Here is a 57,671-nt window from a genome sequence, read left to right on the forward strand (position 1 = left end):
GCGGACATCAGATCATCAGTGTCGGGCGCAAGAACCCCGAGAACAAGCTGGAGCATCCGGGGCTTAGCTATCTCACCTGGGACAGCCTGGCAGCCAATCCTGAAGCGGCAGAAGGCGCAGATGCGCTGATTAATCTTGCCGGAGCTTCGCTTAGCCAGCGCTGGACCCCTAAGGGGAAGCAGGCGATTATGGAATCGCGTCTTGAAACCGTTGCCGCTGCCGGGAAGCTGCTAAATTCACTCCAGCATAAGCCAAGCGTGATCGTCCAGTCCTCAGCCGTCGCCATTTATGGTACATCTGTGCAGGACACCTACACCGAAGCTTCCGAGACCCGGGTGATCGATTTCCCTTCCGAGGTGGTCAAGACCTGGGAGGAGGCTGCAGATGAGGCCTATGCCGGTATCCGTCTGGTCAAGCTGCGCACAGGGATTGTGCTTGGCAATGAGAGCGGTGCTTTTCCCAAAATGAAGCTGCCTTACTCGCTTGGCTTCGGCGGCAAAATCGGCACCGGCAAGCAGTGGATGTCCTGGATTCACCTTACAGACATTGTGCGCCTGATCGAATTCTGCATTCTTCAGCCTGAGATCGAAGGTCCCGTTAATGCCACGGCTCCACAGCCGGTCACCAATGAACAGTTCGGACGGATGATCGGCAAAGTCTACCATCGTCCGCATTGGTTCCCGATTCCGGCGTTTCTGCTAAAAACCGCTGTTGGCGAGCTGTCAGAGATTCTGCTGGAAGGCCAGCGTGTGCTTCCTTCCAAAGCAATTAACCACGGCTTCACCTTCAACTATCCCACGCTACAGCCTGCATTGGAACAACTGAAAAACCAGTAGGCTGTGCAAACGCATCATTCCATCCGTCCCATCTATCTCTGCTACGCTGTCCGAAAGGTGTAGGTACCCTTAACAATGGTGAATACGGTGCCTTCGGTCAGCGGGTATTCTTTGTAGGGAACCATAGCTTCGCCTGCAAGCAGCGTCCCGTTCCTGGAATCCAGATCCTTCAGAATGTATCCTCCTGAGGCTCTGGAGATTTCAGCATGAACCCGTGAAGCCCCCTCAGATTTCTCGATGTACTGAGCCACTTCAGAGGAGCGTCCAATAATGAAGCTAGGCCGGTTCAGCTCAATTCTCTCAATAGCTCTAACGTCATCCGTGTCGCTTCTTTCCAGATAAGGCACTGTCCTTCCGGCCTGGGGAAGACTGCTGCCTGTAGCCTGAACGGGTTCCCGGGTCAGCAGCGCTGTAGCCATCGCCGCTTCCTTCTTCTGCGGACTGCTGGCGGCCTTTCCTGGCGGAGCCTGTTGTCTGTCAGCCGGTGTAGCTGTGAAGCCGTTGACTCCCACAGTTGCTTCTTGTTGCTGAGGATTGTAGACCGGGGCAGGAGGACGATGCCGATTTACCGGATTCCTGCTGAAATCCCATTCCATATCGCTCCTCAGCTTACGGTTCTGGGCTGTACTGTTATATTCCTCTATCCCCTCCCCCAGATCATCCAACACTTCCTCTGCTTCGCCCCAAGCCAGCCTTCCACTCCATACCAGCCAGCATACAATCGCAAGTATCAGAGTTACCGCAGCACAAACTGCCAGCCAGAGTGTCCGGGGGGCATTAAGATAGAGAAACTTCCATAGTAACGCATCACCTAATAATGCCCCCAGCAATGTATATGTCCTGTAAGGACTCTGCTTGTCCTCAGCCTGAACAGGTCCAACTGTTGCATCCATTGCTGTCTGAACTCTTGATAATCCCTCCTTACGCTTCAGTTGCGGCATACCGCTCATCCAAGGCGTGGGATTAAGCATCGAACCGGAAGGCCGTGCCTCCTTATCTCCATGTACATGGGAAAACGATGCGGCTGCGGACCTTTCCCTGCCCGGGTCCTCCAGCCTGCGAGCCGTAGACTGCGCCCAATCTATCCTCGTTCCTGGTACAGCGGCAGAAATGCCTGGGCTAGCAATCGGACTTATATGTGCAGGCTCCGTCCCTTCAATATTGGCGTTATGGGGTGTAACCTCCGTCAGCATTTCCGCGAGCAGCTCCTTCAGCCCCGCCGGACTAAAAGCTTCTTCCCCGCAATATTGCAGCAGCCGCTGAATCCCGTCACCCGATAACTCCTGAATGGCTCCCATGAAGACCATGATCAGCGATTTCAAGGCTTCTCCCGGCTTCAATGCGGGCTCAGTGAGTTCCAGCGGAATATAGGTCAGGAAGACCTTGCCGCTGCTGAGCGTACCTTCGATAAAGATAAAGTCCTCATGGAGCGCATACTGCTCTGTACGCAGCATATACAGTTGCCCCTCCTCCATCCCGGCAGCGATCTGCAGCATCAGCCCGAAGAATTCCGTCATGCTCAGCTTCCCGCTCTTAAGCAGCGCTCCCAGCATTTTACGTCTTGCAACCGTGTATTCCAGGGTAACCTGCAGATCTATTTCTCTAAGCAGCAAGCGTAAATGATGCGGTATCCCGCTGGTCATCAGCATCCGGGCCTGCACCATATTCAGCTCTCCTGCGCTCAGCCCCCCGGATTTGCCCAGCAGCATCGTTATTCCGTCCTGCTGGATGAAATCCCGTTCCAGTCCTAACAAGTCTCTTCACCTCCTAAGCTTGTCAACGATAAGCTCCAAGTCAGAAATAAATATAAGCACAGATGAAGCCCGGAAACACGGCCAGCATAAAGGGAAACCGGAGTAACTCCCCCTCCCGGCCCTTGGCCAGACTCATATTGCGGAGCAGCAGGAACCCGGCTGTTCTGCTAATCATGCTGCGTAGCCTGCGTCCTGTCTCCCTCCTGTAGAGAATGATGATCCAGCCTACGACTGCCCCCAAGAGCACCGAATAGACAATAACCTGAAGCGAGAAAAGCACTCCTGTCCAAGCGCCGATAGCCGCAAAGAGCTTCACATCGCCAGCCCCCACCGCCCCGATAAAATACATAATCAGCAGGAGCAGGAAGCCTGCTACGCTGCCGCAAAGTGAAAACAGCAGCCCCTGCCAGCCATTGATAATCAACTGCAGTAGCAGTCCGCCAATCAGCGCAGGCAGTGTAATCCAGTTAGGAATTCTCATCCAGCGTATATCTGTGAATAATGCTGCTGTTAGGAACGGCAGGCAGCCCCATAACGCCCATTCCGTCATCCGTGCTCCTCTTTTCTCTACTCTTTTATTTGTTCACCACTGTAAAAGTCGCCTGAAGCGTAGCTCCATCAGCCAGACTAACCACGAAGGGCCAGGTACCCGGCGTAGTATTCACGCCGATCTTCCATTCCCATTCGATGTACCCGTGTTCATCTGCCTGCTTCCAGCCCAGATACTTGGCGGTACTCTGACCACTCTTGTAAAAGATCGACAGATTGGCCGATGCCCCGGGAGGCACCTTCACCTTGATAATGCCCTGGTGATTCGCTACTCCCGGATTCGGCTTCTCCAGGATCATAATGGTTCCGGTCTCCTCAGCAGGTTCAGCCGGATTTCCTTCCCCGGTTGAATCGGTGTTGCCGACCCATAAGCGTTCAACTGCGCTGGCCTCCAGCACGATTTTTTCATTCAGGAACGGGACTCGCATTGGCAGCTCATAGCTGACTACCATGCCGAAATATGGATGCGTCCCTTGCCTCAGATCGGGTACAGTGACATTGGATACATGAATTCTGCTATATTCAAGCCAGTCCGATGATAGATATGGCCGGAGCATCGGCTTAAGCACCAAATCCAGCGCAGCCTCGGATGCTCCCGCCTGCACCTTCTGCAGCGGCCCTTCTCCCTCCCGGACCACAGCCTTGACCCAGGATTCCATCGGCTGCGGAAGCTTCTCCACGTAGTCCTCACTCCACTCCGTTATCGACAGCCGCGGTATGCTCCAGATGCTGGAGGAGTCCGCATCATCTGAGTGCTCAGCCTCACCTGCTTCTCCGGCTTTCTCCCCACCTCCCCCCTCCTGCTGCTGCATTGCCAGAGCTGCCGGATACATATGGGTTGAGATTATTTTGACAGTGTCAGAAGCCGTACTCTGCAGCGCTGTTGAATACAAGGTCATTTGGATGATGAAGATGAGGAACAGGACAAATATCAGGAACACAGGCAGAATCAATGCCGCCTCCACAACCATGCTGCCTTCATCCTTAGGGTCCGGCGATTTCCTCCGCCACCGCTTCATTCTACCCTCCCCCTTAGTAAGAAAAGTCAGCCGCTGCTTGTCTGAAATAAACTTTGCCCCGCACATCCCCTGGCAGTCCGGCACTGTAATTCACCAGCTTCACTACACCCGGCAAAAACCAAAGCTGCATCCCCATCGTGATCCGCGCGGAGGCATATGTATATTTCTCTACCGGATTGATACCGGTATTCAGGCGGATCAGCGCAAGCATCCGGGACAACTGTTCCTCCCCTCCCCCATGCAACAGGAGGAACAGCCGAAGATAGTCACGATAGCTTAGCTGTGCGGTCATGTATTTGGATAAGGGAATCTCCCCCTTGGTGCAGAGCTGTATCATATCCTGGATAGCCTGCTCAATACCGTAGAGCAGTGCAGCAGCCAGGACGACAAGCGGATTTCCCATACCAGATTTCTCAATCAGGCCTTCCATCGTCCGCACAGCCAGCCGCAGAGCAAAGATCTCGCCATAAGCGGCTGCCACATTGCCTGCAGGATTATAGAATCCGTACAAAATATATTCCAGCTCTTGCGCCTGCGGCTTCAGCTGTTCTCCCAGCTGCTCACCGAATCCTTCAGCAGACCCGGAGGCCAGTGAGGTTAGCGCAGACAGATCGAAATGCCGGAAATACATCGCAGAGTACTCCGTCTGGTACAGCCGGTCTCTGGCTCCTGCCAACACACTGCCCATAGCAGCATATATCCCATCCATATCTTTCATGGACGACTTGCCCGCAGCGTATTGATCGCCAGTATTCACAGCAGCCCCCGACTCCTGTTCAAGACCTTCGTTAAAGGCCACATTCTGCTGGTAGTATTGACGCAGACTACCATACTGCTCCATCGCTTCATGTGCGCTGCTTCCCAGCGCTCGGATCTGATCCAGCAGTTTCATCGCATCTCCAAGCTTCTTCTTCGCCTGCCCTTCTATCTGCTTGCGCTGGCTGTCATCAGTGCGGCGGCTCTCAATCTGTTCCGCTTCCTGTGTTATAACAGTACCGTGTTGCCCGTAGCTGCTTATATAGCCGTGCACTGCCCGGGAAGCATTAAGAACCCCTGCGCTCATAAGAGAATAGTCGGCATACAGCCCGGATGCTGTACTTAATATAGACGGCAAGCCGGAGACCAGCGGCTCCAAGGGAAGCGCGGCACTTCGCTGTACCCCGATGTCATTCCCCAGCTCGCTAAGCTCAGCTGGAGGAAGGATAAGTCCCTCCACCTGTGCTCTCAGCTTCTTAAGAGGCTCTGAGCTAAGCTCTCCGGCCGTGTCCGGAATGTCCCAGTTATGGCCAGGATCATCTCCCGCAGTACTGGCATCCGCATCCGCCTGATCAATGACACTCTTCATCTGAAGGTTCAGCGCATTCACCTGCTCAAGTGCAGCCTCTGCTTCATCCAGCAGACGGCCGTTTCTCTCCTGGAAGTCAGCCAGAACTACTGGTATCTTGCCTGTTATTTCACCAATCTGAACCTGATACTGTGATAGCACTGCCGTGTACTTTGGCCACGTCTTGGGGGGACGGTAATAATCGTCATAATACTTGTTCACATAATCCCCGTACATCGCCGGGATATCGGAGCTTGCGGCCAAGGTTGCGAGCGAACGCGCCGGAATACTGTCACCCGGAGGATTCATCAGCAGCTTCTGCAGGTTCTGTACACTGTCAGCAGCTTCCTTGCGCTTCTTCAGCATGAGATCCAGAGCTTCCTCACGTTGATCATATAAGGGCTGCAAGTCACCCAGTATCTCTGTTGTCCGTGAAGCCTCAGTCATCGCTGCCGATAACGGCTTAAGCTTGCCTGCCAACTCCAGGGCGAAATCAACCGGCGCTTTGTATTTCATCTCTTCAATAATCTGCCGCCGGAAGACCTCATAGGTGCCCAGCGGGCGGCTCCAGTCCAGCGAAGAGGAATCCACCATCACGGGCAGCAGGTTAAAGGCATCCCCCCGTCCGCTCTCGTACAGATTGTCGTTAAGCACCTTGGCCAGCAGATGATTGCCGTCCCCGCCGCCGTAGGCGAATAAGCCGTAGTTCTCGCGCAGCTCAATGTCATATGCCGACATTACAGAGCGTATAGCGGCTCTCGCCAGACGTTCCTCCTGCACATTCACCGCCGCAATCCGTGCGTAATCGATCAGCACAGCATTAAACAGAAACACAAACGCCAGCACCATAATAAGAAAGACCGATACCGAACCTTCCGCTGAGCAAAGACATCTGACAATATATCCAGGTAACCATTTGCCTATGCCTTGGGATGTACTACTGCTAATAGGATCACCGCCGTAATCCAAGCAGCGGCTCCGGCCAGGCGATTTGCTTAAGCACCTGCTGTGACTGAAAATACGCATCCGAACTTCCCCTTAACCTTATTCTTGAACAGCCCGGCCTAAGCTGTTCCATCACCAGCCATCCTTAATGCAGCTTATCAAGCATGAGGGCTGCATGCTTTTTCTCCATGCCGGTGCCCTCCTTACCGGCGGAAGAATGCTGTTTGAACTTCGACCCGTAGTAACGCATAAGATCCACTGTTCTTATGAATTCAACAGGCTCCGTAACATAGGAGCGGGCATATACCTCAGGTGCGGCTCTATCGGCTAGGAGATTGTCCAGAACAGGCAGATGTAGCACTTTCTTCAGCTCTGTACTGATTCTGCGGCCAGTCAACCCGTAGACATAGCCCATTTCTCCCTGTAATCCGGCAGGCACCATCTGTGATGCCCGGCGCAGCTTCACTACCGGCAGGGGCCCTCCTTCTTCAGCATTACCAGGCAGCGTAATGGCCGTACTGCCGTTCTCTGCTCCTGAACCGAATAGCGAAGCTAATAGTCCATCCTCACCGATTCTCCAGTACAGCGGATCAACATTTCCAGTCTGGAATTCTCCGCTTACCGCCCGGTTACTATTCTCCCAGTTATAAGCAGCCCGCTCCGCAGTAGCTGAGGCAATCTGCAGCAGCATCGACTTCTGATAGGTATATAAGGAGAAGAATAGCAGCACCATCGTAATCCCCATAAGAATCGGCAGCAGAAGCGAAGCCTCGATAGTGAAGCTCCCCTCATCCTCCCGCAGCGGAATCACTCAAAGACTTCCTGGCTCTTATCTCCGGCCGTGCCGATCAGATCCTTAACCACCTTCACAATCTCCTCACGGAATACCAGAACGACCGCAATCAGGACAGCAATGATCAGGATCATCTCCAGTGTTCCCAGCCCCTCTTCATCTCTCCAAAAACTTCTTGCTCCTTCTGCCATCTGTGTTAACATACACCTCTACCTCCTACATTTTTAACATCATAATCGCCGGTGTTCCCACCAGCACAATCACAATCAAGAAGATAACCACCATCGGAAAAACCAGCTTCGACGATGCCTGTTCGCCGCGTGTGCGGCTGATCGCCTTGCGCTTCTCCCAGAGCATCCGTGACAGATCCCGCAGTGACAGAACAAAGTCGGCCCCGCCTCTGCGGTAATTAAGCAGCACTGTAGTTGTGAAGATGGAGACCTCCTGTACAGCACAGCGCTTACTGAAGTTCTCGAACGCCTGCTGGAAGGAGTAACCGCCGTCCCATTCAGCTGTCATCTTCATTAATTCAGCGTAGAGCGGATGAGCGCTATCCCCATGACGGCTGTTCACACAGCGTACAATCGCCCGCTGAACGGTCTCACCTGCGCCGACCAGCAGAACAATACTGTTCAGCAGCTCAGGAAGCTCCAGCATAATATTCTGCTCCCGTACACGTACCTTTTTGTGCAGATCGCTAACCATCGCCACCGGGAGTGCAACTGCCAAGAGCCCTCCGAGGATGATTCCCGCCTGCTCTCCCGTAAAGCTTGTCAGCGCACTTCCGCCTGCTGCAAGCAGCCAGCTGTAGCTAAGCATCTCCCCTATGAACAGCAAGGTACGTTCTGCACTGTAGCGCATACCATAGATCCGCTGCAGTGAACGTTGTATCCTGAACATCACGGACGGGAGATAACTGGCGATTCTTCCCTTCTCTACTAGCAACAATAGAGGCTCACCCAGCCGCCGCAGCCGCAGGCCTTCCATAGGCAGCTCCCGCAGAGCAGCATAACGGCTGCCGCATCTCAACCTCAGAATGAGCCAGCCTGCTGCGAGCAGAAGCAGAATCGCACCGCAGATCAATGACATCCCTTCAGTCACCCTCCTTCACAGCGGAATATCCATGATCTTGTTGGTCCAGAGGTAACAGAGGAATAGTGCAATCAGTGCCAGGGTGGACACCGCAATTCCTGCACCAGTATACATTGGCTGCATATAATCTCCGGCACTCAGACTCATGAACATCACCATCATCAGCGGAGAGACCAGCAGCGCCTTCGCCTCGAATTTCTTCTGGGCGATACTGACGGCTATATCCTGCTGGATATCCAGCTTCTCGCCGATGATAGATGATGTACGGCGTACGATCTCAACCAGATCCCCGCCGGTACGCTTGCAGACCATGAATACATCTGCGAAACGCTCCACATCCTCCATTCCTGCTCTTTTGCTGAATTCATACAGCGCATCTTCAATCGGCTCCCCGTTCTCCATCCGGGCACAGATAATATTCAGCTCGGAGATCATGTCACTTGCGCCCTCCGGGTCAAGCATCCGCAGGTCCTGCACGGCCTCACGGAAGGCATTCTCCACCGAACGTCCGGCGGAGAGCGACGAAGAGAGCGAGAATAGCATTTGCTTGAATTGCAGATTCAGCGCAGCCCGGCGGCGCTGCAGCAGATATTCGCGCAGCAGCCGCGGCCCATAGGCGCTTCCGGGGACAAGCAGTGCCGCCAGGAGCAGCCGGTGATAGAACAAGTAACCAATACCGAACAACAGAGCTCCGGCACCCAGAATGACCAGCATTCTTTGCAGGGAGGTCAACTCGTATACGGTATAATCCGGCAACAGTATCTGCTCTCCCCCTTGAGATCCGCTAACCGGCAGCACGGGCAGTGTACTCTTCATGAACCCTTTGTTCTGCCTTACAGGGGGATGCCGGTCTCTCTTCTTCATGACGTTCAAGGTACATTCTCCTCCTCAGCAGAGCTTCTACTCTCATACTGCTTGAGCGGATAATCAAGAATTCCGGCCATCCGCAGCTTGTCTGTATGCAGAAGAGGGTTGCCGCACACCTCAAGCCTCCCCTGCACCCGGCCATCCTGTTCACCTGATTCCCGAAATTCATATAGAGGATTCAGGATGACTTCACCGCTGCGGATACCAGCAACCTCACTGATCTCCATCACCCGGCGTGAACGGTCACGCAGCCGCGACAGATGCACGAATATATCGATCGCTGAGCTGATCTGCTGACGTACGACGGTTACCGGCAGATCAGCAGCGCTGAGCACCATGGTCTCCAGGCGGCTGAGCATGTCCAGCGCACTGTTCGAATGGCCCGTTGACAACGAACCGTCATGGCCGGTGTTCATCGCCTGCAGCATATCCAGACATTCAGCGCCCCGCACCTCGCCGACGACAATACGGTTAGGCCGCATCCGCAGCGAAGTGCGGATCAGATCACGGATCGTGATCTCACCCCGCCCCTCTGTGTTAGCATTCCGGGTCTCCAGGGAGACCAGATTCGGAACCGTAACGATCTGCAGCTCTGCCGAATCCTCCACCGTAATGACACGCTCCTGCGGCGGAATGAACTGCGACAGGGCATTCAGGAAGGTTGTTTTGCCCGAGCCAGTACCCCCGCTGATGAAAATATTGTATTTAGCAGCAACCAGAATCCGCAGCAGCTCAGCCGCTTCCTCCGAGAGCGCTTCACGCCGCACCAGCTCCTCCATCGTCATTGGGGTCTCCGGAAATTTGCGGATGGTCATGGCCGGACCCTTCAGCGCGGCAGGCGGCAGTACGATATTGACACGTGAGCCGTCCTGGAGCCGTGCATCCACAATCGGCGAGGATTCATTGACCACACGGTTGACGCCGGAGACGATAATCTGAATGATATCCTCCAGCCTGCTCCCCGATTCAAAAGCCAGCGGCAGCCTGCGGATCATCCCCTCCTCCTCGATAAAAATCTCCTCATGGCTGTTGATCATAATCTCGGTGATCGCCGGATTATCCACCAGCGGCTGGAGAATATCCAGCCCCCGGAAGGAATCGAACAGCTTCTTCACCAGCTCGTGCTTCTCCTGGGCAGTCAGGAGGCGTAATTGTTCCCGCTCCAGAATGATCCGTTCGATATAAGCAGCCAGCTCATCATTCCCGATGACCGAGGTCACATCCAGCCCTGCCCGGATGTCGCTGCGCAGAGCGCGGAACATCTCTTCATTCATACAGGTATCCCTGTGAATACCCCAGGCAATGCAGGCTCTACAATAGCTCTGGAGAGCTGCTGTATACCGTCGATGAATTGGGGAGAGCTTAGACAGAGTTCTCCATAGTGCTGTAACCCCCAGGATGGAATATACGGAAGTACAGCATCCAGCCTCAGTGTTGCGGATAGCGGCCCTTCATTCTCCGCTCCGGTGCAGCCGTTCATGACGAATCGGCTCCTGTTCACCAGCTCCGGCTGCATGCCGGAGTGCGGACTTGCAATATAATCCAGCCAGCGTTCGGTCTTACGGATACCGGCCTGTTCATTCTTCAGCACCCACAGCAGAATGCCGCACCTGTTCAGAACAGCCTGGGCCCGTTCTTCCTCAATAGCGCCGGTGTCTACAATAACCACATCATAGCTTCCGGCTCCGGCCAGCCCCTCCAGTAGATCCAGCGTGTCCTGCCGGGACATCTGGAGCATCTCCTTGAAATTCTCCACAGGCCGGAAGGCATCACACCGCAGACTGTCATGTCTGAACGCATAATCAGTCCATTTCGGCTGCCCTCTTCCCCCCTTATTCTCTGGCCCTCCGGCCTTAAGCTCATACAAGAGCCGCTCAAGACCGGGAACATGACTCCCCGGCATACGCAGGATGAAGCCGCTGCTGTCCACACTCTCCAGGTTCAGATAGAACACGGACAGGCCCACCGCTCCAAGCTGCTTCGCCATGTTCAACGCTACCGTGGTTTTGCCGCTGCCGCCGCTGGCCGAGACGATCCCGAGCAGCAGCGTTGCTTCCTTAGGCTGAGATGCCGTCCGGACCCGCTTCAGATCACTCAACTGGAGAATCGCTTCCAGCAGCGACGGCAGTGCCTGATACTTGGCAATGTGCCTTCCCCCCGCCAGATCCCGGCCATTCGGCAATTCTCCGCCTTCGCTTAAGACTGCCCATGGAACTGTACTTCTCCCTTCCACCAGCCAGGCTTCAATGAAGGACGGATCCCCGGCTACAGCATCCGGCAGCTCATCGCCTGTCATAAATTTCATAAAAGCGTCCAGTCTGCTGAAAGCCGTAATCCGCAGCATCTCCCCGTATTCGCTATGGTGGAGATAATGCAGTAGCGGTTCAATATACTGGCTCTCCCGGACTGCAAGCACGATTCTTGCCGTCATGAACTCCTCCTCCTCCTCTCTTGAATACATGGAAAAAAAGAACAGCAAAAAAGCACCGCCAATAACCGTGAATACGGTCATTGAACGGTGCTTCCGTTACTGTTCCTGTAATTTACTGCTATAGTAGCATATATATAAGAAGTCAGCAATAACTTTTTCACCACTATTTGAGAGAATCCCTCAGAATCCCCCTTACTGGCTACAGAAATCTGCGCTTCATATCCGGTGTCGGCAGCAGACACTGCTCATCCCTGCCGAACCAGCGGTAGCGGTTCCTGGCCACAATCCTGTACATAGCATTACGCAGCGGTCCCGGAATTAGGATGAACACATATGCGGCAGGCCACGGGAACCGGAGTCTGCGGGCAATCCGCAGCACTGCTGCCGATTTCGTATAATACTTGCCGTTCTCTATCAGCACCACAGTGTCTAATTGCTGCTCAGGCAGACTACCGGCCTTAAGCAGTTCCCGGGCCGCTTCACTCTGCAAGGAGGCGAATTTGAAGTGCGCCTTGGGATCACGCGGAATAATGAACCGGACGACTCCCTGGCACAGATGACACACCCCATCGATCAGCACAATAGATTGGCCCTGCATTTCCCCACGCTCCTCAGTCACATCACCGCCCCCTTCCTCTTAAGCATAGTGTAACATTCCTATCCCCTTTTGAAAAAAAAGCAAAAAACGCGGGATAGCTCCCGCGCCTACAACGTCCGTTCGTCTAATTATTCAGCAATAGCCTTGTTAATCCATTCGTCCCCGGTCATTTGCTCTTCGAAATCAGCAGTGAAGGATTCCATGCATTTGCAGATGAAATCTTTGCGGCATACCGGACAAGGAGTCTTGAGCAGGCGGCTGATGTTCGTCATTTTCCATTCCGGAAACCGGTTGTAGAACGCGCGGCACTCCGTTCCGTCAGCAAGCTTGATAATGAACTCGTACAATCCTTCCTTATCATTGCTGCTGGCTTTGGTCACATTCGTAATACTCGGTTTGTAAGACATCTTCATCACCCATTATTTAAATTTTTGGTAGTTAATAGCACGCGCGACATTAACAGATACTTAGACATATTAAAGAATTTCCGGGGTGATGTCAACCAAAGTACAGGCTCCTGCAAGCTATTTACCACACTTCCGGCCTTCTCAGACTCTATTTAGCCATTATTCCCAGCTTTGTCCATTCCTACCCGTGGTTCTGCGGCTCTACATAACGCAAGACCAGACATTGACTGTCTGGTCTTACGAATAAGCATGCTATTCAATTGAACATTGCTATCTATCTCTACAGAACGTTCAGTTCAACCTCGATATTTCCGCGGGTCGCCTTGGAGTACGGGCAGAAATCATGGGCTTTCTTAGCCAGATCCTCTGCCACAGAGCGCTCAATACCCGGCAGCTTCACATCCAGCTTCACGGCCAGCTTGAAGCCTCCGTCGCTCTCGTCCTTGCCGATCAGCACATTCGAGGTAATCTCGACATCCTGCAGCTTTACGCCTTCTTTACGGGCAATATTAGCGAGGGCACTCTCATAGCACGCACCATAACCTGCCGCGAACAGCTGCTCCGGATTTGTCCCTGCACCGCCAGGACCTCCAAGCTCCTTCGGAATTTTGAGATCATGCTTCAGCGCTCCGTCGGACGATTCCACCGAACCTTCACGGCCTCCGCGAACCTTGGCTGTAGCAGTATATAGGGGTTTCAGTTTCAATGTACTCATCTTTAACGCTCTCCTTTTTAACACAAATTTTGTAAGAACACTTATCCTTAACTTAAACAACCTCACATTTTTGAAACGATTAGGCACATTATTACCTTTTAAAACTTGCTTCCGGCGGTGAATAGTGTACAATTAAATTGTGATAAATCAATGTTCGGGAGGAATCATTCATGAATGTCCATGATTTTGAAGCCAACACCCTGCGGGGCCAGGAAGAATCACTCTCCAAGTACAAAGGCAAGGTTCTGCTCGTCGTGAATACAGCCAGCAAGTGCGGACTCACCCCGCAATATAAGGGTCTCCAGGAAGTGTACGATAAATTCAAAGACCGCGGTTTTGAGATTCTGGGCTTCCCCAGCAATCAGTTTGCCGGACAGGAGCCGGGTGAGAGCGAGGATATTGCCGAGTTCTGCGAGATCAATTACGGTGTATCCTTCCCCATGTATGAGAAAATTAATGTTAACGGCAGCGAAGCCCATCCTTTATTCAAATATCTGTCCAAAGAGGCACCGGGAGTGCTCGGCTCGAAGAGTATCAAATGGAACTTCACCAAGTTCCTGGTGGACCAGGAAGGCCGTGTACTGAAGCGGTTCTCCCCGCAGACTACACCGGATCAGATCGAAGAGGATATCGAGAAGCTGCTGCGCTAGAACGGGTTTAACAAAAACACCCTTCATACTCGGATTAGTTCCGTACGAAGGGTGTTTTTGGGTTCAAAAAAAGCTGAAATCCTTGAGTTAAAAAGGATCTCAGCTTTTATGAAATAATATGCGGTAGAGAGGACTCGAACCTCCACGGGTATACACCCACTACCCCCTCAAGATAGCGTGTCTGCCATTCCACCACTACCGCGCGGTGTTTCTAACGTTGAAGCATTGTTTGAGGCCAACATTCAATATTATAAATCGGTTGCGCTCAAAAGTAAAGATGCCTGCTCAAGAATTTTCGCCTTTCGGATCCTGATCCTTGTCCTGATCTTTGCGATACTTGGTGAAGGCCAGATATTCCTTAATAAAGGTCTTTTCCTCCGGCAGCAATTCCTCGGTTTGGCAATTCAATTGCCGCATTTGGCCAAAAAAATAATCCTCGCCGCTTTCCTGAATCGTTTGGGGCTGTTTGCCCAGGATCAGCCAATCTAAGCTCACATGAAAAAATGCAGCAATCTCAATCAGCTTATGTGTGCCAGGCGTAGATTTGCCACGCTTCCAGTCTCCCATATTGCCGGTGCTGATTCCGAGCTGTGCACAGAAGGATTTCTTCGTAATTCCTTGCCGTTTAATCAATAGTTCAATACGTTCATAGATGGATTGCATCAGTCAACTGCCTCCCCAAAAAATATAATACGCAAAAACGTTATTTTTTATTGAAAAATGACGTAAAAAAGTATATAATTAACTATTATTATATCTTTACCTATTTTATATCATACCGGCTGGATAGTCGATACGAGGTGAGCAATCTGAACAGCAAACGCCCTATTACTGCCTACGGCTGGGCCATTAAGCAGCGTCTGGCAGAACTGCACTTGGATCAGAAGAAATTCTGTGAATTACATGACATCCCACCCTATCGGCTGTCCAACCTGATTCACGGCACGCGCAAGGCAGACAGATACCGCCGTCAAGTCGCTGAATTGTTGAATCTGCCGCCATCTTAGTTCCAGTTGGAGCAGCAGTTCTCCATGTGTGGGCCGACCGGCATTATTCTTCTTGTAGCTACTGTTATTCTACCTTATCTTGGCAAAATCCTTCTTTTCCCGCGCACTCTATTCATACACAAAAAAACCTCTCCGGTGAAATGGCTGAGCGTACTCCATTTCACCACAAGAGAGGTTTCTTTCCTGTTTTTTCCGGTTTCTTACCTAATTTAGTGAGTTAGCCTTTGACCGCTCCGCCGGTAAGTCCTCTGACCAGGGTCTTGGAGCCGAACAGGAAGAGAATAATCAGCGGCAGTGTACCGAGGGTAAGCCCCAGAATACTCGCCGAATAATCCGTACGGAACACAGTGGACAGATTGGCAATGCCCAGCGGCAGCGTGTACAGCTCGGGCTTGTTGATCGTGACCAGCGGCAGCAGATAGCCGTTCCAGGACCCGAGGAAGGAGATCAGCCCCAGGGTGCTGATGGCCGGCATGAGGAACGGAACAACAATTCTTGTGAGAATACCCGGCTCCGAGCAGCCGTCAATCCGCGCGCTTTCAATGACCTCCGTCGGGACGGAGGAGCGGATGAACTGGGTCATGAAGAATACGCCGAAGGCATTATTCAGTCCGGCCAGAATCAGCGGCGCATGGGTGTTGTTCAGGTGGAACCACTTCATCTCCATGACATAAGCAATCAGGCCCAGGTGTCCGGGAATCATCATCGTCAGCAGAATGAAGCCGTACAGCGCATTTTTACCCTTGAATTCATATTTGGCAAAAGCAAACCCGGTAATCGAGGCCACCCCAACCGTCACCAGGGTGAACAATACGGCAACATAGAAGCTGTTCCAATAATTCCGCAGGAAGCTGGCGGACATGATCGTCTGCAGATTCTCCAGCAGATAGCCGCTGGGCAGAATCGGAAGCTGCTTGAACAGGTCCTCGGAATAGTAGGTTCCCATCACAATCATCATGTAGAACGGGAAGAGAAACGCAATAGCGATCAGGCTAAGCAGCAATACAGTAAAAAATTTCTTCGCTCTCATTTGTCGTCACCGCCCCTGTTGATCCATTTCATGCCAACTACTGAGAACAAGGCGATGAACAGGAAGGTGCCGTAAGCAATCGCTGCCCCTTTGCCGTACTTGAACGCACTGCCGTTGAAGGAAGCATCGAACATGTACCAGATCGGTGTGAAGGTGGACCCGTCTGGCCCCCCTACCATACTGGAGCCGGAAGCCCAGCCGCTGAACAGCAGCATCGGTTCTTCCACCAGCTGCAGGCCGCTGATAATAGAGGTAATAATCAGGAACAGGTTGATCGGCTTCAGCAGCGGAATCGTAATGCGCGTGAACACATCTTTGGAAGAGGCTCCGTCAATGACTGCGGCCTCATAGATGGAAGTATCAATACTGGCCATCCCCGCCGTGTAGAACATGACGAAATACCCAAGGTTTTTCCAGAACACCATCAGAATGACTACCCAGCGGGAGGAGCTGGCCGAGCCCAGCCAATTAATCTTCTCCTGAATAATGCCCAGCTCCATCAGCATATTATTGAAGAACCCGCCCTGCCAATCGAACAACAGGGAGAAGATAATCCCGACAGCGACCGGGGTCGTCATATAGGCACTGAACACGCTGAGCCGGAACAAGGTTTTGCGGCGGATCAGCTTGCTCTCGATGAGGCTGGCTACCAGCATGCCCATAAGGACAAGGGCCGGAAGGTATACCGCCATGAAGATCATGACATTGAGCAGGGATTTCCAGAAGAAGGCATCATGGAAAAATAACTGCGTGTAATTGCTGAATCCGATGAAATTCCGGTTGCCGTACAAATCCCAGTCGGTAAGACTGATATATAGAGTGAAGAGAATTGGGAACAAGCTCAGTACGGCGTAGGATAAGAAATAAGGCGTGATGAACAGGTACGGCCATTTATTTTTGCTGCTGATTCCCTTCGTTTTCATGATTCTTCACTTCCTATCCGTTAAAACGGCAGCCTGTTCTTTCGAGCGGGCCGCCGCTTTTTATATAGTATATGGTCTATTCAAAAGTCAGCTCAGGATGATTCTTCTTCAGCTGCTCTTCCCACTTATCCAGGGCCTGCTTGGCATCGAAGCTGTTATCCTGCGCCATAACCTGCAGCACCAGCTCAGAGGAGCTATAGATATCCTGGTCGTATTTGGTCACCGCTTTGGACTTCATGTTCGGGAACACCTTCTCTACCCAGAACTTGCCGAGATCCTGCCCGCCGAAATATTCATCTGCCCCGGAAGACAGCTTGGAGGTATCCTTGAAGAAGGATTTCAGCGGCAAAATGTAATCGGAGACGGCGAAGTTAGCTTCAGCGCCTTCGTCCGTGCCTAACAGCCAGTTAAGATACGCCCAGGCTGCATCTTTATTCTTGCTGTCCTTCCAAATGCCGATAGTAGTACCGCCGTATGGATATCCGCCTTCCGGAGGCACCATCAGACCCCAGCGGCCATTACTGGCCTTGTCGTTAGGCTTGATTACGAATTCTGGCGACCAGTTCGCCGACGGATAAAAGATTACGTTGTCCTGCGAATACGAAGCATTCCAGGTGGGTGACCACATTGCCAGCTTGCCCTCTGCGTTATTGTCGCGGATGGACTGCAGCTGAGTGAAGATCCTAAGCAGCTCTTGAGTATTCACCTTGGTTCCGTCCACAACTGCGGTTGTACCCTGGTTGGAGAGGATGGTATACGCATCCATCAGGCTTCCCAGCATGAATGTCTTACCGCCGCTCTTCTCATAGACTTCTTTGCCCTTGGCAATGAAGGTATCCCAATCAGGGAACATTGCAGTCAATGCATCAGGATCATCTGTCCCGAAGTATTCTTTAGCCAGATCACGCTTGTAAGCCAGTGCTCCAGGCGAGCCGGATTGCTCCAGACCGACAAGCTCTCCCTTGCTGTTCGTCAGCAGCGGAAGCTCGAAGTCGAGCAGATTGGAGGTATCGAAATTGTAGGGCTCTTCGGACAAGCTTTGCAGTACGTTAAGCTCATAGAGAGCGCCGCGGAAGGCCGCTTCTCCCCAGATAATATCCGGCAGCCCCGAGCCGGCAGCGATGGAGGTCTGGATTTTTTTCAGATAATCCCCCGCCGAGACTTCGACGAATTCCAGCTTGATATTCGGGAACTTCTCGTTGAACTTCGCTCCGGTGCCTTCGAACCAGGCTTTGTCCCAGCCCCACACGGTTAATTTACCAGAAGCGGTTGCAGGGTCACTTGGGGTGTTCGCAGGGCTCGTGCCGCTGGAGTCTCCCGAAGTGTTGTTGCTTCCATTGCCGCAGCCGGCCAGCACCAAGGTGAAGCATAACGTTAGAACAAGCGCTATAACCGATGCTTTTTTACTGAATAGATTGTGCAAATTAAGATCCCCCTTGCATCTGTTGTGACAGCGGGCGGTTCCTGTAATGTCTTCCGTCCGTCTGTATAGTAGAACTATAAGCTTGAAGGGATCACCCAACAATTAGACGATCTGATGATTTTGTATAAATAATGATAGTGCTTTTCACTCGGACGGTTGCTGCCGGACGGGCAGGAGAACAGACACCTTGGTGCCACCCTGCTCATTTGACCGGATGACGAGGCGGCCTTCCTGCCCGTACAAATACTCGATTCGTTCCCGGATATTCCATAATCCAATCTGCTTCATAGCCCCTGAAGGAAGGCGTGCGGGCGGCAGGGTTCCATTCATAATAGACCGGGCCTTCTCCTGGCTCATGCCGCAGCCGTCATCTCTGACCGAGACCAGCAGCCTTCCGCTGCGCTTGCGGATAATGATCTCTATATGGCCTACAGTCTCTTTCTCTGAGAATCCATGAAAAATAGCATTTTCCACCAGCGGCTGGATCAGGCTTTTCGGAATATAGTCGCCCTTCGCTTCCTCTTCTACGCTCCAGATTACCTCAAACCGGTCTGCATACCGGTACTTCTGAATCGTTACGAAGTGATTGATAATGTTCATCTCCTGCTCCACCGTGATATACAGACTGGTATCACCGATATTGACAGCATCATGCAGAATGCCAATGAAGGATTCAACCATTTCTTCAATAGCCGGGTAATTCTTTTTGCGGGCCAGATACACAACCGTATTTAGAGTATTGTAGATAAAATGGGGATTGATCTGGGCGAATAACAGCTCTGCCGTCATTTTACGTTTCCAGCGCTCCTGTTCCACCCTTTCGCTCATCTGCTGCTCAATATCACCAAGCATCGTCTCAAACCCATTCTTCAGCACAGACAGCTCATCATTGCTGCGGAACGAGAGCTGAACATTATAGTTGCCCATAGACACCTGCTTCATCGCTTTGGTCATCTGCAGGATCGGCCGGATTATATTTGAGATGATGGGAAGGAACAACAGGAAGCAGAGCACCAGACACAAGGCGAGGAAGATCGCCCAGTAACGGACAATATAACCCACCCATTCATAGAACCGTTCATTGGAGGTAAACGTGGAGACGGACCAGTCCGATTTCTCAAAAGCGCTGGCCAAATAATAACCCTTCTCATGCTTAACAACTTGAATGTCCGGGCTGTCTGCGCTCAGCGTGGGGGCAGGCAGCTCTGTAGCGGTGCCTTGCTGATAGAGCAATGATTGACCCGGGCCGATCCAGGCTACCTGGTCGAAGGACTGGCCCAAGTATTGGAACAGACTCTCAAAAGCTGCGTAATCAATATTCAAAAGCAGCACTCCGCCATACTGGGGATCAAAACGGATAAAGAAGCTGACAATTTTTTTACTCTCGGGGTCCTGGATCAGATGGGGGGCTGTGAACCCGCTTTTGGCATTGTTCTTCAAGGCATCCTGATACCAGTCCTCTTGCAGCAGCCGTTCAAAATACGGATCAATATACAGCGAGGACCAGAAAATCTTCCCATCAGAGCGGACGATGGCCGAGCTCTCAAGGTAGTCACGCAGCACATTAAATTTGGTCAGCTGAGTGACCACATCGCGGTATGCACTAAGCTCGTCATACGTAGAGGAATACTTCAATCGTGTAGCGAACTGCTGAAGCAGCTCATCGTTGACCATATTGGCGGCATATTTCTGCACATCGTCAATCAGATGGTTCATCTGATTCGTGGTCTGCTCCAGATGGATGGTATCCTCACGCAGGGCCTGCGCTTCGAGAATCGAAGAGAACTGCTCATACGCCAGGGCACTGATGGCCGTTACCGACAGCGTAACGATCAGAATCACGCTGCCAAGAATTTTATTTTTAATTTTTCGCATAGCTATTCCCTGCCCCTCTGTTGCAGGAAATCCTTGGGCTGTATACCCGTGGCTTTTTTGAAGACCTGGCTGAAGTATTGGCTGGTTTTGTACCCTACCTTCTCCGATACCTCGTAGATCTTGTACTCACCGGTCTGCAGGAACTGCTTCGCCAGCCCGATCCGATATTCCGTCGTATAGTCGAGCAGCGACTGGCCGGTCTCCCGCTTGAAGGTTGTCCGCAGATGGATGCTGCTGATCTGCAGATGGCCTGCGACCGTCTCCAGGGACAGATCGGGATCGGCGTAATTTCCGGCAACATACTCCATCGCTTTGTTCACCCAGCGGGAATACCGCTTCGGACTCTGCGGCTGCTGCAAGCAGTCTTCGAGAATCCGGTACAAGCTGTTAACTACTTGCCGCGCGTCTGTGCCCAGCTCTTGGTCTATGGCGAAGCTTCCGTCCTTGCGGCATGCGCCTCTGATCTCACCCATGACGGCGCGCAAATCTCCCAAGTAGGCCTGGGTGGCGATGTGGTCCAGACCGGTCTTCAGCCGTTCCAGCAGGCCGCGTTCCGGGGATAGCAGGTATGCTCTGACCTCTTGGGCAATACCGGTAGCTTCTCCGGCAGAAGCAGCCTGCTCCAGCAGAAATACACCGCCCGGCGGCAGAAATATGGAAAAATCATATGCCTGTCTCATCGCCGCATATCGGCGGTCCGGCAATTCTGCACCATTGCCTGCTGAGAGGATCACTCTGGGAAGGTTGCCATCATAAGCGGTCTCCATACAGGCCAGCAGCTGTGCTGCGGCCTGCCGCAAATTGTAGTGCTGGAGCAGCAGACTGCTGGAAGAGGTTAACTTCAGCAGCACGATGTATCCGCCTTCATCCATCTCCAGAACTTGAAGCTCCTCCAAGTCCGTTGTCTGACGGCGGATCTCTTCTTCGATATTCTTCCATACCAGGGCAGTGGTACTGCGTGCATTACTCCGGCTGCCGTCCAGCTTCAATGCGGCCTCCAGCTCGAAATACAGCAGTCCAGGCTGACCCTGCTGATAATCTGCCACGAGACGGTGCAGCCGGGATTCCTGATTTCCTGCAGGAGCCTGATACTTGCCTGCTAACATATCCTTAAGCAGGATAAGGAGCGCATGTCCGTGCCCTTCTTCCTCAGCGGCCTCCGCTGCCAGACCTTCCTTCAGCAGCTTCAGCTGTTCCAGCAGGCGGTTACGGCTAATCTCATGCTTCAGCAGATAATGGGCCGCGCGCAGCTCCAGCGCCTGGCGGGCATAGTCGAAATCCCGGTAAGCAGTCAGAAAAATCAGCCGGGTTCTCGGGGCAAGATGGACGACATGCCGTCCCAGCTCCAGCCCGTCCATAGGGGACATGGAGATGTCGGTAATCACAATCTGCGGCTGCAGCTCCTCGAATTTCCGCAGTGCCATGCGCCCGCTGGTTGCCTGGGCGACCACCTGGAAGCCGTTCTCTTCCCAAGCAACCGAGTTGTACACATGATCTAGTGCAAGCGGCTCATCATCTACGAGCATGACTGAAATTAATGAATTCACTGTAGAAATCCCCCCGTCCCTGTCCAATCCTGATATATATGCAGGTATAACGGAACATGGAAGGGCTGTCAATGGAAATGAATTCCTAAATGAATTGCCGATTGCCGGAGTCTTCCACACAAAAAACTCACCGGTCGGCATTATCCAAGACTGCCGTCCGGTGAGTCGTTAACATCGTAGCTTTTATGAAAATATGCTTCTGAACACCACCGGATCAGGTCATCCCGCTCTTTTTCATGAATCTTGATTAGCTGGTTCAGAACAAAAACCCGCTGCACTATATCCTCCGCAAAACGCAGCTGATTCGTGTAGTAATCGATTTCCCTTTGATAGGCCGAGTACTCTCCGTTGTTATGGGCAGAGTAAGCTTTTAACAATTGAAGGTGAAGATCATAGATCTCAGAGTAATTCATTACCGTAGACTACCTCCCAATAAGGCGTTTACTAGTATTGTCTCCAAGATTGATAGGATTATACGATAGAACTCCACTCTTCATTTAGAATTGCATACTGGTACGCATCATGCCATACAGGCTGCCCGTCATCTGTTCTTCTGAAAAAGGCTTTTTTCTTGAAATGCCCTTCACGGCGCATATTCAATCGCTCCAGCAATCTCCAGGAAGACGCGTTCTCAGGATTACACATAGCCACCACCCGATGAATCCCTAATGCTTCAAACCCATATTCTAAAATTCTTTGACAAGCCTCAGTGGCATAGCCTTTTCCATAAAAATTAGGGTTGAAGATGTAACCTATCATCCATGTTTTAAATTCAGCAGGCTCTTGTTGCCCAAAATAAACATGACCGATCATTTTATTGGTCTCCTTCAAGCTAACTGCCCAGAAACAATCTCCTTCCGCACGTTCCCTGGCCATATTCTTGCATTCCTCTTCACCGCTTACACCGCCAGGCTCGTATTTCAGCACCTGCTCCAATGACAAATACTCGTGTAAATCGCTCCAGTCGTTTTCTGAAAATCCACGAACAATTAGCCTTTCCGTTTCCAGTAACATAGGATCTCCCTTTCATTCATCTTCGTTTCTCCATTCTAAAGGTTTCAGGTAATTGTCACCAGCTAGAGAGTGATCAAGTTAGAATTCTTTGTAAATCACGTATTTCTTTCCATGAGATTAAATTAATATAGCGTCTAATTCATTTATAACTTCTTCGTCATCAGCATTTTCTCTATGTATGAAATATCATTATGGAAGTCCCTCCTAGAATATTTTTTCGGCTCAATAAAATTTGATTTCCTCATAATCAATCATATTGATGAGTTTCTCAATGGACCGCAGACGATCCACATCCAATCTTTGCATAAATTCAATATAGTGTGACCTCCAATCACCATCGCTTCCGCTGCTGTCTGCTACAATCGTTTCAAAATCCAGGAAGTCGCTCCGAAGGTCCTCATAAAAAACGATCTTGGCCAAGATCGCTAGTTCCGTATCTCCAAACAGAAAGAATACCGCCTCATATTCGTCCCCGTAAAGACTATCAGATTCAAAAACATCCAAATAATCATGAAGCGAATACAGACTCGATTTGATTAAAAGGGCCTTATCTTCCTTCTTGTCCCTCTTCATGATTTCAGCCAGCAATTTCCGCAGTTCAATATCGCTCAAATGGTCATCCGGATTCAAAGAAAATTCAAGTGGCTTGAGTCTCTCTTCCTGCCGAGTTAAAATGAGGGCATGAAGGCTGCGGGAATGTGCTGTATTGACGATACGTTGTACCAGCGTATCTCTGCATCGATCCATGTACTCTGTTAATGAAGGGTCGATGATATACAGTTCATTCTTAAGACGGACCATCGCTTCGCGGACAAGCAAATCAATTTGACTCGGAGTAGCCTGAGTCAATTCCCGCTCCAACCGCTCGAATTGACACTCCGAAATCTTAACCTGGCTTGCCTCACCGCCCGATATAACAGAGAAGACTGCATTATGTAACATTAGTTCATAGATGTTGAATAATTCGATACGATAATCAAACCGGCTTACTCTCCCGAAATTCACAAGCATATGGAGAAGGTCTTCGTGGCTGAAGAAGCGGCAAAAGTTAGTTTCCATCTGAAGACGCTCTAAATATTGTCTAATGTAAAAGACACCCTGAAGCCGCATATCGTCGATCGCGAGAGGATAATCAATGCTAGCCATTGTGTTATGTGCGTCAAAGATGATTCCGTATTTCTTCATAAATACGGGCAAAGACTCATCTATAGTCATGTTGTAGGCATCTACCGGGACATCAAGCTTGTTCTTTTTGACTTCATTGTAGAGTTGTTTTGTCTCTTCAAAGCATTTGCTTACAATCTTCACACCGTTTTCGTAGATGCTTTGAGTATCAACCTTTTTAAGACAAGTCATCGCCTCCTCAGGCGTTTCCATACTCTTAAGAAAAGCGTCGACTGCATAGATCATAGAGATAAGGAGGCTTTCCGCTGTTTCTGTGGCAACCGATGAACTTTCTCCTTGTGTGTAGCGTTTGATCAGATTTTGCAGGACCAGCATCAGCCTATTTTGAATACCGTATGTTTCCTGACTGTTCAGCAGCCCAGTGCGAAGTCCTTCATTCATAAGCGAAACCGTGTACTGGTTTTGTTTAAGATTTTTTCTTTTGATATCCCCCCTGGTAACCAGTGATTGAAAATCATTGTAGTCCTCTGTCCCCACTAGTTATCATCTCCCTCAAGCATAGCTTCGTTCTGCTGTATTTCTCTCCTGAATACTTCAGCATACTCTTCAAGCCTGCTCTTCAGTAAATCCACAGAACCTCCACAGTCGTTGTCATAGAGCTCTCTCATCATTTCAATCAGCCTGTAATCTCCGATCTTGTCCTCGGTTTCGTTTTTGAGATAGTAAAAAATTTCATGCAGCTCATTCAATGTAGAGGCATAGTCATCCTCATGAACATAGGGAGACGCGGAAAACATTTCAATTAAATCCTTAGTCACTTCAATACTCAGTTCCACTCGTCCATAGCTGATCAGCACCTGATTCCTGGCAAGAATCATTTGTTTCACTTCTTCAGGAGACAACATCAGCCCATATTCTTTCGTCTTCTCGTTCAGCTCAAGGATCTGGACCATAGCCTGTTCCTGCATGGAAATATTTAAGGAGTTGAATATACGCGACAAAAACATAAGAATTCCTCCCTCATTTAATTTGTGCTATTCTCCAAGGAAATAAGCTGTTAATCCCTCTAACTCCTCTCACAAAAAAATCAAAACAGGAAAAAAATATCTTGACTTTCGTTTTTAAATATGATATATTAAAAAATAATGTGCATTTTATATTATAAATCTTTTTGGTTTTTTGTCAAACAAAATTTGGTTTTTTTGCATTCATTTTAATATTTGCGATCAAAAAGCAGCCTTACATACGTAAGAACCGCTTTTTTTTAAGGAGATATGAGCTTTAACTAATACCTTTTATCTTCTTCAGCAATATCCGCAACTGCCTGCTTAACCTCCCACCTCTTCAAACGAGCGTCTAATTTTCTCAAAGTTCTTCCGGTAGGACGGAACCGTACAAACTTCATCCGCTTGTTGTTCTCCTTGGCTCTCGTCCATTGTAGAGGGAATCGGCACCCAACATAACAGGATTCACTTCATTAACATCATGTTTTAACACACAAATTTCGCTATGCGCAAGCATCCTAGCTCCAAGAGTGGTTTGGCCCCTCCCCTGGTTGGACTTGCACCAACTAGATAATGCGTGCCTCTGGGCACGCCTAAAACAAAAAAAGCAGAAAAACCTTGAATCATCAAGGTTTTTCTGCTTTTAACATATTATGCGGTAGAGAGGACTCGAACCTCCACGGGTATACACCCACTACCCCCTCAAGATAGCGTGTCTGCCATTCCACCACTACCGCATATTGGTGACTCGTATGGGATTCGAACCCATGTTACCTCCGTGAAAGGGAGGTGTCTTAACCCCTTGACCAACGAGCCGTATTAACATTATGTGTTTATCACAACAAAAATGAGTATATCAAACCTTGTCCGATTTGACAAGCATTATTTCTAACAAAAAAGTAGGGAGAACCGCAGGCGATTAGCCCTTGATTCTCCCCCATACTGCCCTGCCTTCCCGCAGGGCAATTTAGCTAATTCCGACGATTATTGCTCCCCGCCAGCAGCAAGCACGCGGATTCCATCCGCATATTCATACCCCAGACTCTTCGCCACCGCAGCATTGGTCACCTGTCCAGCTACCACATTCAGGCCGCGCGCAAGCGCCGCACTCTGGACTGCCGCCGCATGAATGCCCAGATTGGCTATCAGCAGCGCGTAGGGAATCGTGACGTTGGTCAGCGCCAGTGTCGAGGTCCGGGCGACCGCTCCAGGCATGTTGGCTACAGCATAGTGGACCACGCCGTGCTTCACATAGGTCGGGTTCTCATGGGTGGTGATCCGGTCAATGGTCTCAATCGAGCCGCCCTGATCAATCGCAACGTCCACAATGACAGAGCCTTCCTCCATCTGCTTCACCATGTCCTCTGTAACCAGCTTCGGGGCGCGGGCACCGGGAATCAGTACCGCCCCGATCAGAAGATCCGCCCGGCGCACAGCCTGCTCCAGATGATAGGAATCCGACATCACGGTCACCAGCCGTCCGCCAAAAATATCATCCAGCGCGCGCAGACGGCCCGCATTCAGATCCAGCACCGTGACGCGCGCCCCCATGCCCAGCGCGATCTTGGCCGCATTGGTGCCAACGATGCCGCCGCCGACAATGACGACCTCTCCCGGCTGTACGCCAGGCACACCGCCCAGCAGAACGCCTTTGCCGCCATGCGGCTTCTCCAGCAGTCCGGCACCGATCTGGACCGCCATGCGTCCGGCGACCTCACTCATCGGAATCAGCAGCGGCAGCGAGCCGTCTTCAAGCTGAATCGTCTCATAGCCCACAGCGGTCACACCGCTATCTACCAGTGCTTTGGTCAGCTCTGCTTCAGGTGCCAAGTGCAGATAGGTGAAGAGGATCAGCCCTTTGCGGAAATAACCGTACTCCTCCGGCAGCGGCTCCTTCACTTTGATAATCATCTCTGCCCTGCTCCAGACCTCAGCAGCCGTATCGAGTATCACTGCACCTTTATCAGAGTACTCCTTGTCACCCATGCCGCTGCCCGCTCCGGCAGAAGCTTGAATATACACTTCATGACCTGCCTTACGGAGCGCTTCCACCCCGGCCGGGGTGATGGCGACGCGGTTCTCGTTATTCTTGATTTCTGCGGGTACGCCAATAATCATGCCGATTCCCCCTCAAAGTTGTTCTATTATAGTCAACATTGTATCCCTGTAAGATGCGAAAAGAAAGGCTCCCATTCGGGGCCTTCCTCTTCATGGTTAAGGTTAGGCAAGAGGCTCCCTGGCCTCCTGCGGACCGGCTCCCCCGTTCCTTCACCTTAGTATATGCAATTTCGCAGCTTAAGGATTAACCTTGGTTTCAAAGGTTTGCTTCCCGTCCACGAATTTCAGCACAACTGCTGCTTTGACCGGGTCATGCTTGTCGTTCAGGGTGATTTTGCCTGTAGCGAGCTGCAGATCCTTAGTCGCTGCCAGCGCTTCTGTAATCTTGGCCGGATCAGCTTCACCCGCACGGGTAATCGCATCAGCCACCAGCTTCAGGGCATCATAGCCCAGGGCCGCCATACCATCGGGAACCGCTCCGCCGTTAGCCGCTTTGTAGGCGTCTACGAAGCTGGTTACTTCAGGAGCTGTATCTTCAGGCGAGTAGTGATTGGACATGAACGTATTCTCCAGCGCTTTGGCACCGGCGATTTCCGCCAGCTGCGGGGAATCCCAGCCATCGCCGCCCAGGAATGGAACGGTGATACCCATTTCACGGGCCTGCTTCACAATTTTACCTACTTCTTCATAATAACCAGGCAGGTAGATGACATCCGGATTCGCTGCTTTGATTCGGGTCAGTACTGCTTTGAAGTCAGAATCCTTCTGCTGGTAAGACTCCTGGCTCAGCACTTCGCCGCCTTTGGCCTTGAAGGTCTCTTCGAAGAACTTCTGCAGACCCTTGGAGTAGTCAGACGAAGTATCGGTATAGATGACAGCGGTCTTAGCCTTCAGGGAATCGAGTGCAAAGTTAGCCATTACCTCCCCCTGGAACGGATCGATGAACGCCGCGCGGAACACGAATTCATTGACATTGCCGCTGCGCTCATCCACAGTAACCTTTGGATTGGTAGCTCCTACCGAGACAAGCGGAATCTTTTTCTCCGTAGCTACCGGAACGATCCCCAGCGTGTTGGTCGAAGTGGAGGCGCCGATAATGGTCACGACCTTGTCATTGGTGATCAGCTTCTGTGCCGCCTGGGTAGCTTCTTCAGACTTCGATGCATTGTCGGCTACTACCAGTTCGAGCTTCTTGCCGAGTACACCGCCTGCGGCATTGATCTGGTCCACCGCCAGCTTCGCGCCCTTGGAGGCCGAGTCGCCGAAAGAAGCCTGGCCGCCGGTAAGCTCCAGGTCAGCCCCGATTTTGATCGTGCCTCCGGCACTGTTCCCGCCGCTTGCAGAGTTACCGCTGTTCTCTGTGTTGTTGCCGCAGCCGGATGCTAATACCGCAGTCAATACTGTCGACAAGATAATGGCCCCAATTTTCTTCATAGTTTCTCCCAGCCTCCTGATTATTTAGTTTATATATGTTGTTTCTGTGATGCTGCTGTAGTATGGATAGCCTGCTAGTGCCCGAGATAAGCCATTTTGATCTCATCGGAATCGGCCATTTCCTTGGCATCCCCTTCAAGCACTACCCGGCCTGTCTCCAGGACATAGGCACGGTCGGCGATTTTGAGCGCCTGGTGGGCATTCTGCTCAACCAGCAGTACAGTGGTTCCGGCATCGTTGACTTCCTTGATAATCCGGAAAATATCCTGGACCAGCAGCGGCGCCAGCCCCATCGACGGTTCATCCAGCAGCAGCAGCTTCGGGTGGCCCATAATAGCCCGCCCCATCGCCAGCATCTGCTGCTCCCCGCCGGATAAGGTTCCGGCCTGCTGCTTCTTGCGCTCAAGCAAACGCGGGAAGGTGTTGTACACCTTCTCGAAGTCAGCAGCCAGGCTGCTTCCATCCTGCAGGTAAGCGCCTAATTCGAGATTCTCCTCGACAGACATATTGGCGAATACGCGCCGTCCTTCGGGACAATGGATCAGCCCTTCTTTGACAATCGCCTGTACACTCTGATTCGCTATGGATTTATTCAGGAATTCGATACTTCCTGTCTTGGGCTTCAGCAGCCCCGAGAGCGTCTTAAGCAGCGTAGACTTGCCGGCACCATTGGCACCGATCAAGGTCACGATCTCTCCCTGCTTCACGGTGATGCTGAGCTCCTTCAAGGCATGAATCGCTCCGTAATAGACATTAATCCCTTGTACTGTAAGCATGGCGCTACGCCTCCTGTCCCAAATACGCTTCGATGACCTTCGGATTGTTGCGGATCTCCGCCGGCGTTCCGTCAGCAATCAGGATTCCGCGGTCCAGCACGTAGATGCGGCTGCAGACCCCCATAACAAGTGACATATCATGCTCGATCAACAGAATGGTCAGGTCGAACTCCTCCCGGATCCAAGCGATCAGATTCATCAGGTCACGCGTCTCATTCGGGTTCATCCCGGCGGCCGGCTCATCGAGCAGCAGCAGCTTGGGTCCGGCCGCAAGCGCCCGGGCAATCTCCAGACGCCGCTGATTCCCATAGCTCAGGTTGCTCGCCACCTCCTCACTCTGGTCAGCCAGATTGAAGATTTTGAGAATATCCATCGCCTTCCGGGTAATCTCCTCTTCGCCCTGGAAATGCTTCGGCAGACGTAGCATCGAAGAGAACAACGAGTGCTTCGCATGCTGATGGAAGGCAATCTTGACGTTCTCCAGCACGGTCATAGCCGTAAACAGGCGGATGTTCTGGAACGTACGCGCAGCACCTTTATGATTGATCTTGTAGGGCTTCATCCCGCCGATAGACTCATTGTTCAAAAGAATGCTGCCCGACGATGGCGGGTACACTCCGGTCAACAGGTTGAACAGTGTGGTTTTACCGGCACCGTTGGGTCCGATCAGGCCGATCAGCTCGCCTTTATCAATATGAAGGGATACCTCACTGACCGCCTTCAGTCCGCCGAAGGCCCGGCTGGCCGCTTTCACATCAAGGAGTACCGCTGCTCTCGATTGCGTCATTTGCCTTCGCCTCCTTTTTGCCGAACTTGCCAAATGAGAATTTGCTTACGCCAAGCAGGCCGCTCGGACGGAAAATCATCATCAGAATGAGCACAATCGAGTAGATAATCATGCGCCATTCCGGGAATTCACGTAAGTAGGTGTACAGCAGGGTAACGAACACCGCACCCACGATAGAACCCGCCGTGCTGCCCAGCCCCCCGAGAACTACCATGACGATGATTTCAAAAGACTTCAGGAAGTTGAAGCTGCCCGGCGTAATAACATAGAACGTATGGGCCGACAGGCCGCCCGCCATACCGGCAAACAGTGCACCGATGGTGAAGGCGATGATTTTGTAGCGTGTCGTATTGATCCCCATCGCCTCAGCGGCAATCTCATTCTCGCGAATCGCAATACAGGCCCGGCCGTGAGTGGATCTAATGAAGTTATTAATCAGTACGACTGAGATCAGAGTGAAGAAGAAGAGCATGGTCCAGGTCGTCTTGGCCGGAATACCGCTAAGCCCTGAAGCTCCGCCGACATATTCCGTATTCAGCATAATAATGCGGATAATCTCACCGAAGCCCAGCGTCGCAATAGCCAGATAGTCCCCGTTAAGCCGGAGCGTAGGCATCCCGATCAATACACCGAATACCGCTGCCAGGAGGCCGCCCGCAAGAATCGCAGGAATGAACGGCACATTGTAGTCAAGGGTAAGGATCGCCGAGGTGTACGCACCCACCGACATGAACCCGGCATGACCAATGGAGAACTGCCCGGTAATCCCGGTAATCAGGTTCAGCGACACGGCCAGCATGATATTAACCCCGATGAGGAGCAGCATAGACTGATTTACATCACTAAGTATTCCTGTTGTTAGAAGAACTTTTACGATTCCATAGAACGCAAGGGCAATAAGAATGCCCAGCCAGAATTTTTTATTTATCTTTGTCACGGCAGCTTCCCCCTACACTTTCTCCCGGACATTCTTGCCGAACAGCCCGGATGGTTTGAAGATAAGGATTAGAATCAGTACCGCAAAGGCTACACCGTCACGCCAGGAGGAGAACCCGAGCGAAGAAATCTCTGTCTCAACCGTTCCCAGCAGTAATCCGCCGACAAGCGCACCCGGTATACTGCCAATTCCTCCAAGCACTGCCGCGACAAAAGCCTTAAGCCCGGGCATTACGCCCATGAGAGGATCAACCGAATTGTACGTCATGCCGAAAATCACGCCCGCCGCAGCGGCCAGCGCCGAACCGATGGCGAAGGTGGCTGAAATGGTGCGGTCTACGTTGATGCCCATCAGCCGCGCCGCTTCAACATCGAAGGATACGGCCCGCATGGCTTTGCCCGTTCGGGTGTACCTGACGATATATTGCAGCACCAGCATAAGAATTATCGTTGTTAGCAGAATCATAATCTGATTGGATTCGACCTGGATGGAGGAACCAAACAGGTGATACTGCTTCTTATCCATAATATCCGGGAAGCCCTTGGCCTGCGGCCCAAGGATCAGCACCCCCGTATATTCAAGCAGGAAGGATACACCAATGGCTGTGATCAGCGCCGCGATCCGTGTGGACTTACGAAGCGGCTTATACGCCAGACGTTCAATGCTGATACCTAGCAGCGCACTGATCGTCATCGAGATCATCAGCGACAAGAGCAGTACAACGATAGGCGGCAATCCCGCATTCGCCAGGTATTTGGCACTGTACAGACCGATGAACGACCCTACCATAAACACATCGCCATGCGCAAAATTAATCAGCTTGATGATACCGTACACCATGGTGTAACCAAGGGCGATCAGAGCGTAAATGCTGCCTACGGATATTCCGTTTATTAGTTGCTGAATGAAGTACTCCATCGCCATCCCCTTCTCCCCATATTCATCTTGTATACCCCTTTCTCTGTGCTGCTTCTCTTTTCTTGGATTATGATGTCATTTATATTAACACAAGGTCAAGGGATCGTCACTAATTTTTGTGGAAATTAATACAAAATTCAATTATTGGTGTTATATTACATAACATGATATATGTAGGATTCGGTAGGTTATTGTAGGTTTACGAAAAATGCGCAGAAAACAGGAGAAAAACAGAGGATTTTTAAGCAGGAACGTTTTAGAAGTTGTTTCCTTTTCTTATACAATACTTTTTTTCTGCGGAATTAATATAACATTTGTCTCTTTACAGCATCATTCCTTCAATTAATTAAAGAGGTAACGGATTGAACCGGTAAATAAGCCGGCCCTCGATCATCGGAGGTCCGGCTTATTGTCAGATATAGTCTTGCAAGGGTCGTGTAGCGTTAATCCAAATAGACCGCCTTCCCCGTCTGGGCCGATTCATAGATTGCCTCCAGAATCCGGGAGACCACGTAAGCCTGTTCAGGAGTCACGACCGGATCTTTATCCTGTTCGATCGCTTCGATCCACTTTCTTAATTCGATATCCGTAGCTTTCTCTTCTTTGCCTTCATAGAAGGCTACTCCCCCGGCACCAAGCTCAATTTCATTCGTGTATAGCTTGCTATGCTTCTCCCCGTTAATCCGGAGACCGTCCTTCATGTCCGCCCCCGCCTCGGTTCCGCTTAAGCTGCACTTGGCTTCATCCACATCCAGCGTATTCAACGCCCAGCTAGCTTCCAGCGTAATCGTTGCGCCGTTCTCCATCACAATCATCCCGAACGCCGAGTCTTCGACGGTGAATTTTTTCGGGTCCCAGGGTCCCCAGGCGTTGGCCGCGTCTTCTTTTTGGGAGAGCTCGTGGTATTTGGTCCCCAGCACAACCTTCGGTTTGTAGTTGTCCATCATCCAGAGCGTCAGATCCAGCGCATGGGTTCCAATATCGATAAGCGGGCCGCCTCCCTGCTTCTCCTCATCCAGGAATACACCCCAGGTAGGGACCGCTCTGCGCCGGATGGCATGTGCTTTCGCATAATAGATATGGCCGAGCTCGCCAGCTTCACAGACTTTTTTCAGATACAAGCTGTCTTGCCGGAACCGGTTGTCGTACCCAATGGTCAGCTTCTTCCCTGTACGTTTCGCTGCTTCAGCCATACGTTTGGCGTCTGCTGCTGTTTTGGCCATTGGCTTCTCACACATCACATGCTTGCCCGCTTCCAAAGCCGCAATAGATATTTCCGCATGCGCATCATTAGGAGTAAGAACATGAACAATATCAATGGAAGCATCCTTCAATAACTCCTGATAGTCCGCATAGACAGCAGCTTCTGCACTGCCGTATTGTTCAGCAGCAGCCTCAGCCCGTTCCTTGATAATATCGCAAAAAGCTACCACTTCAACCTTATCCTGTCTGCTTAAGGCAGGCAGATGCTTCCCGTTCGCAATACCTCCACAGCCGATAACTCCAACACGATACACTTTGCTCATAGCCATCTCATCCTCACTGTTCAAGTATTTTTCGGGCCTTGCGGTAGGCAGCCGGGGTCATGCCCAGCCGCTTGCGGAATACCGAATGCAGATAGGTCGCATTGGTGAACCCCTCGGACTCCGCGATATGTTCGATCGACAGACTGCTAGCTTCAAGCTTGCTGCACACCGCCTGCAACCGGATGTCTTCAAGAATCCGGCTGAAGGTGTGATCCGGATCAACCTGCTTAAATATCCGCTGTAGCTGCCTCGGACTGATATTCAGCTTCTCGGCAACATTCTCCAGCGTCACGGCTGCTGAATAATTCGCTTCCATGTATTGAACGGCATATTGATAGCGGTAGGTCACCATATCCCGTACGGGTGCCGCAGCTCCCATCCCGCCTGCATCATATGCTCTGGTTACCTTCAGCAGGATACTGATCACGAGATGCTTGATAGAGGTGTAATATCCCGCAAGCTTGCCGTTACAGGCCTCATAGGCTTCCAGAAAACACTTCATCGCCCTGTGATAATCCTGCGCTGGGATCAGCGGCAGCCTCTTCAGCTTCTCCACGCATTCCTCTGCTTCCGCAACCTCCCATGGGTCTGCATCGTCCCTCTTCTTCTCCGCAATATGGATATGCAGACATAACTCCTCCATCGACTCTTCCGCATCTGCTTCCTGACGATGCATAACGCCCGGTCCGGTCAAATAGAGCATTCCCTCCGATAAAGGATACTGCTGATCCCCAAGAATGACCGTTCCCTTGCCCCGCGGGATGAAATGAAATTCAAATTCAGCATGGTTATGGAAATCAATGACCTTCCCCGGCGGAAAAGAGGTCAAATGAAACCGGAGAACAGAAATTTCATAATGTCCCCACAGGATGGAAATATCCAGTCTTTCCAGCAGATCCATCTTCTCAAACATAATCTCGAAGGGAAAAGGGCTCATGTTAACCTCCTGCTTGAGCTACGCTCTGTACCCGGATAACTGATTAAGATTTCAGTTCGGCTAACCGGACCACCCGTCCTGCCTTCGCCGAGAGATTCGCCGCCTCCATTAACCGGGTAAGCTCCGTTGCCGCTTGAATATTGTCAGAAGCAAGCGTGTTGTTCTGGATGTGGCCAACCCATTGCTCAAAAGCGCTGTCCCGGTTGGCCCGCACAGGCGTATCGTTCCAGGCAGCCCCTTGATCTGCTGCTTTATTACTTCTAACTAGCAGCTTCGCTTCAGGCGTACCATAAAGCAGAGTTCCTTCCGTTCCATGCACTTCTATGGTAAAAGGGGAATAGCTGTTCACGAAGCCAGCTTCCACCACACCGATTGCTCCCGAATCCGTATAGAGCGTCGCAACTGCGTTGTCTTCCACTTCCTTGCCCGTCACATATCCGAAGCTCGCGCTGACCCCGGTCACCTCTTGACCCAGAAACAGCCTGGTCAGGTACATGGGATGACATCCCAGATCAATCAAAGCCCCGCCCTGGCATTGCTCCAGGCTATAGAAATGCTCGGGAAGCCAGTTGGCCGTTGCGCCGTTATGGGATAAACGGACTCTGACATAAGTGATCTCCCCAAGCAGTCCCTGGCTTAGAATGTCTGTAACCGATAACGTGTAACCGTCATTTAGCCGCGGCAGCGACACGGTCAGCTTCACTCCATGATCCGCGACCTCGGAGAGGATTTCATTCACCTCACTCAGCGTTGCAGCTACAACCTTTTCGGTGAAGATGTGCTTGCCTGCTCTGGCTGCCGCAATCATGACCTCCCGATGCATCTGGGTTGGCGCATCAACAATCACGGCATCTATATCCTTCCGGCCAAGCATGTCCTCCAAAGAATCATAAAACGGGACATTCAAGCTCTCTGCCGCCTTCCTGCCCCGCTCCGCATCCTCATCCCATACCGCAGCAATTTCCGTATCGCTATGCTCCTGAGCCTGCTTCGTATAATCCCAGGCATGTACATGCCAATAGCTGATCTTGCCAATCCTAATGCTCACCCGCCTGCACCTCCATATACATTATTCTGACATCACCTATAAAGTATCATATAATAAGCAGGATTTTTAGTAGATAAATGCGACATCGACTATATGGAATTACGACATCAGACAGAGAAATCGTATCATCCAGAAATTCAGGCACTCCCGCTGGGTGGACGCAAAAAAGGAGCTCATATATGAGCTCCTTTTATAACGGAGAGAGAGGGATTCGAACCCTCGCACCGCTTACGCAGTCTAACCCCTTAGCAGAGGGTCCCCTTATAGCCACTTGGGTATCTCTCCAAGTAATGGCTCCCCGAACAGGACTCGAACCTGTGACAACTCGATTAACAGTCGAGTGCTCTACCAACTGAGCTATCAGGGAACATTAACATGAACAAGGATTAATTTATCATGATTCTACAGGTTAGTCAAGCGCGTAGCGAGAGATTATGAGATCGTTTACAAACTCTACCTATCTGTAGGGTATCCCTATAGGTGTCGCTTATGTCAGACCCACTCTCCGTCAAGCGGAACAGCCACACGGCTAAGTAAGCCTTCCTGTTCAAGGCGTTGCTTCAATAGCTCCCTCGTTACATGGCAGTGATTAATCGTATCCATATGCACAGCAATTACCGAAGCAGCCGGAGCGCAATGGCATACCTCCACCACATCCTGTTCATTCATGGTAATGAGGCCTCCGCTCAGTAAGCTGGCACCTCCGGCATTGACTATAATGACCTCCGGTGTCTGCCCCGCTATCACCTGCTGAACCTCTTCGCACCAGATGGTATCTCCCGCCAGGTACAGCACAGGTTCGCCCTCCGCCCGGAAGACGAAGCCGGAGACCTTACCCATTAATTCTCCTATCTCCCCTGTCCCGTGATGCCCGCCTGTACGTGTCAGGGTCACACCGCCGACGGACATAGAGCCGGTATCCATAATTTCTGTAACACGCTCAAAGCCCTGGGCAGCAATTCGCTCCCCATCACCTTCCTGGCAATACACCGGCAACTCCTTGGACAACTGCTCTACTGCTGCAGCATCCCAGTGATCCTGATGCAGATGCGTCACCAGCACAGCATCCGGCTCCAGCCACTGCTGAACCGGACCGGGCAGGGATACCAGGGGATTTCGGCGTTCATCGCCCGAATTCATAATTGGCGGATTCACACCCTGCGCACTCAGCATGGGATCGATCAGAAACGTCGCACCGCCGTATTCCAGCCATAGAGTGGCGTGGCGGATCAGCTTTATTTTCATCATATGCACCTCTTCCCGGTTCTCTTCCTTAAGATCAAATTCTGATACAATAAGTATAGATCAGCGCAAGAACAGAAGACATTGTGCCGCGAAAGAGATTCTTACGTTCTGCTTTCAGCCCGAAAGGAATTCATGAATATGTCCCCTAATCTCATCGACAACACCGATTACCGCATCCTTCAGCTCCTGATCGAAGATTCCACCTTAAGCCATAAGGATATCGGGGCGATGGTCCATCTGACCGGCCAGGCGGTAGGCGCACGTGTCCGCAGAATGCGGGAGCTTGGCATCATTGAAGGCTACACCATCCGTTATAACCCGCTGCGGATGGGTCAGAACATTCATGCCTTTATCACGGTTTTTCTCAGCAGCAACAAGGATCATCCGCCTTTTCAGGCTTTTGCGAAGACCCATGAGAGTGTCACTGAGCTGTACCGCATCAGCGGGGAAGGCTGTTACTTAATGCGGGTACGCACTGTGGATCAGGACGCGCTGACTGCTTTCTTGGACGAACTGCTGAAGTACGGCAATTACCGGGTCAACCTGGACATGGGCCAGATCAAATAGCATTAAGCATAAGAAATGCCAAGGAGGCCGACATGAATAACAAGATAGAACCACCCAGAATCCCAGATCCCGGGCTACTTACGCCGCAGGACATTCACACCCTTGCTTCAAAAGATGAATTCAGCCGCTGCCTATTTGAAGGGGCGCTCATTGAATATCAGGAGGCTACCCGGGTAGCCTTCGATAAAACCATTTTCAAAAACGTCACCATCACCGAATCCTCGCTGCAACGCATTGAGCTTACCGATGTGATCTTCGATCATTGCGACCTGTCCAATGTGGATTTCAGCGACGCCTTCATACACCGGACCGAATTCAGGGATTGCCGCATGATCGGTACAGACTTCACCAGAGCACGATTTCAAAATGTATCCATCACCGGATGTATCGGGGAATTCGCGGTCTTCCGTTTCGTCAACTTCAAAGGGGCTTCCTTCGAGCGCAGCTCGCTGGTCAGCGCGGATTATTACCAGTCCACCCTGAAAGACCTGTATTTCTCGGAATGTAATCTGGAGCAGGCCACGCTGGCCGGATGCAAGCTGAAGGGAGTTGACCTGAGCGACTGCGAGTTCACCGGCCTTCTGGTCGATCTCCAGGATCTGGAGGGCTGCATCATCTCTGCGGAGCAGGCGGCTTCTTTTGCCGGACTACTAGGTCTGGTTATCAAAAATTAAGTAGCCGGACCCGCGCCCGGTTCTAACGCAATCAGCTTCAGCTTGCCGGAGCATTTACCGCAGCGGTACCGCCCGGGATCGGCCCGGCGCTTACGCAGATATTCAGTGGCACAGGTGATGCATACCAGCTTATACCGGTAAGGCTGCGGCTTACGGGCCTTGGCGCCCGGCAGGGTCTGACAATACCGGCTGCCGCCTACGCGGGCCAGCAGTGTTTTGAAATCAGCATCCCGGTGCATATATCCCCGCTTCGCCAGATGCAGGTGGTAGTGGCAGAGCTCGTGCTTGATGATTCGCTCCGTCTCCTCCCGTCCGTACATCGCCAGCTGCTGGGGGTTAATCTCTATATTATGGCTCTTGGTAAAATATCGTCCGCCGGTTGTCGTAAGTCTGCTGTTAAAGCTCGCCGTATGCCGGAAAGGCACGCCAAAGCTCTTCAGTGACACCTGCTCAATCCATTGCTGCAGCTCTTCGTTGCTCATACTGGTCATAGCGTTCCTTCACGGTCCTCTCCACCTGAAATTAGATCACTACTTGAATTGTAACTTGCCCATACGCTACACTGTCAAGAAGGAAGACAAGTCCGGAGGGAGAATGAAAGATGCCTAGAATGCGTTACGTAATTATGCAGCAGGATCAGGATTTGCTATTCGTGGAGATGCCGGAGGAATATGCTTACCAGCTAAGCGCCCTCAATCTTCGCCTGAACAAAGAAATCGACAAGCTGACAGCCGAGAATGTACCCGGACTGCCGCGGGCGGTGGCCGAATGCGAGGCGCTGGAGCTGCTGCGCGAAGAGCATCACTTGGAGTCGGGGCTGGCGTATATTAACCGGCTGGAGCAGGCTTTTGCCTCCATTAAGGAGGAGCATTACCCGCTGATCTCACTATTGACCGAAATCCGGGCGCTCCAGGCCCAGCTGGAACAATGGTATGAAGAGGAAGAAGAACGGGTGTAGTAACGCTGGTTCCGGGCGGCCATGTGAAATTCGGCTTGGCTACCTGAAACTAACCGTGCACCTTTGGGCGTATTCCCCCATATGCTATCTATACACAGGAAGCATGCAGAGGAGGGGTACCCTTGCCACAATGGCTTCGCCAACAGCTCATGAAGGCCTATTTCAAGAAGGACTGCCGTCAGATTAGACTGCTGAATGAATGCTGGTTCTTTTACCGGAATACCGCCGATTCCCACGAGATGATCCAGAAGAACGTATAGGTTATGTCAAAAAAAAGCCGCGATCCCCTAAGGGGCATCGTGGCTTTTTGGCGTGAATCCGGCTAAGTCTGCACGGGGCTGCCGGATTATTTGAACATCGGGAATACGTATTTCACCAGGAAAAACAGAACTCCAAGGTGATAATAATGCTTAATCGAAACGGCGTGTGCCCGGCCAGGAGCCCTGCAGCTTGCGGACCAGTACAATCTGTCCCGTATGATAAGCATCATGCAGAATCAGGCTCATTACCTCTTCCCCCGGCGCATGTCCGGAGCCACCCCATTCATATGCGCCTTCCTCCAGAGCTACAATAATCTCGCGCAGCGAGGCATGAATGGACTTCAGCTTGTCTACCGCCTGCTTCCAGTCCTCTTCCCCGCTTCCTGTTACAGTGAATGTAGCATCATTGCTCTCCAGATCAGGCAATTTCTCCAGTCCCTTAAGCTTACGCAGCAGACGCTCCTTATAATAAGTCAGATGATTCACATTCTCCCAGATTGAATTACCCGCAGCGCCCTCCGGCTTCCAGAGAGCCTGCTCACTGGTCACACCCTCCAGCGCAGCGCTAAGCGGCGGTGCCCAATCCTCAATATCCATCGCATAATCCCAGTTCTCGATCAGCACATCGCTAATTTTGTTTTCCACCTGTATCCCTCCTGTAATTTGTGGGTGCACATGCTTCGGTAACGACTAAACAACCCGAATAACAGTTACATGAGCAATGTAACATATTTGCAGGAGCGGATCAAGTAACTAGCAAAACTTATGTTGAACTGTTACAATCAAGGGAAGGAAGAAACGAAAGGACCGATGAACGTGCTGTGGGTAGATTTCATGAACAGCTATTGGCGGAATTGGCGGACTAGTGACCGGAGCACGGACCAGGACCGGCTGGAAGACCCCAAGTGGCTGGGGGAATGGCTGGAGGAGCATAAGCTGCCGGCGGCCGGGCCTATGTTGCCGGAGGAGCTGGAGCAACTCAAAGGACTGCGCGGATTGTTGTGGGACGAGCTGCAGCGGCTGGTCGCGGGAGAATCTCCGTCTACAGCGCTGCTTGCGCAGCTCAATGTATACATGGGCAACGGGCCGGTTGTTCGCCGTGTGGTCTGGACGCCCGCAGGTGACGCAGAGATCTCCCTCCAGCCGCAGGGTGCGGATTGGGGGCAGGTGATGGCGGAGATTGCCGCCTCTTTTGCGGCTGCACTGCTGGAGAAGGAACCTTCTCGCTTCCGCATTTGCGGGAATCCTGACTGTCTCTGGGTCTATTACGACGATACCCGCAACCGCTCGAAGCGGTACTGCGACGACAAGCTGTGCGGGAATCTGATGAAGGTGCGGCGGTTCCGGGCACGCAAAAAAGCAGCGGAGGGTGAAGCTTCAAAGGATTAATCTACACAGCGTTCCGCTGGGTCATCGGGGTCAGCGTAGTATTTTTGCCGGAGTGCTTGGCCGTATAGAGGAGATTATCGACTTCTTCGAAGAGCGTTTCTTTGGTGGTGCCTTCGTCATAGCTCTTGAGGCCAATGCTGACAGTAACCGCCCGTTGCTCCATCTCCTCATGGGACGTATGCGACAGCTCCTGGCGGACTTGTTCAATCAGCGCGTAGGCTTCCTCGAAGCTTTTCTCAAACAGCAACACCGCAAACTCCTCGCCGCCGTAGCGGGCAGCAATGTCTGCCGCAGAGAGATGCTCCTTGATGACCTGCGCGACCCGGGCCAGCACCAGATCCCCCGTACGGTGTCCATATTTATCGTTAATTTGCTTGAAATTATCGATATCCACCAGCGCAAGATGGAACGGGGCGCCCTGGCTGCCGTATTCCAGCGCTTTTTCATAGAATTCGTGAAAAGAAATATGGTTATACAGCCCCGTCAGTGCATCGGTGGTCGACAGCTTGCGGATCACCGCGTTCTCGATCATCAGATCCTGCTTCGCCGTCAGAGTAGCCTCCAGATCGCTTGCCAGCTCACGCCCGTTAATGATGATAATCCCCGCGACCAGTGTGCCGACCAGCAGGAAGAGCGGGATCGCAATCAGATCGAAATCCGTCAGATAATACTTGAACCAGTAATCCCAGCGATACAGAATGAAGAAGGCCGCCGCCTGCAGGCCGGAGGTGAACAAGGTGAGATCCAGCCGAAAAAAGATCGCCGACGCCATAATCGGCAGCAGCATCAACGCCCCGATAATCCGGATGTCCATATTCAGATGAATAATCATCATCGCGATAATCGTCCCCGCCACAAACAGCAGCACGAAGGAATACTTCGGTGCCGCAACATCCACCAGCTGCGTCAACCCGACCACCGCACTCATCAGCAGCGTCGGATACAGCAGCACCTCATAATAGAATTCATGCGCCCCCATGGGATACGGCAAGCAGATGAAAGACCCAAGCTGGGCCAGAAAATGCAGAACAATCACCAGCCAGTACGTATACAGAAACCGCTTGACCCACTTCGCCTGCCGGTGCGCAGAAGTCTCCGAAGGGCCCATGTAATCTCTCAATCTCCACGCTCTCACCTGTTGCCCCCCGATTAAATTCACACTAGGATGTACACATTTCTCCTATTTTAACATGCCAGGGTCCGGGTCGGATACTCACTTGTGGGATATGTACGGGGGTGGGAAATTGGGTTGGGGGAAGGGTGAAGTATCGGGGGCGAAAGGACGTAGGGTTGGGAGTTTGGGGGCAGGTTGTTGGTATGAGGGCGATTATTCTTTGTGTAATTTCAATCCATGCTCGTACATAAGGAGAGGCCAGACCATGCCTGTGATAGTGCCGATTTTCCCCACTTTTAATACATATTCCTACATGAGGAGCGACACATAATTGGACCATCATCTTCAAGCATCTGCTTATTTCAATCCACGCACTCGTGTAGAGTGCGACAGCGGAAAACAGCATAACCTATGCCTTTCCCATATCGTTTCACTTCATTTCCCATCATACTATATTAGAAGAGTATGAATCACGCCTTTCTCAATCCTTCAGGGATTCAACAAATTCCGTGGTGCGAATCTCCCGGGGATTTCATGGGAACTTGGCATTCGCACCGGCTCTCTTTTTCTATTTTAATCCATCGCAAGTAAATATACATATCTATAAATCTCTCAATATTGTAGCCTTTTTGTTGTGTGCAAGGTATTACATGTTCATCAAGCCATTCGATATAATACTGGTGGTGAAGGTAACTATTTAGAGGAAATACATGAAGAGGAAGGAAATCTGACTCAATGCAAAAACTAATAGTAAGGTCCATAGGTGTTATCGCACTTTTAAGTGGCATAATGGCGTGTAGTGATCCTTCTCAACTTCAAAATGCGGAGGCAAAAGCAGCGCCAACCCATACCCCATCACCGGAAGCCAAAGCAAATAACATTAATGCACTAATTCCGGCAGGTTGGCACATGTTAGAGCCAAGTCTGGGAGAGAAGGCTATCGCCAAAGGGGATTTGAATAAAGATGGTATCCCCGATCTGGCAATGGTCATTGAGAAAAATGCGCTCAAGGACGAGGCGTCTCCCCGGTCACTCTTAATCGCTTTTGGCAGCAAAAACAATTCTTATACCCTCTCGATCATCGCAGACAATGTCATTCTAAAAGCGGATGAGGGCGGGATATGGGGCGATCCTTTTGATAGCCTTACCATTAATCGGGGGTCTGTCCTGGTTAGCGATTACGGAGGGAGCAACTGGAGATGGTATAACAAATATAGATTCCGCTACCAGGATAAGGATTGGTTTTTGATTGGAGCGACAAGCGGAAGCTACTTCACAGGAGCAACCACCATGGATCAAGCGGACGAGGATGACATTAACTATCTGACTGGACAATTTATAGAGCGGCGAACGGACGAACAAGGACATACCACAACGAAAAAAGGAACTCAGAGGAAAAAGCCTTTGATCCGCCTAAAGGAGTTCAACCCGGAAAACGTGCAATAATCCAGCGTAGCTATACATTCAAAATCGCTCCAACATACAGCTGTAAAGAAGCAAAGCGGACAACACTGCCCTATTCAGGCGTTGTCCGCTTTATTGTGCTAACCAACCATTTTGCCGCATCCAGAAGGTCTTTCGCGATGTAATCTGGTTCTGCCTGTTCATACCACAGGTGACGGTATTTATCCAAAGACTGCATCCCCCAGCCTGTCTCGACCAGAATTCTTCTGGCTCCCACTGCTGCCGCTGCAAGCATATCAGTTGAACCCACATCGCCAATCACAGCACACTGGGTTAAATCTAATCCAAGATCAGTGGCCGCTTGCTGAAGCATTCCAGGTTGCGGTTTATGGCATACACAGCCGTCTTCGGGTTCATGCGGACATATGTATGCGGCGTTAAATCCGTAACTGTCAAATTCATTCCTAAAGTCTAATTCTGTAGCCCGCCCCTTCGATATATTGTGCTGATTTGTAAGGGCGATGATCGGAATTCCATGTTGTTTGAGTAGTTGCAATGCTTCTATTGAGGATGGGTATAATTCAAAATCCCGGGGGTGAATGAAATGGCCGTTCCCGCCCAAGGTTCCATCGCGATCGATAAATACAGCTTGAAGGGTCACGCAGACTCACCTCTAGATTGATCATTTACTAATTCCCAGTTAATCATTCCGTTCTCTATTCCAGTTCGTGTAAAATTCAATTTCTCCAGAACTCTGATAGATGAAATGTTATCGATAAGACATTCAGCCACAATTTTTTGGACTTTTTTTGAAGATAAGGCCCATTCTATAATAGCTCCTACCGACTCAGTGGCTATCCCCTTATTATGCATCTCAGGAATAAGGCCAAATCCAACTTCTACAATTCCTTGATGATCGGGCTTTCCCTTGAACCCAATGTCACCGATAATTTGATGATTATCCGTTAAGGTCACAAACCACGCACCCCAGCCCGACAATTCAGGGTCTCCTTTAAGCTTATCCAAATAGTTAATGATATGATTTCTGATAGAATACGTTTCTGATACTTTTATGTAATTTTCTTGGGTAAAGGCAATAATGTTGAGTCGTTCTGTCTGTATGTGCATAATTCACTTCTCCTCTTGGCTAGCCGTGTATGGAATAATTATACAAACAGGCATCTTTAAAAACCAGGTGGAAGTTGAATAAAACTAAACTACACTGCCCGAACTTGGGGGCTTACTCGCCACACAAAACACTACCACTGCTTAATCCAAATGGGATCCAGAATGACGCATAAAGCGAAGTATCAAATGAACAAAGATCATTAGAAAAATAATCTTATAATAAGCGCGTAGCAGCCAAAGACAGTAAGAACCAGAGCAGTTAATTTAAATAGGGGCTTTAATTTAAAGAATATCAATATAAATTCACTCCTCATTAAATTTGATTACGAAATGTTATGTTCAAAATTTATCCGGATTTTTAATTCGAATGGAGGCTACCTCTCCGCACTTTTTACAAAATGTATAGATAACCGGGGAGCCAAAGGAAAAGGTTTTACCAATCGGCATCACTCTAGCATCCACTGCATTCACTTCACCTTTTACAAAGGTGGTACTTCCACATGCTTTGCAAGGTGAACTACCATCCACCTAAGAGGTGGCGGTTTCTTGGTCAATGAAGCTACTGCTCCAAGTTTACCCAAGCTCAAAGGCTAGTCCCTAGCCCATTCATTGCAATATCACATGGCTAGTTTCAGTAGGTTTTGAGCAGCGTTTACATCGCGATCATGATGCACGTTACATTCTGGACAAGTCCACTCTCGCAAGGCGAGATTCTTCACCTCTGCGTTCTTATAACCGCAACAGGAGCAAAGCTGACTACTTGCATAGTGCTTAGGGGCAATAATAAGTTCTCTGCCATACCATTGAGCCTTATATTCAAGCATCGAACGGAACATACTCCAAGCTACCTCGCTAATCGCTTTTGCAAGTTTGTGATTCTGCAGCATATTCTTTACACGTAAGTCTTCCATCACGATAACTTGGTTTTCGTTTATCATTTTGGCAGACGTTTTATGCAAGAAGTCTTTACGCTGATTCGCTATTTTTTCATGTAGCTTGGCAACTTTCAGCCTAGCCTTATGACGGTTATGGCTTCCCTTCTTCTTCCGCGATACATCCTTTTGCAGCTTCGCTAATCGCTTTTCAGACGTACGCAAGTATTTAGGATTGGATATGATTTCGCCATTTGAAGTCATAGCAAAGTCTTTCAGCCCAAGATCAACGCCAATCTTCGTATGCATTTTGGGCAACTGGACGATATCCGTTTCAACCAATACGGAAGCATAATACTTTCCCGTTGGTGTTTTTGAAATCGTGCATGATTTGATCAGCCCCACGAATGGGCGGTGCAGCTTGATTTTAATGCCAGTCTTTAGCTTTGGAATCTTGAGATATCCATCCTCTATAGCAACTGTTCCATTTTGGTTATTCGTTGTGAAGCTATGATTATTCGTCTTCTTGCTCTTGAATTTAGGAAATCCCGTTTTCTTATCCCGAAAAAAATTCTTATAAGCCTTATCTAAATTCAGTTGTGTATTCGCTAAGGCAAGGCTATCGACTTCTTTCAGCCAGTCGAATTCCTTTTTGTATTGTGCGGGTGTATTCCTCAGCATCGTTTCCGTTTGCTTGTAATGTTCAATTTTATCTGCAAGCATTCTATTGTAGATGAAGCGAACGCATCCGAACACTTTAGCGAAGTAGTGTTGTTGCCCATGGCTTGGATAGATACGGTATTTGTAGGCTTTCAGCAATGGCGATCACCCTTTCACACCTTGGTTTTCGATGTATTTTTGAATGACGTCTATTGGCGCTCCACCCGTTGTAAGCAAGCAATAGGAGCGTGACCAAAAAGCCTCTTTCCAAAGTGATTTTCGGACGGTAGGAAACTCCTTCTTGATCAACCTAGATGATGCACTCTTATAAGCGTTGAGAAATTTAGAAATGTCGGTATTAGGATGAGTTTTCATTAGGATATGAACGTGATCCCTGTCATGATTCCATTCCTGCAAAGTCACATTGTAAGTAGGCTGAATGTATGCAAATATCTCTTTCAGACGTTCGGATATTGGATCTGTAATTACTTTCCTACGATACTTGATGACTAGAATAAGGTGAAAATGAAGGGAGAACACTGAATGGTTATTTGAATCTAATTTCATTGATTTCACTGACCTTTCCAAGATACGACTGAATACTTTAATTATAGTATCTTAGGCGGTTAGAATCCATGTAGATTAGACCGTTTCCATTCATCCCCCACTTAAAGAAAATAGGGTAATTCTGTCAACTGATGGTTAAATTCTCTGGATTCACCATATATTAACACTCCCACCAAACGTAGTATGTGCCTAGCAGCTCTGTAAGCTGGTTGATCGTATCGAGGCAGTCTTGTGAATATTCGGTGATCACAACACCCTGGATGAGCGGCATTGCGAGATAGAGCTTACTCAAAACTGCCGTTTCCACTGGAAAAGCAGGCTTTGCCCGCGACACGCGAATTCGCCATGATTCCATGAGCAACTGCTCATACTCTTCCCGTGTGTACGGATCACTACAAAGCAACTGCTCAATATGTGTATCCGTCATGGCCGGCAACTTTGCTGCTTCAATTTCATCCTTATGTATTACGCGGCCAGCCAGTTTCCTCATTATCGCGTTTACGCCGATGTTAGCCGGGGAAGCTTGCATACGAGCTTCTTCCCATATGAGCCCGGTGACACGCTCACCAGCTTCCAGTGTGAACTGGAGACTTCCATTTGTATAGCTCATCGCTTCAAAAAGTTCGCCAGTCGAAATAGTCTGATAACCGCCGACAAATGCACTTCTGACCAAGGAGTCCAGATGATCAGCATGAAGAACCCCGTCCTTGTTCCTCAACACGCTGCGTTTTGAGCCATCGACATAGTCCATAACCTCTGTTGCGCGAATATTCGCCTGTGACAGGATGTCAACGATCTCCTGTGAAAATACGGCCTCCCGCGTCCATTCATGATGATCCACGCCTGGAAGGGATTCTAACGTATGACTAAAAGGTGCATGTCCGATATCATGCAGCAATGCTGCTGCCCGCAACGTATGATTATCCGGCTCAAAATGCGCTGTAAGCGCAAATACACCTAACGTATGCTGTAAGCGGCTGAAGGTATGGTGGGTATTGATGAAAGAAGCTCCTCCGTGCCGAATGTAATGAAGCCGCCGCACCTTCTTGCTTCGGAGCAGTGCTTTTTCTTCATCAGTGAGCTGAATCCTGAGCTTCCATAGAGGTTCATAGATTTCATCTAAAGCACCATCAAGTCTTAACCGAAAGTCCATTCCAAGGTTTCCTCCTGGGTTCTTAAATTCTAGATACGGACCAGTGTACAGTAGACACATACTGTGAAGTAGAAGTATTTACGAATTAGATTTCTCTTTGTACTTTGACCAATTTATCCAAGAGATGCATAAAAGACCTAAAGTCATTATAAGAAATTGCATTGGACCTCGATTAATATCGAATACAATTACGATGCCAGCAGTGAGAGGTATTAATATAATACTAATTATGGAGATCCATTTATATATATTTTGATCTTCCTTCTTTTCGTTTTTCATATTTTTACCCCATTTTCAAATAAAGTAATTAACCTATTATATCATGCTAACTTGATCTGATGTCCACACACTGCGCAGTCCGAATATGGGGCGTAGCAGAAAGGGAATTTTTTATGTACTCTACACCAGATACGGCCAGTGAAAACTAGACGCGTATTAATCAGTAAAGAGGCCCCTCCACTCCCTGTGAGAGAAGAGGCCTCTTCGTGCGTAGGATCAGAACTGATTTGCAGCTAAGTTTTGTAGCAGGAGATTGTTATATTTAGTCGCATGTTTTTGCTCATCCAGAATAATGCCATACAGAGTATCCTTGTAAATGCCGTACGGAAGACCGAACCATATCTTTCGATATTTCTCAACAGCAGATAATTCACCTTGGAAGGCTTGTTGCAACCCGGCAATATAAGAATTAACATTATCCGGAGCTTCGTTGCTAACTCCTGTTACTTCATGTCCTGTTAATTCCTTATACATTTGTCGGAACATTTGATTATGTCCTCTTTCATCATTCCGAATAGAGGTAATCACTTCAACTTGTTCTTGGTTCGGGGCAAGTCTGATGAGTTGATCATAAAAAAGTTCATCATTTCGTTCACCTTGTACGGCATTCCTCATTAATTCAAGTGCTTCTTGAGTTGTAGTGGCCCAAACGGGGACGAATTGTGATCTACACCAATACGGATAAGGATACATCCTATGCATGAGCTAAACCTCCAGAAATGCAAATAATCACATCATCAATTATATGCACATAAGCCCAGAGTGTGATTATTTCGAAGAAAGGTTTAATGCACAGTTCCTATATTAACACTCCCACCAAACGTAGTAGGTGCCTAGCAGCTCTGTAAGTTGGTTGATCGTAGCGAGACAATCTTGCGAATATTCATCTGAATATTCAGTGATCACAACACCCTGGATGAGCGGCATTCCAAGGTATCCTCCTGGGTTTTCTTTTACTCCTCAACCTCAAATATTGAATCAATGATGATTGGAAGATTGTCTCTAACCGAAACAGCTCCAAAGACTGAACGTGCATGGATACCTTTAGCAATGCTTCAATCGCTGACTGTATTTCAATGGTTCCGTCGTTGTTTCGTATCTGCGATACACTTGTCCATTCCAATCGATCAGAAATTTCGCATACTAACTCGTAATCATACACTTATTTTCTGAATCTTCGAGCGGGATATTAAATAAACCGGGCCCATTATTTCGATTGTGCCGTCTTTTACACGAATCGCACTCTCCTGCTCTGCCGCATATACATCGATCTCCTCCGATAAGGGGAACAGGTAGCCTTGAACAAACGAGGCGTAGTCGCGTTTCGAATGAGATTCATAAGCAAAAGGATCAAAGCCCAACCCATTCTGAATCGTATCTATTTCAACTGTATGGGCGGCGTTACGCGAGGTTACCCATTTGGCAGCCATGTTCAACGCCCCGGCGCTGGCCCCCAAGATAACGGCATTGCTGTTTTTAATCACATTGGTTAATTCATATTCCGCCACAAAATCGTGCTGCTGAACCGGGTCTCCCCCGCATAAAAAAATGACCGAGGCGTTCTGAATCCATTGCCGGGCCTCTTCCTTCTGCATGCGGTAATCGATGAAATGATATTCATCAAACATAAGATTAGACTGTTGGAGCCATGTCCATTCCGTTATAGCCTCAAGGTTAATCTGCTCGTCTTCATAATCAGACGGTTTAGCGCTAATCATAACAAGCGATTGTCTATCTTGCAGATCCTCCTGCAGCCACTCAACCAGCTTCTCTGGCAAAACATCATTAAACCAACTGAAATAATAGTGAGTACTCAAGCTTCATTACCTCCATATGCAGGGTTTGCCCCGTTAAAGCGGTTTAATTTAGCTTCAGCCGCCAGCATGGCGCTGGTAAGTCTCCGATGATTCCCGTCATGCCGGGCAAGTGTTCTGAAATACAGGCTGCGCACCATATTTTTCCCGTTCACTCTGGCAACTCTCTGTGCGCGTGTATCCGGCCATTCCGTACACTGCGCCAAGCTATGAATCCAGTCGGCAATCTCCTGCTGTGGTAGCAGCGATTCACTGATCATCGTGTCCACAACGTTAGCCATACGTTCGTCTTCCTCCTCGTCAAAAATCCGGACACCGTTATGCAGCATTCCTGTAATCGCCATAAGCACCTCGTGCTGCACCTCAATGTCACTTTCCTTATAGCGGATCAGCTCCTCCAGGGCATCTGCCCCGTGAGCTGCGGCATGAGCCCAGCCTTCGGCTGCCAGATAACCGCGCAGGTCCTTCTCCTTCTGATAGTAGCGAAGCAGCGAGCGCTTTAGATGCTGGAAGTCTTTTGGCGTCAAGAATGGTTGAATCCGGTCCCGTTGCATAATAAGAGCGATCGGCAGAACCGCGAATGCCCTGGTGAGTACGCTGTGGTCATCCATGCTTCCAATCCGGTAGAACAAATACCGGTCGTCCATCAGGACAGTCAATAGATGCCGCATTTCCTCATCTGTGAACTTATTATCGCGCTTCAGCCATATGTAAAAGGTAGAATAAATATGCTCACGAAGCTCAGGCTCCGGGTCACCAATATGCCGCAGCATCAGATCGGTAAAGTCTTGGATGCTTTCTCCCTCTCGCAGGATATACTGTTCTTCCTCCAATCTGTGCAGCTTGTGTATCAGCTCTGTCCGCGTGTCCTTCGTACCCCATTCATTGACATCTTCGTCCAAAATGCAGGCTTTCATCTAGTCGGTTCACTCCTAACCTAGTTATAGCGGCGTTATGTATTTCTCCAGCCGATATAACTACTATAAAACACAATGACTGACACCAGGGGGTCAGTCATTGTAGGAGAACAGCATATTTTGCATATATTGCTGCAGCTCCGCCCGTAATTCACGAGGCTCCAGCAGCTCGCACTCCTTGCCGAAGCCTAGAATGAATTTCAGCAGACCCTCCTCATGAGGAAATGTATCCGTAACGAGATAGAAGCCATCTTCACCCCGGCTAATCTTCTCTTTCTCAAAATACTCGGAAAGCTGCGCGCCAATTCGCGAAGTGAATCTCAACACAACCTGTATGCCCGCCTGCGAATAATTGTGCTCAATCACCTCGGCAATCCGTGCTTCGGGCACATCTCTTTTTGCAAAAGGCAGCCCCAGCTCCAATTGCCTGATCCGCACAAGCTTGAATCTGCGGTAGTCGTTCCTGACCCGACAGAAGCCGATAACATACCAATGGCCGTGCCGAAAGTCAATCCAGCCCGGCTCAACCGTCCGCTCCAGGTATTCCATGTCCCTGTTGATGTAGTCAAACACCAGCAGCCTGTTCTCCGTGATGGCCTCGCTTATGATCCCGAGGAACTCTTTAATCTCCTGCTCCATGCTGAAATGGGACAAATTCAGAGTCAGTTTATCCTTCCCCGGCTCCCGCTTATAGGTATGTTCGACTTTTAGCAGGATGTCATTAAAAGCTTCGTTCCGGCCAAACAAGCCGTGTAAATTCTTCATTACAGCTACAAACGTATGAGCTTCGTCCCCATTAAGAAAGAGGTTGCTTACATTATAACTGTCCATAATATAGTATCCTCCGCCCTTGCCGCTGGTCGATGCAACCGGTATGCCGGCTTCGCTTATTTTCTCGATGTCCCGGTAGATTGTCCGCAAGGATACCTCGAAATGCTCGGCAAGCTCCTTGCCCGTTACCGTACCTTGACCGGAGATGATCAGCAGCATGGAGAGTAATCGATTGACTCGCATGATTGGTGTATGACGCTAAGTAACGTCTCCTCCTCTGGGTGGATTTTTTTCATATTACATCTTTGGGAAACACCCTATTCATTATCTTGTCAGACCTACGGTATGATGTCCAGAATGACATTTGTGAGAGGAATGCAGGATTGCCAAAACGTCGGAGCTGTGCAGGCGACCTAACATAGAAGGGACAGTTGTTAAACGCAAATTGTCCCCGCAATAACTTATACCTTCATCTGTCCCTTGATAACCTTCATCCTACTTTTGCCTGTGGCTACAATTGCTTCTTCCGCCACTTGCTTCAGGACGAATCATTTCCAGAATATGCAGCTCTGCAACATCTCGAACACCCACATAATCAGAATAAATTTTGGGGACAGCCTTCAGCTTGCCTTCTAGCATTTGGCGGACAATTACATTTGAATGTGAATAATCGTTGCCTAGAATCGGCCCCATCACACCCACAGGATTTACAGTTGCAAATTCCAAACCCTTCCCTTCGTGTTGAATGAAATCCCAGGCAGCTTTTTCAGCGAGATCCGTTTGAACAAAAGACAAATCCTCCATATTTGTCACTCCGCCCGTCATGATCATGGCTTTCACTTCATCTTGTCTGCTCATCGCACGAAGGGTTACCCGCACACGATACTTCTTCTCCAGTAAGTGTAATGGCAGCAACGGATCACGCACAAATTATTAAAAAAGACACCAAAGAATGGATTACTATTGCATTGCTGGAGCTATTGCGAACGAATAGAATATCAGAGCTGAAGATTTCAGAACTCGTTAGAACAGCCGGCGTCAGCCGAATGGCCTTCTATAGAAATTATGAAAGTCTTAAACAGGTATTAATGGAGTACTACGAGCCCAAATTTGCAGATATTTTCAATAAAATTGCGAACAAAAAGAATCACGAGCAAAAAATAAGAGATTTGACCAGCTTTTTTTCTAACATTCTCTGATGATTTTCGATTAAGCGGATTCCCGGAATTTTTTTTGAATAACAAAAAGAAAGACAGCTCAAAACTCGAATGGCGAGTCGTGTATTGTCTTTTTTCGTTCCCCGATAGCAATAACAATCTGTTCAATTAACCCAATCCCGATCGTTCATCCGTTTTACAGTGTAATGATTTAATATCCCTCACCGATTAACGTCGATAATTTATCATGCGCTCTTAAGCGGCTCGGAACGATTTACTTGTTTTGAAACACATCAACCGCTCCATTAATCAAAGGATGTACTTTGATGTCGTAGTCAACATTAATTCTCATGTTTTCCCAATGTTTCAACCATTGCTCATCCGTTATTTCTTTAGAAAACGGCTTAAGCGAATGGGTTCCGACCTCTAAGGGATCGACTTTCCAACGTTGCATTCTTTTTAATAAATCTGACGTTTGTTCCTCAAGGTAGACCTCAGTTTCATGAATTAAATGTTCCAATTGTTCCTCACTTTGAATATTCAATTCTCCCTGGTACTCCTCAATTCTTCCTTTCAAGCTCACATGTAAAGACAAGGATGAATAGTCCCTCGATAGTTTCATGCGAACATTGGATCGAATCCGTCCTAAACTGATAGATAGCTTTGGAATGGCCAAGACTTTTAGAAAATGATCGTTATCCAGAAGTTGAAAAATATTATCGTCCACGTCTTGAATGACCATTACTTCTTTATCGTTTTGGAAGATGGCTGTTCCTATGTAATTGAAATTGTTCTTATCCGAATGAAAAACCGGCAGGATCGGATCCTTAAAAGGGGAATATACCTTCTTCATGAATTTATGAATATTGACGATGCTCATTTCACCTTGATTATGCTCCTCGTAATGCTTTAACATCCGATAAAGAAAATAATCTTGGTTTTCTTGCTCCGTCAATTGATTTTTTATGTATTCATCAAAATCGCCTCTGACAATCAACAAATAGACACGCATTGAAATATCAGGATCAACCAGTATGGTATTGATCAGCTTTTCAATGCCTCCTTTTTTTGCCAGCTCCTCATTAATTATTAACATTCGCAGCTGCCCCTGCTTTAATTCCCGATAATAAATTAAATTAAACTTCTGATCTCCCTGCTTTAACAGATCGACTTCCTTGGAGAGAAGACGTTTTTTTTCTTGGATGAGCGGTGGTACTAAAGTGCTGATTTTCAACTTTCCTTCCGGCCCCTTGTCAACCGACCAGAAAACTACCGGAGCAATCTCTTCAATCTTATTGTTCTCGACATATGGAGAAGAACAGCCGGCCATCCACATAACGCTTACAATCGCCAATAAACCATAGTGCTTGTATGGAACCATGCCTACATACTCTCCTTTCGTTTGACAGTAGTGAAAAGGATCGTAGGAATAAGTAAATAAATGCATGCGCCGATCCAGATTTGAAGGTTCAGTAACATCTTTTGACCCGGAACCGTTTGCCATAACCATTGATCCATTAAGATGATGCTTATCAAAATGACGAACCAACTCGACAATAATCCGATCCAAGTCGTGCGTTCTTTCATTTTTCTCATAAAGATTCTTCCGGCTCCATAAAAACATAACAGAAGAATTGAAATGTCAAACACATAATTAAACATATGGAAAGAGATAAGGATGTAATCGATTCGTTCTAAACCGCTCGTTTGAATGTAGCTTCCCATATATCCTATCGGAAAATCGATCTTGCGTAAGTAGTACGAACCGTAAAACAATACCGAAGCAACGAACAATACTAAATATTCCATGATCGACAGCATGTTTCCAATGACCAGGTATTTCGATATTTTTTGGTTGGAGCTCAACCATGGAACCATAAAAGCCAAATATACCGGACCGGAAAATGCCGACCAAATAAACAACAAACCTTGCCATGATTGTCCTGACCATTCGGTGGGTATGAGAGGATACAAATCGCGGTAATTGGCATCCGATTGAAAGAAGAAAGGAATAAACAGGACTGAAATCCAAGCCCCGCAAAGAAAGGCGATGACGACAAAACGCAATGTATTCTCCATTCCATGTGAAGCCACATATAAGCTGATCAAAAGAATGATTAGGATCAGCCACCTTTTATCCATAGATGGAAAAATAAAATTTTGGAGCATATCAACGTATCCCAGTGTGATGACTGAAATTTTTAACAATATTATCAAAAATCCAAGTATTGCGAAAACTTGAATCGTCCGTTTCCCGAAAAGCTGTAAAAATCCTTGATAGCCTTTCGCTGCATAACTGGAAGTAAACCATTTGGACATCATCATCAAATTAAGTTGGGACAGTAGCCCCATCGCGACAATTCCCCAAACCATATACGAATGTACCAAATAAACCGGCATGATTAAAATAAAATAATGCATTTGCATGCGATTCACTAATAGAACGAAATAGATACCGCCAGGAGTGGAAGTTCGATTATATAAGGATAAACTCTTCACTTCTTCATCTCCTGTCGCCATTTCCGTAGTGGTTTTAGATATTTCGGACGCGTTTTCATCCAAATTAAAGGGCCGCGGATAAAGAGGTCATTCCAATCCTTTCCATAAAAAGGAGCGATCGGTGCTAAATAAGGTTGACCTAATGACGTTAATGCATGGAGATGTGCAAGAATCCCGATCAGCCCGATCACGATTCCCGGCAACCCCAGAAACGATGCAAGGACAAGAAGAAGAATTTGCATCAGTACCATGGATTTTGTAACTTGATAGTTGGGAACTAAAAAGAAAGCAATAGCGGATATACCCATCAACACTATCAATACTTTACTTGCAAAGCCTGCTTCTACAGCAGCTTGTCCAATGACGATACCACCGATAACCCCTAAAGTTTGACTGGTTTTGGTCGGCATTCGCAAACTTGCTTCTTTGATGATTTCCAGCGTTACGATCATGAATAATCCTTCCGCAAACGGAGTAAAGGGCAATTTGCCTCTCGATTCCAATAATACGTAAAGAAGCGGCAGCGGAACCATTTGGTAATGAAATGTCGTTAACGCAACATAAAAAGGAATCATCGTCAAAGAAACAATAAAACTTCCGTACCGGATTAAACGTAAAAAACTGGCTACCGGCCAACGAAGGAAGTAGTCTTCCGGAGATTGGAGTAGATGAAAAAAAGTAATGGGAGCAATTAAAGCAAACGGTGAATTGGAAACCAATAGCGTCAGCTTTCCCTCACCTAAGGCATAGGCGCAGGCATCCGGCCGATCCGTTTGTAGAAACTGCGGAAAGACCGTATGGTTATGATCTTCAATAAAAGCTGCAAGCTGAGAGGAGTCTAAAAATTGATCGAAATCCACACTTTCAATTTTCTTTCTTGCAAGGGAAACAAATTCTGGATTTGTTAATCCGTCTATGTACAGTAACACAACTTTCGTTTTACTCAGTGAACCAATAGTAAAGCTTTCCGTTTTTAATGTAGTTATAGGCAAACGTCTGCGCAACATTGTAATGTTTTTATCGATTTGTTCACTGAAGCTGTCTTTCGCTCCATATATAACAGTTTCCGTTTGGGAAGGTTCAACTGCCCGACCAAGAGGGCTTTCCAGTTGGACGCCTAACCACCGATCGTTGACTGAATCGTTTAGAAGAATAAATCCCTGCATTATTTTTTGCTCAGCATCTTCGATCGATAGAACTTCCGAAACTTTGGCATTGGTTATGCATGAAGAAAGCGAATTGCAAGCAGAACGATGAAGTGGCTGAATAATCGTCTCGTTTAAACGCTCTGGATCGATTAACGTTTTTATGTATAAAAGATGGACTGAGGCACTGGTACCCATTCTGAGCTCAACAATTTCGGCATCATCCATATGGTTTAATTTCTGTTTTAATTCATCAATCCATGTGGACATTTGATGATTTTTCATTTGAGGGCCGTATTTTTCAACCATAGTCTTCTCCTTCATTAAAGAAATCAAAAAAGAAATCAAAATCCTGCGGTTTTATCTTGCCCTGAAATGGAAAAATTATACGACCGGGTAGCTGCAAACAGGCTTTTTGATTCCGCTTATATCATGATATGTCTTCGTTCAATGCCAGACACTGCACCGCCAACCCGAACCTGGTTGATTTCACCGCTCTCGCTTAGGCGAAGTCCTGCCTTGATTTCAGAAGGACAATCCATCGAATACCCTTGCCTGAACATGACATTCTCTACTTCCTGCAAGGATCGTTGGCCATGTTGGTACAAATAGCTGAGCAGGGCACCGTTGGATGTTCCTGTCGCGCTCTCCTCGGGAATATCGTACAGCGGCGCAAAATTCCGGCATTCCGCAGCAGCATCGTCTGGAGTATCCAGCGTGAACAGATGATATCCAACTACATCATATTTTTCGCTGATGGCGGTTATGGCATCAAAATTCGGCTGAACCTCATTCAAGAGCTTCCTGCTGCGGATCGGGATCATAATGTCCCGCAGGCCTGTCGAAACAATCTGGATGGGCAACCCGGTTTCCAGATCCCCGGCATCCATCCCCAAAGATGGGGCGATTTCCTCACAGGATATCTTTTCAAGAAATTGTGGTAACGCCTGTGACAAATAAACAAGACCCTCGGAGCTAATATCGACATCCAGAATCCCCGCCTTGGTTTCAATCGAATAGGAGGTCCCTCCCTTTGACAAACCCAGCGAATGCATTAGCCCAAACGCAGCAATCGTGGCGTGTCCGCAGAGATCAACTTCGCTGGCGGGGGTGAAATAGCGGATTTTGTAATCCGCAAGCAGGGATTTTTCCATAAAAGCCGTCTCCGAAAAGCCCAATTCCTTCGCTATGAGCTGCATTTCGGCAGCATCCAGAGAAAGGCCATCCTCCAAGACAACACCTGCTGGATTACCGCCACCCCCCCCTTTCGCAAACGCATTTAACGTATACACTTCCACATTCATGTTCTGATCGTCCTCTCTTTATCTTCGAAAAACCGATGTGCGCAACCGCAATCTTCTCTCCATAACGTCTTAATAGTGCCACTCTTCTCTTGCAAGCAGAACAGTTAATTTCTTGCCCACCCTTTCGACTGCTCCCGGACCAGTGAGAGAAAGGCTGCCGCCGCTGGCGACAGTGCCTCCTGCTTCCGGGTACAGACGGCAATCGGATTCAGCAGCGAAGTACCGTTAACCATCACACGCTCCACTTCCCCGCGTTCCACATTATCCCTAACCGCCAGGGAGGAGATGAAGATGGCTCCGTAGCCCGCGATGACGGCCCGAACCATCTCGTTCACCCCATTAAATTGTAGACCGACCTTGGGAGGACTCACGTTCAAAGCCCGGCATAAAGAGAAGAGACGCTCCCGAGTAGAACTTCCCTCTTCACGCAGAATGAAGGGAACCT

Annotated in this window: 61 protein-coding genes, 5 tRNA genes and 1 pseudogene (2 of these 67 cut by a window edge); 10 read left to right on the plus strand and 57 right to left on the minus strand. The window is 49.4% G+C overall.

Going from position 1 to position 57,671, the window contains the following annotated elements; translation table 11 throughout:
- Positions 1-836, plus strand: partial view of a TIGR01777 family oxidoreductase gene (locus tag MHH78_RS30145; protein WP_341169838.1) — the 3' portion only. It extends 67 nt beyond the left edge of the window; only the last 836 of its 903 coding nucleotides appear in the window; its start codon lies off the left edge, out of view; it ends in the stop codon at positions 834-836.
- A gap of 41 nt (positions 837-877) precedes the next feature.
- On the opposite strand, the gene MHH78_RS30150 is transcribed toward MHH78_RS30145, so the two are convergent.
- The 13 genes from MHH78_RS30150 to MHH78_RS30210 form a co-directional block, all read right to left on the minus strand.
- The gene (locus tag MHH78_RS30150; protein WP_341169839.1) at positions 878-2,590 is read right to left on the minus strand and encodes a DUF6382 domain-containing protein; all 1,713 of its coding nucleotides are present in this window, start codon (positions 2,588-2,590) and stop codon (positions 878-880) included.
- A 40-nt stretch (positions 2,591-2,630) separates the two neighbouring features.
- On the minus strand, positions 2,631-3,140 hold the full coding sequence (locus MHH78_RS30155) for an A24 family peptidase (protein WP_341169840.1): 510 nt from the start codon (positions 3,138-3,140) through the stop codon (positions 2,631-2,633).
- 25 nt (positions 3,141-3,165) lie between these two features.
- The gene (locus MHH78_RS30160; RefSeq protein ID WP_341169841.1) at positions 3,166-4,158 is read right to left on the minus strand and encodes a TadE/TadG family type IV pilus assembly protein; all 993 of its coding nucleotides are present in this window, start codon (positions 4,156-4,158) and stop codon (positions 3,166-3,168) included.
- Positions 4,159-4,171: 13 nt separating this feature from the next.
- A complete protein-coding gene (locus MHH78_RS30165; RefSeq protein WP_341169842.1) occupies positions 4,172-6,316 on the minus strand; it encodes a hypothetical protein in 2,145 nt (714 codons plus the stop codon).
- Positions 6,317-6,572: 256 nt separating this feature from the next.
- Positions 6,573-7,238 (minus strand): TadE/TadG family type IV pilus assembly protein, encoded by a 666-nt coding sequence (locus tag MHH78_RS30170; RefSeq protein WP_341169843.1) that lies wholly within the window; start codon positions 7,236-7,238, stop codon positions 6,573-6,575.
- Positions 7,235-7,423, minus strand: coding sequence for a Flp1 family type IVb pilin (locus MHH78_RS30175; RefSeq protein WP_076082406.1), 189 nt, complete (start codon positions 7,421-7,423; stop codon positions 7,235-7,237). The genes MHH78_RS30170 and MHH78_RS30175 overlap by 4 nt, the downstream gene beginning before the upstream one ends.
- A gap of 13 nt (positions 7,424-7,436) precedes the next feature.
- The gene (locus MHH78_RS30180) at positions 7,437-8,309 is read right to left on the minus strand and encodes a type II secretion system F family protein (protein ID WP_076082404.1); all 873 of its coding nucleotides are present in this window, start codon (positions 8,307-8,309) and stop codon (positions 7,437-7,439) included.
- Positions 8,310-8,327: 18 nt separating this feature from the next.
- Positions 8,328-9,128 (minus strand): type II secretion system F family protein, encoded by an 801-nt coding sequence (locus MHH78_RS30185; protein WP_076082513.1) that lies wholly within the window; start codon positions 9,126-9,128, stop codon positions 8,328-8,330.
- A 53-nt stretch (positions 9,129-9,181) separates the two neighbouring features.
- Positions 9,182-10,453, minus strand: a complete 1,272-nt coding sequence (locus tag MHH78_RS30190) for a CpaF family protein (protein ID WP_341169844.1) — start codon at positions 10,451-10,453, stop codon at positions 9,182-9,184.
- Complete coding sequence (locus MHH78_RS30195; protein WP_341169845.1) at positions 10,450-11,610, minus strand: hypothetical protein; 1,161 nt, start codon at positions 11,608-11,610, stop codon at positions 10,450-10,452. The genes MHH78_RS30190 and MHH78_RS30195 overlap by 4 nt, the downstream gene beginning before the upstream one ends.
- A gap of 199 nt (positions 11,611-11,809) precedes the next feature.
- Complete coding sequence (locus MHH78_RS30200) at positions 11,810-12,208, minus strand: thiol-disulfide oxidoreductase DCC family protein (protein ID WP_341170410.1); 399 nt, start codon at positions 12,206-12,208, stop codon at positions 11,810-11,812.
- A gap of 128 nt (positions 12,209-12,336) precedes the next feature.
- A complete protein-coding gene (locus MHH78_RS30205) occupies positions 12,337-12,615 on the minus strand; it encodes a hypothetical protein (protein WP_036727511.1) in 279 nt (92 codons plus the stop codon).
- Positions 12,616-12,895: 280 nt separating this feature from the next.
- Positions 12,896-13,315 carry an organic hydroperoxide resistance protein gene (locus tag MHH78_RS30210; protein WP_076082511.1) on the minus strand — a complete coding sequence of 140 codons (420 nt, stop codon included), beginning with the start codon at positions 13,313-13,315 and terminating at the stop codon, positions 12,896-12,898.
- Between the two features lie 185 nt (positions 13,316-13,500).
- Between MHH78_RS30210 and MHH78_RS30215 the strand changes: the two genes are divergently transcribed.
- Positions 13,501-13,980 carry a glutathione peroxidase gene (locus MHH78_RS30215; RefSeq protein ID WP_076082396.1) on the plus strand — a complete coding sequence of 160 codons (480 nt, stop codon included), beginning with the start codon at positions 13,501-13,503 and terminating at the stop codon, positions 13,978-13,980.
- 119 nt (positions 13,981-14,099) lie between these two features.
- Here the strand turns inward: MHH78_RS30215 and MHH78_RS30220 are convergent.
- Together MHH78_RS30220 and MHH78_RS30225 are read right to left on the minus strand one after the other, a co-directional pair.
- A tRNA-Leu gene (locus MHH78_RS30220) sits at positions 14,100-14,182 on the minus strand.
- Between the two features lie 83 nt (positions 14,183-14,265).
- Complete coding sequence (locus tag MHH78_RS30225; RefSeq protein ID WP_341169846.1) at positions 14,266-14,643, minus strand: helix-turn-helix domain-containing protein; 378 nt, start codon at positions 14,641-14,643, stop codon at positions 14,266-14,268.
- 146 nt (positions 14,644-14,789) lie between these two features.
- Between MHH78_RS30225 and MHH78_RS30230 the strand changes: the two genes are divergently transcribed.
- Positions 14,790-14,987 (plus strand): hypothetical protein, encoded by a 198-nt coding sequence (locus tag MHH78_RS30230; RefSeq protein WP_036697411.1) that lies wholly within the window; start codon positions 14,790-14,792, stop codon positions 14,985-14,987.
- A 217-nt stretch (positions 14,988-15,204) separates the two neighbouring features.
- Here the strand turns inward: MHH78_RS30230 and MHH78_RS30235 are convergent, their stop codons facing one another.
- The 23 genes from MHH78_RS30235 to MHH78_RS30345 all read right to left on the minus strand — a co-directional run bounded on the left by MHH78_RS30235 (position 15,205) and on the right by MHH78_RS30345 (position 36,594).
- Positions 15,205-16,017, minus strand: coding sequence for a carbohydrate ABC transporter permease (locus tag MHH78_RS30235; RefSeq protein WP_341169847.1), 813 nt, complete (start codon positions 16,015-16,017; stop codon positions 15,205-15,207).
- A complete protein-coding gene (locus MHH78_RS30240; RefSeq protein ID WP_076082387.1) occupies positions 16,014-16,940 on the minus strand; it encodes a carbohydrate ABC transporter permease in 927 nt (308 codons plus the stop codon). Before MHH78_RS30240 ends, MHH78_RS30235 begins: the two co-directional genes overlap by 4 nt.
- A gap of 76 nt (positions 16,941-17,016) precedes the next feature.
- Positions 17,017-18,363 (minus strand): ABC transporter substrate-binding protein, encoded by a 1,347-nt coding sequence (locus tag MHH78_RS30245; RefSeq protein WP_341169848.1) that lies wholly within the window; start codon positions 18,361-18,363, stop codon positions 17,017-17,019.
- A 144-nt stretch (positions 18,364-18,507) separates the two neighbouring features.
- A complete protein-coding gene (locus MHH78_RS30250; RefSeq protein WP_341169849.1) occupies positions 18,508-20,238 on the minus strand; it encodes a cache domain-containing sensor histidine kinase in 1,731 nt (576 codons plus the stop codon).
- Between the two features lie 2 nt (positions 20,239-20,240).
- Entirely contained in the window at positions 20,241-21,785 is a 1,545-nt protein-coding gene (locus MHH78_RS30255) for a response regulator (protein ID WP_341169850.1), read from the minus strand.
- 140 nt (positions 21,786-21,925) lie between these two features.
- The gene (locus tag MHH78_RS30260) at positions 21,926-22,198 is read right to left on the minus strand and encodes a hypothetical protein (RefSeq protein ID WP_341169851.1); all 273 of its coding nucleotides are present in this window, start codon (positions 22,196-22,198) and stop codon (positions 21,926-21,928) included.
- A 58-nt stretch (positions 22,199-22,256) separates the two neighbouring features.
- On the minus strand, positions 22,257-22,799 hold the full coding sequence (locus MHH78_RS30265) for a GNAT family N-acetyltransferase (protein ID WP_341169852.1): 543 nt from the start codon (positions 22,797-22,799) through the stop codon (positions 22,257-22,259).
- Positions 22,800-23,021: 222 nt separating this feature from the next.
- Positions 23,022-24,461 carry a DUF6179 domain-containing protein gene (locus MHH78_RS30270; protein WP_341169853.1) on the minus strand — a complete coding sequence of 480 codons (1,440 nt, stop codon included), beginning with the start codon at positions 24,459-24,461 and terminating at the stop codon, positions 23,022-23,024.
- The gene (locus tag MHH78_RS30275; RefSeq protein ID WP_341169854.1) at positions 24,461-24,877 is read right to left on the minus strand and encodes a DUF6323 family protein; all 417 of its coding nucleotides are present in this window, start codon (positions 24,875-24,877) and stop codon (positions 24,461-24,463) included. The genes MHH78_RS30270 and MHH78_RS30275 overlap by 1 nt, the downstream gene beginning before the upstream one ends.
- A gap of 705 nt (positions 24,878-25,582) precedes the next feature.
- A tRNA-Leu gene (locus tag MHH78_RS30280) sits at positions 25,583-25,665 on the minus strand.
- A 4-nt stretch (positions 25,666-25,669) separates the two neighbouring features.
- Positions 25,670-25,744 (minus strand) — tRNA-Glu (locus tag MHH78_RS30285).
- Positions 25,745-25,912: 168 nt separating this feature from the next.
- Complete coding sequence (gene ald, locus MHH78_RS30290) at positions 25,913-27,046, minus strand: alanine dehydrogenase (protein ID WP_341169855.1); 1,134 nt, start codon at positions 27,044-27,046, stop codon at positions 25,913-25,915.
- A gap of 177 nt (positions 27,047-27,223) precedes the next feature.
- Entirely contained in the window at positions 27,224-28,420 is a 1,197-nt protein-coding gene (locus MHH78_RS30295; protein ID WP_076086759.1) for an ABC transporter substrate-binding protein, read from the minus strand.
- Positions 28,421-28,494: 74 nt separating this feature from the next.
- Positions 28,495-29,196: an ABC transporter ATP-binding protein gene (locus MHH78_RS30300; protein ID WP_036723349.1), complete on the minus strand. Its 702-nt coding sequence runs from the start codon at positions 29,194-29,196 to the stop codon at positions 28,495-28,497.
- Between the two features lie 4 nt (positions 29,197-29,200).
- Positions 29,201-29,983 carry an ABC transporter ATP-binding protein gene (locus tag MHH78_RS30305; RefSeq protein ID WP_076086757.1) on the minus strand — a complete coding sequence of 261 codons (783 nt, stop codon included), beginning with the start codon at positions 29,981-29,983 and terminating at the stop codon, positions 29,201-29,203.
- A complete protein-coding gene (locus MHH78_RS30310) occupies positions 29,952-30,920 on the minus strand; it encodes a branched-chain amino acid ABC transporter permease (protein WP_076086737.1) in 969 nt (322 codons plus the stop codon). The genes MHH78_RS30305 and MHH78_RS30310 overlap by 32 nt, the downstream gene beginning before the upstream one ends.
- Positions 30,921-30,932: 12 nt before the next feature.
- Positions 30,933-31,838: a branched-chain amino acid ABC transporter permease gene (locus MHH78_RS30315; protein WP_036723345.1), complete on the minus strand. Its 906-nt coding sequence runs from the start codon at positions 31,836-31,838 to the stop codon at positions 30,933-30,935.
- Positions 31,839-32,281: 443 nt separating this feature from the next.
- Entirely contained in the window at positions 32,282-33,364 is a 1,083-nt protein-coding gene (locus MHH78_RS30320; RefSeq protein ID WP_341169856.1) for a Gfo/Idh/MocA family protein, read from the minus strand.
- A 13-nt stretch (positions 33,365-33,377) separates the two neighbouring features.
- On the minus strand, positions 33,378-34,301 hold the full coding sequence (locus tag MHH78_RS30325) for an AraC family transcriptional regulator (RefSeq protein WP_341169857.1): 924 nt from the start codon (positions 34,299-34,301) through the stop codon (positions 33,378-33,380).
- Between the two features lie 43 nt (positions 34,302-34,344).
- A complete protein-coding gene (locus MHH78_RS30330) occupies positions 34,345-35,349 on the minus strand; it encodes a Gfo/Idh/MocA family protein (RefSeq protein ID WP_341169858.1) in 1,005 nt (334 codons plus the stop codon).
- 196 nt (positions 35,350-35,545) lie between these two features.
- A tRNA-Ser gene (locus MHH78_RS30335) sits at positions 35,546-35,634 on the minus strand.
- Between the two features lie 6 nt (positions 35,635-35,640).
- A tRNA-Asn gene (locus MHH78_RS30340) sits at positions 35,641-35,716 on the minus strand.
- A 125-nt stretch (positions 35,717-35,841) separates the two neighbouring features.
- On the minus strand, positions 35,842-36,594 hold the full coding sequence (locus MHH78_RS30345; RefSeq protein ID WP_341170411.1) for an MBL fold metallo-hydrolase: 753 nt from the start codon (positions 36,592-36,594) through the stop codon (positions 35,842-35,844).
- Positions 36,595-36,726: 132 nt separating this feature from the next.
- On the opposite strand from MHH78_RS30345, the gene MHH78_RS30350 reads away from it, so the two are divergent.
- Complete coding sequence (locus MHH78_RS30350) at positions 36,727-37,161, plus strand: Lrp/AsnC family transcriptional regulator (protein ID WP_445668072.1); 435 nt, start codon at positions 36,727-36,729, stop codon at positions 37,159-37,161.
- Positions 37,162-37,193: 32 nt separating this feature from the next.
- Entirely contained in the window at positions 37,194-37,835 is a 642-nt protein-coding gene (locus MHH78_RS30355) for a pentapeptide repeat-containing protein (RefSeq protein WP_341169860.1), read from the plus strand.
- On the opposite strand, the gene MHH78_RS30360 is transcribed toward MHH78_RS30355, so the two are convergent.
- Positions 37,832-38,317, minus strand: coding sequence for a SprT family protein (locus tag MHH78_RS30360; RefSeq protein WP_341170412.1), 486 nt, complete (start codon positions 38,315-38,317; stop codon positions 37,832-37,834). The two genes, MHH78_RS30355 and MHH78_RS30360, sit on opposite strands and share 4 nt — an antisense overlap.
- Positions 38,318-38,436: 119 nt before the next feature.
- Between MHH78_RS30360 and MHH78_RS30365 the strand changes: the two genes are divergently transcribed.
- Both MHH78_RS30365 and cmpA read left to right on the plus strand, forming a co-directional pair.
- Positions 38,437-38,793, plus strand: coding sequence for a hydrolase/acyltransferase (locus MHH78_RS30365; protein ID WP_341169861.1), 357 nt, complete (start codon positions 38,437-38,439; stop codon positions 38,791-38,793).
- Between the two features lie 122 nt (positions 38,794-38,915).
- The gene (cmpA, locus tag MHH78_RS30370; protein ID WP_143803736.1) at positions 38,916-39,053 is read left to right on the plus strand and encodes a cortex morphogenetic protein CmpA; all 138 of its coding nucleotides are present in this window, start codon (positions 38,916-38,918) and stop codon (positions 39,051-39,053) included.
- Between the two features lie 150 nt (positions 39,054-39,203).
- On the opposite strand, the gene MHH78_RS30375 is transcribed toward cmpA, so the two are convergent.
- Positions 39,204-39,698, minus strand: a complete 495-nt coding sequence (locus MHH78_RS30375) for a DinB family protein (protein WP_036723331.1) — start codon at positions 39,696-39,698, stop codon at positions 39,204-39,206.
- A 165-nt stretch (positions 39,699-39,863) separates the two neighbouring features.
- Between MHH78_RS30375 and MHH78_RS30380 the strand changes: the two genes are divergently transcribed.
- Complete coding sequence (locus tag MHH78_RS30380) at positions 39,864-40,442, plus strand: CGNR zinc finger domain-containing protein (RefSeq protein ID WP_341169862.1); 579 nt, start codon at positions 39,864-39,866, stop codon at positions 40,440-40,442.
- Position 40,443: 1 nt separating this feature from the next.
- On the opposite strand, the gene MHH78_RS30385 is transcribed toward MHH78_RS30380, so the two are convergent.
- A complete protein-coding gene (locus MHH78_RS30385; RefSeq protein ID WP_341169863.1) occupies positions 40,444-41,562 on the minus strand; it encodes a GGDEF domain-containing protein in 1,119 nt (372 codons plus the stop codon).
- Between the two features lie 729 nt (positions 41,563-42,291).
- On the opposite strand from MHH78_RS30385, the gene MHH78_RS30390 reads away from it, so the two are divergent.
- Positions 42,292-43,002 carry a hypothetical protein gene (locus MHH78_RS30390; protein WP_341169864.1) on the plus strand — a complete coding sequence of 237 codons (711 nt, stop codon included), beginning with the start codon at positions 42,292-42,294 and terminating at the stop codon, positions 43,000-43,002.
- Between the two features lie 70 nt (positions 43,003-43,072).
- Here MHH78_RS30390 and MHH78_RS30395 read toward each other — a convergent pair whose 3' ends face one another.
- The 11 genes and pseudogenes from MHH78_RS30395 to MHH78_RS30445 form a co-directional block, all read right to left on the minus strand.
- On the minus strand, positions 43,073-43,621 hold the full coding sequence (locus MHH78_RS30395) for an HAD-IIIA family hydrolase (RefSeq protein ID WP_341169865.1): 549 nt from the start codon (positions 43,619-43,621) through the stop codon (positions 43,073-43,075).
- A complete protein-coding gene (locus tag MHH78_RS30400; RefSeq protein WP_341169866.1) occupies positions 43,618-44,088 on the minus strand; it encodes a GNAT family N-acetyltransferase in 471 nt (156 codons plus the stop codon). The genes MHH78_RS30395 and MHH78_RS30400 overlap by 4 nt, the downstream gene beginning before the upstream one ends.
- A gap of 617 nt (positions 44,089-44,705) precedes the next feature.
- Complete coding sequence (tnpB, locus tag MHH78_RS30405; protein ID WP_341169867.1) at positions 44,706-45,779, minus strand: IS200/IS605 family element RNA-guided endonuclease TnpB; 1,074 nt, start codon at positions 45,777-45,779, stop codon at positions 44,706-44,708.
- 6 nt (positions 45,780-45,785) lie between these two features.
- Positions 45,786-46,187 carry an IS200/IS605 family transposase gene (tnpA, locus tag MHH78_RS30410; RefSeq protein ID WP_341170413.1) on the minus strand — a complete coding sequence of 134 codons (402 nt, stop codon included), beginning with the start codon at positions 46,185-46,187 and terminating at the stop codon, positions 45,786-45,788.
- 160 nt (positions 46,188-46,347) lie between these two features.
- A complete protein-coding gene (locus MHH78_RS30415; protein ID WP_341169868.1) occupies positions 46,348-47,340 on the minus strand; it encodes an HD domain-containing protein in 993 nt (330 codons plus the stop codon).
- 495 nt (positions 47,341-47,835) lie between these two features.
- Positions 47,836-48,321, minus strand: a complete 486-nt coding sequence (locus MHH78_RS30420) for a ferritin-like domain-containing protein (RefSeq protein ID WP_340826338.1) — start codon at positions 48,319-48,321, stop codon at positions 47,836-47,838.
- A gap of 251 nt (positions 48,322-48,572) precedes the next feature.
- Positions 48,573-48,665 (minus strand): annotated as a pseudogene (locus MHH78_RS30425) (RidA family protein); the annotation flags it as partial.
- Positions 48,666-48,773: 108 nt separating this feature from the next.
- Complete coding sequence (locus tag MHH78_RS30430) at positions 48,774-49,436, minus strand: Type 1 glutamine amidotransferase-like domain-containing protein (protein ID WP_341169869.1); 663 nt, start codon at positions 49,434-49,436, stop codon at positions 48,774-48,776.
- Entirely contained in the window at positions 49,433-50,350 is a 918-nt protein-coding gene (locus MHH78_RS30435) for a DUF2785 domain-containing protein (RefSeq protein WP_341169870.1), read from the minus strand. The genes MHH78_RS30430 and MHH78_RS30435 overlap by 4 nt, the downstream gene beginning before the upstream one ends.
- 93 nt (positions 50,351-50,443) lie before the next feature.
- Complete coding sequence (locus tag MHH78_RS30440; protein ID WP_341169871.1) at positions 50,444-51,364, minus strand: helix-turn-helix transcriptional regulator; 921 nt, start codon at positions 51,362-51,364, stop codon at positions 50,444-50,446.
- A 252-nt stretch (positions 51,365-51,616) separates the two neighbouring features.
- Positions 51,617-51,979: a hypothetical protein gene (locus MHH78_RS30445; protein ID WP_341169872.1), complete on the minus strand. Its 363-nt coding sequence runs from the start codon at positions 51,977-51,979 to the stop codon at positions 51,617-51,619.
- Positions 51,980-52,026: 47 nt separating this feature from the next.
- Between MHH78_RS30445 and MHH78_RS30450 the strand changes: the two genes are divergently transcribed.
- Complete coding sequence (locus tag MHH78_RS30450) at positions 52,027-52,320, plus strand: TetR/AcrR family transcriptional regulator (RefSeq protein ID WP_341169873.1); 294 nt, start codon at positions 52,027-52,029, stop codon at positions 52,318-52,320.
- Positions 52,321-52,552: 232 nt separating this feature from the next.
- Here the strand turns inward: MHH78_RS30450 and MHH78_RS30455 are convergent, their stop codons facing one another.
- The 5 genes from MHH78_RS30455 to MHH78_RS30475 form a co-directional block, all read right to left on the minus strand.
- Entirely contained in the window at positions 52,553-53,659 is a 1,107-nt protein-coding gene (locus tag MHH78_RS30455; RefSeq protein WP_076079613.1) for a Ger(x)C family spore germination protein, read from the minus strand.
- Between the two features lie 2 nt (positions 53,660-53,661).
- Positions 53,662-54,777: a GerAB/ArcD/ProY family transporter gene (locus MHH78_RS30460; RefSeq protein WP_076079612.1), complete on the minus strand. Its 1,116-nt coding sequence runs from the start codon at positions 54,775-54,777 to the stop codon at positions 53,662-53,664.
- Positions 54,774-56,231 (minus strand): spore germination protein, encoded by a 1,458-nt coding sequence (locus MHH78_RS30465; RefSeq protein WP_341169874.1) that lies wholly within the window; start codon positions 56,229-56,231, stop codon positions 54,774-54,776. The genes MHH78_RS30460 and MHH78_RS30465 overlap by 4 nt, the downstream gene beginning before the upstream one ends.
- Positions 56,232-56,347: 116 nt before the next feature.
- Complete coding sequence (locus MHH78_RS30470; protein ID WP_341169875.1) at positions 56,348-57,226, minus strand: PhzF family phenazine biosynthesis protein; 879 nt, start codon at positions 57,224-57,226, stop codon at positions 56,348-56,350.
- Between the two features lie 104 nt (positions 57,227-57,330).
- Positions 57,331-57,671 carry the 3' end of a LysR family transcriptional regulator gene (locus MHH78_RS30475; protein WP_341169876.1) on the minus strand. The gene runs 562 nt beyond the window's last position, so 341 of the gene's 903 nt are visible here — the last part of the coding sequence; its start codon lies beyond the right edge, outside the window; the stop codon is at positions 57,331-57,333.

The sequence above is a fragment of the Paenibacillus sp. FSL H3-0333 genome (genome assembly GCF_038002805.1).
Taxonomy (GTDB): domain Bacteria; phylum Bacillota; class Bacilli; order Paenibacillales; family Paenibacillaceae; genus Paenibacillus_AQ; species Paenibacillus_AQ silagei.

Bases quoted from the DNA above. Each gene is read 5' to 3' on its own strand.
- tnpA (WP_341170413.1), bottom strand. From the start codon at position 46,187: ATGAAATTAGATTCAAATAACCATTCAGTGTTCTCCCTTCATTTTCAC.
- MHH78_RS30415 (WP_341169868.1), bottom strand. From the start codon at position 47,340: ATGGACTTTCGGTTAAGACTTGATGGTGCTTTAGATGAAATCTATGAA.
- MHH78_RS30215 (WP_076082396.1), top strand. From the start codon at position 13,501: ATGAATGTCCATGATTTTGAAGCCAACACCCTGCGGGGCCAGGAAGAA.
- MHH78_RS30305 (WP_076086757.1), bottom strand. From the start codon at position 29,983: ATGACGCAATCGAGAGCAGCGGTACTCCTTGATGTGAAAGCGGCCAGC.
- MHH78_RS30185 (WP_076082513.1), bottom strand. From the start codon at position 9,128: ATGAAGAGTACACTGCCCGTGCTGCCGGTTAGCGGATCTCAAGGGGGA.
- MHH78_RS30450 (WP_341169873.1), top strand. From the start codon at position 52,027: ATGGCAGCAACGGATCACGCACAAATTATTAAAAAAGACACCAAAGAA.
- MHH78_RS30325 (WP_341169857.1), bottom strand. From the start codon at position 34,301: ATGAGCCCTTTTCCCTTCGAGATTATGTTTGAGAAGATGGATCTGCTG.
- MHH78_RS30190 (WP_341169844.1), bottom strand. From the start codon at position 10,453: ATGAATGAAGAGATGTTCCGCGCTCTGCGCAGCGACATCCGGGCAGGG.
- MHH78_RS30365 (WP_341169861.1), top strand. From the start codon at position 38,437: ATGCCTAGAATGCGTTACGTAATTATGCAGCAGGATCAGGATTTGCTA.
- MHH78_RS30380 (WP_341169862.1), top strand. From the start codon at position 39,864: ATGAACGTGCTGTGGGTAGATTTCATGAACAGCTATTGGCGGAATTGG.
- MHH78_RS30225 (WP_341169846.1), bottom strand. From the start codon at position 14,643: ATGCAATCCATCTATGAACGTATTGAACTATTGATTAAACGGCAAGGA.
- MHH78_RS30390 (WP_341169864.1), top strand. From the start codon at position 42,292: ATGCAAAAACTAATAGTAAGGTCCATAGGTGTTATCGCACTTTTAAGT.
- MHH78_RS30275 (WP_341169854.1), bottom strand. From the start codon at position 24,877: ATGGTCCAGATCCTTGAGCTGAACGAGAAGACGAAAGAATATGGGCTG.
- MHH78_RS30160 (WP_341169841.1), bottom strand. From the start codon at position 4,158: ATGAAGCGGTGGCGGAGGAAATCGCCGGACCCTAAGGATGAAGGCAGC.
- MHH78_RS30470 (WP_341169875.1), bottom strand. From the start codon at position 57,226: ATGAATGTGGAAGTGTATACGTTAAATGCGTTTGCGAAAGGGGGGGGT.
- MHH78_RS30250 (WP_341169849.1), bottom strand. From the start codon at position 20,238: ATGCGAAAAATTAAAAATAAAATTCTTGGCAGCGTGATTCTGATCGTT.
- MHH78_RS30180 (WP_076082404.1), bottom strand. From the start codon at position 8,309: ATGTCATTGATCTGCGGTGCGATTCTGCTTCTGCTCGCAGCAGGCTGG.
- MHH78_RS30195 (WP_341169845.1), bottom strand. From the start codon at position 11,610: ATGACGGCAAGAATCGTGCTTGCAGTCCGGGAGAGCCAGTATATTGAA.
- MHH78_RS30360 (WP_341170412.1), bottom strand. From the start codon at position 38,317: ATGAGCAACGAAGAGCTGCAGCAATGGATTGAGCAGGTGTCACTGAAG.
- MHH78_RS30355 (WP_341169860.1), top strand. From the start codon at position 37,194: ATGAATAACAAGATAGAACCACCCAGAATCCCAGATCCCGGGCTACTT.
- MHH78_RS30455 (WP_076079613.1), bottom strand. From the start codon at position 53,659: ATGGTTCCATACAAGCACTATGGTTTATTGGCGATTGTAAGCGTTATG.
- MHH78_RS30345 (WP_341170411.1), bottom strand. From the start codon at position 36,594: ATGAAAATAAAGCTGATCCGCCACGCCACTCTATGGCTGGAATACGGC.
- MHH78_RS30420 (WP_340826338.1), bottom strand. From the start codon at position 48,321: ATGCATAGGATGTATCCTTATCCGTATTGGTGTAGATCACAATTCGTC.
- MHH78_RS30155 (WP_341169840.1), bottom strand. From the start codon at position 3,140: ATGACGGAATGGGCGTTATGGGGCTGCCTGCCGTTCCTAACAGCAGCA.
- MHH78_RS30465 (WP_341169874.1), bottom strand. From the start codon at position 56,231: ATGGTTGAAAAATACGGCCCTCAAATGAAAAATCATCAAATGTCCACA.
- MHH78_RS30295 (WP_076086759.1), bottom strand. From the start codon at position 28,420: ATGAAGAAAATTGGGGCCATTATCTTGTCGACAGTATTGACTGCGGTA.
- MHH78_RS30205 (WP_036727511.1), bottom strand. From the start codon at position 12,615: ATGTCTTACAAACCGAGTATTACGAATGTGACCAAAGCCAGCAGCAAT.
- MHH78_RS30235 (WP_341169847.1), bottom strand. From the start codon at position 16,017: ATGAGAGCGAAGAAATTTTTTACTGTATTGCTGCTTAGCCTGATCGCT.
- MHH78_RS30200 (WP_341170410.1), bottom strand. From the start codon at position 12,208: ATGCAGGGCCAATCTATTGTGCTGATCGATGGGGTGTGTCATCTGTGC.
- MHH78_RS30400 (WP_341169866.1), bottom strand. From the start codon at position 44,088: ATGCACATACAGACAGAACGACTCAACATTATTGCCTTTACCCAAGAA.
- MHH78_RS30315 (WP_036723345.1), bottom strand. From the start codon at position 31,838: ATGGAGTACTTCATTCAGCAACTAATAAACGGAATATCCGTAGGCAGC.
- ald (WP_341169855.1), bottom strand. From the start codon at position 27,046: ATGATTATTGGCGTACCCGCAGAAATCAAGAATAACGAGAACCGCGTC.
- MHH78_RS30265 (WP_341169852.1), bottom strand. From the start codon at position 22,799: ATGTTACTGGAAACGGAAAGGCTAATTGTTCGTGGATTTTCAGAAAAC.
- MHH78_RS30300 (WP_036723349.1), bottom strand. From the start codon at position 29,196: ATGCTTACAGTACAAGGGATTAATGTCTATTACGGAGCGATTCATGCC.
- MHH78_RS30350 (WP_445668072.1), top strand. From the start codon at position 36,727: ATGAATATGTCCCCTAATCTCATCGACAACACCGATTACCGCATCCTT.
- MHH78_RS30435 (WP_341169870.1), bottom strand. From the start codon at position 50,350: ATGAAAGCCTGCATTTTGGACGAAGATGTCAATGAATGGGGTACGAAG.
- MHH78_RS30440 (WP_341169871.1), bottom strand. From the start codon at position 51,364: ATGCGAGTCAATCGATTACTCTCCATGCTGCTGATCATCTCCGGTCAA.
- MHH78_RS30260 (WP_341169851.1), bottom strand. From the start codon at position 22,198: ATGAATTACTCTGAGATCTATGATCTTCACCTTCAATTGTTAAAAGCT.
- MHH78_RS30175 (WP_076082406.1), bottom strand. From the start codon at position 7,423: ATGTTAACACAGATGGCAGAAGGAGCAAGAAGTTTTTGGAGAGATGAA.
- MHH78_RS30240 (WP_076082387.1), bottom strand. From the start codon at position 16,940: ATGAAAACGAAGGGAATCAGCAGCAAAAATAAATGGCCGTACCTGTTC.
- MHH78_RS30320 (WP_341169856.1), bottom strand. From the start codon at position 33,364: ATGAGCAAAGTGTATCGTGTTGGAGTTATCGGCTGTGGAGGTATTGCG.
- MHH78_RS30445 (WP_341169872.1), bottom strand. From the start codon at position 51,979: ATGAGCAGACAAGATGAAGTGAAAGCCATGATCATGACGGGCGGAGTG.